Here is a 57,671-nt window from a genome sequence, read left to right as displayed (position 1 = left end):
ACTATTCAATTGAACGGTTACAAAAGCACATACAACTTGAGCGATGTTGATTCGCTTAGATACTCAAAAAACGTTATTGGATCATTTAAATATTATTTTTCAATCGAAAAGTAAGAGCCGTTTTTGACTTTTTAAATGGCCCATTTTCGCAGTACATGCACTTAAAACACAATTTTTTCGGGGTAAATCATGAGTTTAAACACATTGAAAGTAGCAGGATTTCGCGTGGTCGCATCAAGACCATTTATATTCACCACACTGTCTGTTGCAATCGCGGCAGCATCACAATGCCTTTATGCAGAAGAATCACAGACTGACATTGAACATCTAAAAGCCAGTGAGCAAAATGTAGATGCGATTCAGCTTGAAACAGTTACAGTTACTGCCCGTAGACGGGTGGAAAGTGAACAAAAAGTTCCAGCACCGATTACCGTGCTGAAAGGTAAACAGCTTGAAGAAGCCAAGATTTATCAGGTACAAGATTTACAACAACAACTGCCTAACTTCACCTCACAATTTATTCATGCGCGACAATCTAGTGTGGCTGTGCGAGGGATTGGCAATAATACTGCCAATGAAGGCTTGGAAGGCAGTGTAGGGATTTACTTGGATAATGTTTATTTAGGGCGACCGGGACAAGCGGTATTTGACCTATTAGATATTGAACAAATTGATTTACTGCGTGGGCCACAAGGAACTCTATTTGGTAAAAACACCACAGCAGGAGTTTTAAATATTACATCGAAGCAACCCATTTTTGATCGAGAAGGGAGTGCTGAAATTTCGGTAGGTGAGCGTGGCTATAAACAAGCGAAGGCGACGATCAACCAACCTTTGTCTGATACTGTAGCTGTTCGATTATCGGCTTATGGAACCCATGATGATGGTTGGGTTGAAAATACTCATACAGGTGAAGATCTCAATGAAATTAATCGCTTTGGTGCGAGAGGACAACTTTTATATAAACCTGACGATGCGTTTAGTCTAAGAATTATTGCTGAGCATAATCGCGAAGATTCAAGTACAGGTTCTTTGGTGCCTTATAGCTTTGCGCCTTGGAATCCAAATGGAAATCCAGCCAGCTATTTACCGTTAGGCGTAGCAGGTTCAAATGCAACAACCTATGCAGAGCGTGCTAAATTGCTCGGTGCAAAAAATATTGACCGTAATCCCTATGATTATAAAGTCGACTTCGATGCCGAACAGCAATCTAAAGTAGACCAAAGTGCTGCTTCTGCAGAAGCCAACTGGTTGTTTGACAATGGTTTTAAGCTAACCTCAATTACAGCATGGCGAGATTGGAATTTTAAACCCAAGAATGATTTAGACTTTACCCCTTTAGATGGTATTACAGGTGGCTTTGAAGTTGAGCAAGATCAGTTTTCTCAGGAAGTCCGCCTAGCCTCACCAAGCAGTGATACTTTCGACTATGTTGTCGGGGGCTATTATTTCTATCAAGATATTAGCAGTAACAATGCTTATCGTACGGGGGCGGATGCAGCAGCACTCACAACGGCCTATCCGAACAATGCCTATCTCTCAGGGACAGGTCGTTCAACCACTGACAGTTATGCTTTATTTGGGCAGTCGACATGGCATGCGACAGACAAGTTTGATTTAACCACAGGACTCCGTTTAACTTCCGAACGTAAAAGTGGCGAAGTTCAACAAAATAACGTCGAGCCTATTATCTATGCATCACTAAGCCCTTTATTTAAAGCATTTAATTCGGGGCCTTTATCAAGGAAAGACAACAGTGTTTCGGGGTTGGTGACAGCAAGTTACGCGTTTAAACCCAATATTTTAGGTTTCGCAACTTTCTCTACAGGGGAAAAATCAGGTGGCTTTAATATCAATAGTGTTGCCACGCCTGCCGCTATTCTAGGTAATGATGCTTTAAATATCGACCCAGAAAAAGCCGAAAATATTGAAATTGGACTAAAAACTACATGGTTAGATCAGCGCTTATATGCAAATATCAACGCCTTTTATACCAAAATTAAAGACTATCAGGCTGTCACCAATATTGCTTTAGGCAACCAGTTTTTAGGTCTGTTGACCAACGTTGGAGATTTGACCAGTCAAGGTGTCGAAATTGATTTAAAGGCGAAACTGAACCGTCAATTTTCCCTAAACTTCAATGCCGCATATACGGATGCAACTTTTGATTCGGGAACAGCACCGACACCTTTTGAAGAGTTTAATGGTGCCGGGGGGACAAGTGATAGTGGCTATGGCAAGGGTTACCGTGATATTTCGGGCAATCGCGTCAATGGTGCGCCACGTTGGACGGCAAATTTGACTGTTCAGCATCAGCATGACGTGTTTGCCAATGCACAGCACTATAGTTTAGTTAACTATGGTTGGCGCTCAGAGACTTTTTCAGATGTAAACAATTCAATTTATTCTAAAATTCCAAGTTATGGGGTATTGAATTTAACCACAGGTATTCGTATTCCTCATGGTAAAAACGACGTCGATATATCTATTTGGGCAAAAAATGCCTTGGATAAACATTATTATTTAGGTTTGGTTAATTCTGGAAATGGTGTTTATGCAGGCTCTGCTGCACAACCTCGAACAGTAGGGGCAAGTATTAAATACAGCTTTTAGTTAATGGCTTTCTTGCATCAGTCATTTTTTGAGCTGTATTAAAATCACAATGAAAGTTCCTTCTCCTTTTTAAAGGAGAGGGCTAGGGAGAGGATTTTAGGAAGAATCCGCCCTCATTCTAAACTTGTGAATATAATTTACATATTGACGATGCCGAACTTTAATAAAAAGTAAGATCAGATTTGGGAATATAGTCTTTAACTTATTATTTATTAAGTTTAAAGTCAGCCACTGGATCTAAATAAGATCTAGAAAATAGTTACGATGAATACTGTCCTGCGGTAGCAATTCTAGTAGACGTTGTACAGCATCAATCCGGTCATGTGTCTGCCCAATAATTCGTAGCAGTTGATCTATATCTTCCATTTGATAAATCAACTGGCTTAAACGAGCATCAAAACAATGCCTCCATGTGCTGAGTAAAGGACTTTCTGATTTAGATAAAAAGCTCCCTTTATATAGCGAGAACGTACTGGCAATAAGATTTGCATTCAACGAGTGTTCAGCACGTAAAAAGTCACATTGAACCTCGCAGGTGAGTTTATAAATACGTGCCTCAATGCAATGCGGAAGCAGGCTACGAAGTTGTGAAAGCTCAGCTTTGAGGGTTTTTATACTAACATTACGTTCACCATAAAGGGCATAGTGTAATTCGTCTAAACCTATACCATAAGGATGCAAGGCTAAAATACAGAGTATTTCAATTTGACGGTGACTCAAGTTCAATGTATGTCCATTAAATTGGACCCAAGGTGAACCTAGTGCTTTAATATATAAAAAATTTTGCTGTTCAAATTTGATAGTCCTCTGTATTAAGTCTGAACAGCGTTCAACGGCAAGTAGCCCTAAAGGGGTATGTTTTTTATATTTTGTGGAAAGATTAATAATGCCATGAAATTGACCTGATGTTGGATCCCAGATCGGTGCGGCATAACAGACCCAGTCCCGAACACTATCCATTTGGTTTTCATGAGAATAGACACAACTTGACATTTGACTGTTCAAGGTCATGCCAATGGCATTGGTTCCAACCGCCTGTGTAGACCAGTGTCCACCCTCAATAAAATGAACCTGTTCAGCAGAAGAGAGCATTGCGGAACTACTCCATGTCCATAAAAGCGTACCCTGATGGTCTGTCAAACCAATAGCCATGTCAGAATCATTGGCTATTCTTAATAAATCAGCATAATTGTGTTGGATAGAGCGACGAAATAAAGAGGTTTGATCCTCTTCTGGCAAAGCCAAAACAGGGGCGGCATGAACGATGTGCTGATTAATTAAATGGGTTGTTTGCAGCTTCTTTGCAGATGCGGTATTGAACAGGTTCATATCATATTCCTTTATGATGAGACTGTAATATTTTTAAACTTTAGAAATGAGTTTCCAAATTTATAGTCATTTACGTCATTTCGTCTTGCTTCGATTTTAAATGCTTTTATCTTGGCTTGGTTAAAGCATATCTTTTGGCTTTACCAACTTTTAAGTTACTTTAAAAGTGTTCTTATGAGCTGAAAATGACTATTTCCATCTGAAATGTTAATAAACGTAAACATAATGAAAAGTCATTCGCTCATGTAAGGGTTAGGGACGGCCTCACCATGATACTGACGGTCTGCAAAATAACTTGATCGCACCAATGGCGCACTCCAAATATTTTTAAACGCTAAGCGCTCTCCATGCGTTTGATAGTGCTTAAACTCTTGCAATGTAACAAAGCGATGAATTGGCGCATGAGATTTGGATGGCTGTAAATATTGACCGATTGTGACATAGTCCACTTGATAATCTTTCAAATCATTTAATAACACGATAACCTCAGCCTCGACTTCTCCTAAACCGACCATCAAACCACATTTGGTTGGAATGTCAGGACAGTAGTGTTTAAATTTTTTGAGTAAATCCAATGAATGCTGATAGTTAGAGCCTGGTCGCATGGCTTTATACAGACGTGGAACGGTTTCAATATTGTGGTTAAAGACATCCGGTGGGTTTTGGCTCAGAATCTTAAGGGCAATATCTGCACGACCACGAAAATCAGGAACCAAAATTTCGATCAAAGTCTCTGGACTGGTTTGACGAATTTCTCGAATGCAATCTGCAAAATGCTGTGCACCACCATCTTTTAAATCATCTCTGTCAACCGAAGTGATCACGACATACTTTAAGTTTAGATTCTTGACCGTTTCAGCCAAATGCTTTGGCTCATTAATATCTAGGATATTAGGACGACCATGAGCAACATCGCAGAATGGGCAGCGTCGAGTACAAATATCTCCCATAATCATGAATGTTGCTGTCCCACTGCCAAAACATTGTGGCAAGTTAGGGCAGGCCGCTTCTTCACAAACCGTATGCAGTTTTTGTTGCCGTAATAAATCCTTAATGATTTGAACGTCTTCAGGTTGACTAATTTTGGTCCGAATCCATTCTGGTTTTTTCGGTGTCGTTTCCGTTGGAACAACTTTAATCGGAATACGCGCCATTTTTTCAGCGCCACGTAACTTCTTTCCTGTTAATACTGTGTTATTTAAATCCATTTCAAACACTCCTTCGTTTAAAATAATTAATATAGATCCTGATATTAAATAAGCTCTTTGAGTTGCATTAATAATATTAAAACAGTGCAAAAAACTTATCATATAAAATAAAGGTTGGTTAAAGGTTTGTTTTCATATGTGATTGAACTATTGTAAAATTTTACAAAAAAATTTAATCCCATAACTTTTTGTTTTTCATATTTATCTTATCTTTTTATGCATTATATTTTTTTAGTCTAATATTAAATTGAATAAAAATGTTCTTATATAAATATACGGTTTAAAAATCCAATCACTCTTTTTGGGATTTTCTTTTAAGCGTAGTTAATAAGGAACAAAGATATGCAATTAACGGAAGAGCAATTGCTAGCAGCATACAAAAGAATGCGCGACATTCGTGAATTTGAGGATCGACTTCACGATGAAAACAATACTGGTGATATTCCCGGTTTCATCCATTTATATAGCGGTGAGGAAGCTGTTGCAGTCGGAATTTGTGAAAATTTAACAGATAAGGACTTCATTACATCAACGCATCGTGGTCACGGACATTGTATTGCTAAGGGCTGTGACATTCACGCCATGATGCTAGAAATTTTTGGCAAAGATGATGGTTTGTGTCGTGGAAAAGGCGGTTCCATGCACATTGCCGACTTAGATAAAGGCATGCTTGGTGCAAACGGTATTGTGGGTGGTGGCCCACCTTTAGCGATTGGGGCTGCTTTAAGCGCCAAAACACTCAAGAATGGTGGGATTGGTCTGTCATTTACGGGGGATGGTGGGTCAAATCAGGGCTTAACTTTTGAAGCCATTAATATGGCTGTGGTGTTAAAGCTCCCTGTCATTTTTGTTTTTGAAAATAATGGTTTTGGTGAAGGTACTGCACATGATTATGCCGTAGGCAGTAAAGACATTGCAGGTCGAGCAGCAGGTTTTGGCTTACCTGCGGAAAAGGTAGACGGAACAGACTTTTTTGCTGTGTATGAAGTTGCACAAAAGGCCATTGAACGTGCCCGCCGTGGCGAAGGTCCAAGTGTGATTGAAACGGTAACCAACCGTTTTTATGGACATTTTGAAGGTGATCCGGGACTTATCCGTTCTAAAGAAGAACTGGATTATGTCAAAGAACATAAAGACCCATTGAAAATATTCCGTAAAAAAATCAAAGGCAAAATTGACGAAGCCAAACTGGATGCCATTGATATTCAGTCTAAAGCCAATGTAGACGATGCCGTTGCAAAAGCACGCGCAGCTAAGTACCCAGAAGTCTCTCAGTTACTTACTGATGTTTACGTCTCTTACTAAAGGAATAGTAGAAAAATGCCAAATAAAAGTTATCGAAATGCGATTAAAGAAGCAATTGAATTAGAAATGCGCCGTGACCCAAGTGTCATTGTGGTCGGTGAAGATGTTCGTGGTGGGCATGGTGGTAAAAATACTGATGACAATAAACTGGAAGGTTTTGGCGGTGTGCTTGGTGTAACCAAAGGCTTATGGACTGAATTTGGTTCTGAGCGAGTCATTGATACTCCAATTACAGAGTCGGCGATTATTGGTATGGCGGCCGGTGCTGCTGCAACAGGTTTAAGACCTGTGGCTGATTTAATGTTCATGGATTTTTACGGCGTGTGTTATGACATGTTGTATAACCAAGCGGCTAAATTCCGCTACATGTTTGGTGGTAAAGCCAAAGCTCCACTCGTTGTACGTGGCATGATTGGTGCAGGTTTTTCCGCAGCAGCGCAGCACTCCCAGTCGCCATATAACGTGTTTGCCTCAGTGCCAGGCTTAAAAGTGGTGGTGCCTTCGAGTGCCTATGATGTGAAAGGACTGTTAATTCAAGCCATTCGAGATGACGATCCTGTCGTATTTTGCGAACACAAGTTGTTGTACGACATTAAGGGTGAAGTGCCAGATGAGGCTTACACCATTCCTTTTGGTGTCGCAAATTACACTCGTGAAGGCACTGATATTACCATTATTGCTTTAAGCCTGATGGTACATCGTGCCAATGAAGTCGCGGATAAGCTCGCAAAAGAAGGTATTTCGGTTGAAGTGGTTGACCCTCGAACCATTTCTCCATTAGATGAAGACGGTATTTTAGAGTCAGTGGCTTCAACAGGCCGCGTGGTGATTGTGGATGAATCTGCAGCGCGTTGTGGTTTCGGACATGATGTGGCTGCACTCATTGCACAGAAAGGCTTTCATTATCTTAAAGCACCAATCGAGTTAGTCACTCCACCACACTCACCCGTACCATTTTCACCAGTATTAGAAAAAGAATGGCTACCTAGTGTAGAACGCATCGAACAGGCTGTACGTAAGACGTTGGAGGCTTAGGATGAGCGAAATTAAAACCTTAGAAATCCCAAAATGGGGTTTGTCCATGGAAGAGGGCACGATTGCCCAATGGCTAATTCAGGAAGGTACGCAATTTAGTAAAGGACAGGATATTTGTGAAATTGAAACCACAAAAATCGTCAATGTATTGGAGGCACCTTTTGATGGCTTGCTACGAAAAATTATTGCTAAAGATGGTGACACGCTGGTCGTAGGTGGAGTCATTGCAATTTGTGCAGACGCTCAAGTTTCCGATGCAGAAGTTGCAGCATTTGCACAGTCCTTAGGTGGAACACCTGCTGTAACTGAACATAAAGCGGTAGCAGCGGTTCCTGAAAAAGTAGCTGTGGCTCAAGTTGAAACCAAAGTACAAGCTACGCCTAAACAGAACAGTGTTGGTCATGCATCAAAAGCGGTGGCTCAGGGCGGATATTCAATTCCTGCTACGTTACAAGGCTTCCAACAAAGCGATGATATTTTTGCAACGCCTCATGCCTTGAAATTGGCTGAAAAGCATAATGTAAACTTGTCTCAGATTACGGGTTCTGGACGTGAAGGTCGTATTAGTGTTCAAGATATTCAGGCTGCAGTTCAAGCTGCTGGTGGTTCTTGGCCAGATGTGCGTCATCAAGCCAGTACGAAAGCCGCGAAATCTAAAGCAGATGATAGTGATGTTCTAGCGACACCTGTTGCCCGCCGTTTGGCAAAACAATGGGGTATTAATTTACATGATTGTCGTGCATCGGGTTCACGTGGACGAGTCTGTAAGGAGGATGTTGAAGCTGTATATCAACGTGAAAACCCTGTACAAGCTCAACATACTGAGCATGCGCATCCAGCAGAATCCGCAAAATTCACCACTGTGGCTATGAATGGTATGCGTAAAGCAATCGCTTCACGGCTACAAGCAGCAAAACGTAATGCACCACATTTTCGCTTAACGATAGACTTAAATGTTGAGTCGGTTCAGGCTTTGCGTCAGCAAATTAACAGTACTGTACCGCATGTCAAACTGTCCATTAACGATATGCTGATTAAAGCTGCTGCTGCTGCACTGATCAAAGTTCCACAGGTCAATGTTCAGTTTGATGAAGAAAATCAGCAGATTTTACAATTTGAACAGGCTGATATTTCGGTTGCTGTGGCCATCGAAAACGGACTGATCACGCCAATTATTAAAGCAGCAAACCGTAAATCTTTGGCGCAAATTTCCAATGATATGCGTGATTTGGCGACACGTGCCAAAACTGGAAAATTAGCACCTGATGAGTTTCAAGGTGGCAGTTTCAGCATTTCCAATTTGGGAATGCTTGGTATTCAACAGTTTGATGCCATTATTAACCCACCTCAAGGTGCAATTCTGGCCCTAGGTGCAGCAGAGAAACGTGCGGTCGTCGAAAATGATGAGATTGTTGTTCGTCAAATGGTGACAGCAACATTGTCTTGTGATCATCGTATCATTGATGGTGCGTTGGGTGCTCAATTCCTATCGGCATTTAAGCAGTTTGTCGAAAATCCTGCATTAATTTTGGTGTAGGAGGAATAGCCATGTCAGATACACAATTTGATCTTGTGGTTATTGGTGCTGGTCCTGGAGGATATGTCGCTGCGATTCGCGCAGCGCAACTGGGATTAAAAACAGCAATCGTTGAAAAACAACACTTAGGTGGAGTATGTCTTAATTGGGGATGTATTCCAACCAAGGCATTATTGAGCGGGGCTGCGCTTGCGCAGCAGTTCAAACATGCAGAGCAGTTTGGCTTTACGCTTAACGCGGTTGATTTTGACATTCAAAAACTGGTCCGTCATAGCAGACAGGTTTCTGATCAACTGGTGCAAGGTATCGGGCAATTATTGAAAAAGAATCAAATCACTGTTTTTAATGCAACAGCCCAATTTATTGCCAAAGAGCAATTAGAACTTATTGATGCAAATGGTCAAAAACAGCAGATTTCTGCACCGCATATTATTGTCGCAACAGGTGCACGTGCAGCCAATTTGCCTCATATTCCTGTAGATGGTGATCAGGTCTGGAGTTATAAAGAAGCTTTAGTTCCAGAACAATTACCAAAATCTTTACTGGTCATTGGTTCGGGTGCTATAGGCAGTGAGTTTGCAAGCCTATACCAAGACTTAGGCTGCCAAGTCACCTTGGTTGATATTGCAAAGCAGATTCTCCCTAGCGAAGACATTGAAGTTGCGAAGTATGTACAAAAGCAATTTGAACAGCAGGGTATGCAGGTTTTAACCGAAGCGACCGTAAAAAAAATAGAAACTGATCAGGCTCAAGTGCATTGTCATATTGAAACTGCCACAGGTGTGCAAATCATTAGTGTTGAAAAGGTACTTTCAGCTATTGGCGTGAAACCGAATGCTGAAAATCTGGGCCTAGACGCTTTGGGTGTTGAATTTGAGAATGGTTTTATCAAAGTTGACTCATGCTGTAAAACCAATGTTGTGGGCGTTTATGCAATTGGTGATGTCGCAGGCGCACCGTGTTTGGCACACAAAGCCAGTCATGAAGCCATTCTTTGTGTGGAGAAAATTGCAGGCCTAAGTCATGTACATGCTTTAGATCGTACACAAATTCCGGGCTGTATTTTTACTCATCCGCAAGTGGCCAGTATTGGTTTGACAGAACAGAAAGCGAAAGCTGCGGGCTTGAGTATCAATGTGGGTAAGTTCCCTTTACAAGCCAATGGTAAGGCATTGGCTTTGGGCGATAGCGCAGGATTTGTTAAAACCATTTTTAGTCAGGAAACGGGTGAATTGTTAGGTGCTCACATGGTCGGACATGAAGTCACCGAACACATCCAAGGTTTTGCCATCGCAAAATACCTAGAAGCGACCGATGAAAGTTTAGCACAGATCATTTTCCCTCATCCTACTTTATCTGAGGCGATGCATGAGTCGGTCTTGTCGGCAATGCAACGTGCAGTTCATATTTAAGGAGTCGCAACATGCCTAGAGGTTTAAACAATAAAGTTGCATTAATTACGGGTGCAGCACAAGGAATTGGACGTGGTATTGCCTTACGTTTGGCACAAGAAGGTGTTCATATTGCATTGGTCGATCTTCATCAAGAAAAGTTAAATACTGTTCAACAAGAGATCGAAGCCTTTGGCGTAAAAACCACCACATTTATTGCGGATATTTCAGATCCAATACAAGTCAGTCATGCAATTGATCATGCCGAATCGACACTTAATGGCTTTGATATCATGATCAATAATGCAGGGATTGCACAAGTCAAAGCTTTAGCAGAAGTAACACCGAATGAATTTAACCAAATCATGAACATCAATGTCGGTGGTGTACTTTGGGGGATTCAAGCCGCAGCAAATAAATTTAAACAACGCCAACAGGCGGGAAAAATTATTAATGCCTGCTCAATCGCAGGTCATGAAGGTTTTGCTTTACTCGGTGTTTATTCGGCAACTAAATTTGCAGTTCGTGCATTGACACAAGCTGCGGCTAAAGAATATGCCAGTGCTGAAATTACTGTAAATAGTTATTGCCCAGGTGTTGTAGGCACAGACATGTGGGTCGAAATAGATCAGCGGTTCTCTGAAATTACAGGTGCACCAATTGGTCAAACGTATAAAAAATATGTAGATGGTATTGCTTTAGGACGTGCTGAAACACCAGATGACGTGGCTGCATTAGTTGCATTTTTAGCCAGTGAGGATGCAAACTACATTACAGGTCAGTCTATTTTGACAGATGGTGGAATGGTTTACCGTTAATATCAACATAAGGAATACAGAATGAAAGCAGCTCGTTTTTATGATCGAGGGGATATTCGAATTGAAGATATTCCTGAACCGAAAGTACTTCCAGGCACAGTGGGAATTCAAGTTGCATGGTGCGGTATTTGCGGTACAGATTTACATGAATTCATGGAAGGTCCTATTTTTATTCCACCTTGCGGTCATCCACATCCAATTTCGGGAGAGTCTGCACCTGTAACAATGGGACATGAATTTTCAGGCGTGGTTTATGCAGTTGGTGAGGGTGTAGATGATATCCAAATTGGGCAACATGTCGTCATTGAACCCTACATTATTGCTGACGATGTGCCGACTGGGCCGAATGATAAGTATCATTTATCAAAAAATATGAACTTTATTGGTTTAGGCGGACGTGGTGGCGGTCTTTCTGAAAAAATTGCGGTTCAGCGCCGTTGGGTACATCCTATTTCAAATGATATTCCCTTAGACCAAGCAGCATTGATAGAACCTTTGTCTGTTGGTCATCATGCCTATGTACGAAGTGGTGCAAAAGCTGGCGATATCGCACTGGTTGGTGGAGCAGGCCCAATAGGTTTACTCTTATCAGCCATTTTAAAGGCCAAAGGTCTCACGGTCATCATTACTGAACTGAGTGCAAAACGTAAAGAAAAAGCGATAGAGGCTGGGGTTGCAGATTATGTACTAGACCCATCACAAGTTGATGTAGTCGCTGAAGTAATGAAAATTACGGAAGACCGCGGAGTTGATGTCGCTTTTGAATGTAGTAGTGTTAATAAAGTGATGGATACACTGGTGACGGCGATGAAACCAACTGGTGTAGTCGTGATCGTTTCGATTTGGAGCCATCCTGCCACAATTAATGTGCATAGTGTGGTGATGAAAGAGCTAGATATTCGTGGCACGATTGCTTATGTCAATGATCATCAGGAAACAATCCGTTTAGTCGAGCAAGGTAAGATTAATCTAGAACCTTTTATTACCCAACGTATTGCATTAGATGATCTTGTATCTAAAGGCTTTGAAACACTAATTCACAATAATGAGTCTGCTGTAAAAATTATTGTTCATCCGTAGTTAGGCTTCAATACAACTTTATGTAATACATAGTGACAGAGAATGAGTCTGTATATGCAGACTCATTCTAATATTTGTATCAATAATTTCTCCAAATTTTAAATGACACTTGAAGCACATTTACAAAACAGTCAGCTATGACAGATCAAAGGGTGTTTTAACCAAGGTTGACTATGTGTACATGCACGATCTACTGGAGACTGTGCTAGAACAACTGCAAAATTCAGAATTAGGCAACGATAAAGAAATAGATCAGCTCAAACAGTTTTTTATAAAACTCGATCATCACATTGATCGGTTGCGTGCGTAGATTTCGGCATAACGTATATTATGTTCATTAGCGTACTCGGCATCGTGAATATAATTTTACTAGGATTCACGATGTCGAGCTGTAGCACCAACTGAGGTTGTGTAGGCTACAGTCTTGGATATGCTATTTAACATAATATACATTATACGAAATATAACTTATTTATAAAAAGCCACTTATATGTAGCTTCTTATAAATAAGTTATATCACATCAAATTCAATTCGACGATTCTTCTTGCGCCCATCAGCCGTAGCATTATCAGCAACAGGTTTATTTGCTCCCATTCCTTCAACACTTAAACGCTCTTCAGCGATATGCTTGTTGATCAAATAGTTTTTTACAGCAATAGCTCGCTCTTTACTTAAAGCTAGATTCTTTGTCGCATCACCAGAACTATCTGTATGCCCAACAATTCGGACTTTCTTTCCTCCAACCTTATTTAAAGCCAGCGCCATTTCATCTAAAATCTGTGTCCCACTTACAGCTAAAATGGCACTGCCAGATTCAAATTCGATAATTCGATTTTTAAGCGCATCATCAATAATTTGTTGTTCTGCCTGATTTACAGAAAATTGCGTATTTAAGCGATAAGGCGGTATGACTAAACCCTGAAATAAGTTTGTTATGGGCTGGATATCCATTGAGCTCATTACTTTTCCATTGAGTTCCATCTGCGTACCACGTACGGACAATTTCCCTTGATGTACTTTTTTTAGCTCTGGAATCACCAAATTCGCTACAGACTCACTCCAACCCGATGGTGCATTTACAGCTTTAACTTGTATTTTATCAATAATTTGATCTGCACCATAAATGCTGTACATTTTAGCTAATATGGTTTGCTTACTGGCTTGATTGGGAACAATGCCTTCTACAATAACCGGCTCTGCCCAAACGTTGACACCGAAAAGCAGTGTTAAACTGAATAGAATTTCCGTTGTTGTAATTTTATAATTTATTTTCATATCTCATTAATCTATAAATGTTTTTTTAAAAATTTTTACGCCTTGCATTAAGCTTAATTGCCTCTCACTTAATGCTTGTTCAAGGGTTGCCAAACCAGCATTTTGTTCTAAATAAGGGTCGATCCAATTTGCATTGACCAATGAAACCCAACGACCTGTATCCATTTTCTGTGTAAAAATTTCACTTAATGTCAGAATATCAGCACCTTGAAAACCAAATAGTAAGATCGGTTTTTCGTCATGAGAGATGCCTATCAAGAGCTCTGCATTTTGATTTTGAATAAAATAACTGATTAACTTGACCCAAAAAGCTGCAATTTCGTAGCAATAAGCAGCGTTATGAATAGGTAAAATCAAAACTTTGGTAAGGCGACTTGTCCCTTGCTGAATAACTGGTTGTAGCAACAAACCTAATCCAATCATACTTTGGGCAAACTCGTAACTACTAATTTTTAGTAATTGTGCAAATGAGTGGATTGTATGATGTTCATAAAATGCAGAGGCTTCAACATGATTAAAAACCTGAATTTCATTCTGTAATTTCGTCAACTTATCCAATAATATATTTTCATCGCGTAGTGACCGCATTACACGGTTTTTTTGAAACAAATCAATCAAAGTTTGTTTATAGCGGTATGGTGCATAAATAATATGCTGGAAACTATCATCAACCTCCAATAAATGGCTTAAGACCATTGGAAATTGGCGCCCTGAACTATCATGGCTTGCAATTAAATTTGCCACAAGAAAATGATTTTCTTGTGGGTTTGCAATGAAAAAGTCTAATGATGGTAATTTCTCATAAGCTTGAGCAAAGTTTTCCGATTGCATCGCATGTTCTAAAGCTTCCGTAATCCATTGGTCAATCACCTGAATTAAAGCATATTGTCCACGTGTTTTTAAGAAATCGCCATGTGCTGGGTATTTTCCATAATATAAAGGCAATGTACGCAGTTCATCCATATCGGCACGCCTCCTTATCCCATGTCTTCCATAAAATCATGAACGTGGCTCCTGCAAATTTGTAGGAGCTTTTAAACTCACCGCTGTTGCTACAGGTGCTGTTTGTGCAGCCACCACACGAACGGATTTAGTTGAAACCACTTGATCAACTAATTGCATACCGTTATAGCTACGTTGCCCTCCTACTCCACCACTGGCATCCCCGCTGATTAAACGGAAGTTAACTTTTACAGCAAGTTCAGGATTTTGTTGATTTTTCCATATCATTTCATAGCTTCCACCACGTTGCGTACGTTGTGCACTGTCAATTAAACGATTAATCCCGTACTCACCTGGAGCCTCAAAAATCGTATGGGTTTTTCCATCTAAATCAATAGCTGTAATACGTGCACCTGGAATTGCACCTGCATTTGGCCAAACAAAGTTCACCCACTGCTGAACCCCATTTTCATAGAGCATACGTTGTCCATCAATATCAATGGTATATGATAGAAGTTTAGTATTTTCAATTGGATAAAATTGAAAATTAGATTGATTTTGGGCTACTGGTGCAGATGAAGTTTGATTTAACTCTCCTGTGGCCATGCCACGACTTGGCGCAACATAAGTTTGAAAATTTACAACAAATTGTGGATTCAAACTGATACCTAGATCTTTCCAAGTCTTCGATGTCAAAGTATATCCACGACGAATGACCAACGGATCAAGTGTCTCTTTTACATAACGTGCAATACTGCCATTCTCCCCGAGAACTTGACTGATCTCACTGCTGGTGGCTTGTAAAGTTGCAGAAGAGTTAAACGGATATTTCTTACTCAAACCACTATTAAATGGTTGATATACCTGCATTTGCCAAAGTTTATTCATCTCATTTTGTGCTGGAATAATTAAACTCTCAAATGACTGTGTAAGGGGTGACATAAGTAGCTTTTGTAGTATTTTTTGATCTGGCTCAGACAACCCAACAGACATTTTTTCATCTACCAGTTTTTGCGTTGTATTGAATACTGAATTTTGCTCATTAATGGTAGATTTAACCAAGCTTATTGTAGCTGGCCCAACGTCACCAGAGCTTTTTAGATCATTGAATTTGCTACGAACTTGTGCCAAAGACTGCATATATTCATCAAGCAAAGATTTATTTTGTTGATCATCACGTTTACGGACCAACTGATAAAACATTTGAAACTCTTTGGAAATAGGCCCTTGAGCTTGGTTTAAGATAGTTGCATTAAGTTTTGCATCATCACGTCTTAAGACTTTACGTTTAAACCAAGCAACAAATCCAGTCTGTGGTGCTGCAAGTTCAGCCATTACAACAGGATTATCCCAACTAGTCTCTGTCGCAACTCGATCAAACACACTGCGAATTGGTGAGTTTTTTGGTTCACCTAAAACTTGGATAAAATTCGTTTGTTGAGCATAATCACTTGCTTTCGCATAATGTATGCCCGTCAGAAATTTTCTCCACTCCGCAATATATTCCTTTTTATATAAGTCAGTTAGCTGTTTTCTGATTTGATCTGGACTACCGCTAAAGCTTAAATCGTCAGATTGCGTGCTATTTAGCACCCAATCTTTGGTGTCTGTTGGGCGCTTGGCAACTTCATCAATAGCTTGTTCGATATATTCAGACCATGCGGCATGTGTAAACATGCCTGGTAGTGCATAACTACCTAAAATTGTATTTTGATTCGTCTCACCCAACATCTGTTTTATGGTCAATGCAGGATAACGAACTGCTGCCCGCATTTTGAGTTCATTATAAACACGATCTCGTGCAGGCATACCTCGCACTACAGACAACAAGACTTGACGTGTTTGATCCACCACTAGACTATCTGAGCTTAGGACTGGAAACTTAGGATCATTTGTTAAAGTCATACTATATGACAGCACTTGCTCAGCTTTTTGAATCATTTCACCGCGTGGCATTTGTCCACGATTATTGTCTAACCACGACCGCCAAAAACGAGTCACTTGGTCACTTAAATGACTGGCATCCATATATTGAGCATTACCCATCATCAAATAGGCTTTTAATGCATTGTATGCATCTTGTGGATTCGTATCACTCGGCTCTAAATATTGCTGTGTTTTTGAAACAGGTGTTAGCTTTACATTGCTATGATTGGTTCGCAATTGCTCTTCATTGGCTTTAACACGTTGTAAATATTGAGTAATATTTTGCTGCGTTGGAACCAATATAATTTGTTGAACACCTTTTAAGTATTCAGTTTTAAGTTTCTCATGCAGCTCATCTCCTTGATATAAACCAAAAGCAAACTTTAGTGGTCGATCTTGCTCAAATTGATCGAGTTGTTGCATACGTTCTTGTAAAATTAACAGTGCGTTAAGCTGTGTGGACAACTCTTGACCTGACTGTTTTTCAAGTAACACAACCTTTTCTAAGTCAGCCCGTACATCGGTAATCAGTTGTTGATTATTACGATAAGACCAAACCCATAGACTTAAAATAAGAGCCACACCAAATAAAGCGGTAACGAATGCAATATACCGTTGACGTTTACGCGTTGGGTTGATGTGTTGCTTAACTAAGTTTTTGTCTTTTAAAATAACGTCTGAAAATAGACCTTTTAAAAAATAACCATGATTTTGTGAAATTGAACGTGTTGGAATACCGCTGTCATTACCCAAACCTTTCTGTAATAAAAAGTCTTGTGCAATTTGTTCAGTCATTGGGCTTTCGATGATACCTTCTTGTAGCGCACTCGTGAAATAAAAACCACGAAAAACAGGCTTAAATTGATAAGGATTATCTTCGAAAAGTGTACCAATAAACGTTTTCAATGCAGGCTTTAAGCTCTTAAACTCCAAAGGAAAAGTCATTACGCTTGGCGAGATATTCTGAGCGTGTCGACGGCTAAGATGTGTGGTACTCACCCCTTTCAAACCGTCGTATAAAATTGAATAATGTTTCTCAAATAACTCAACCGCATGGTTTGATGCATCTGTATTATAAGGTAACGTTGCACCCCAAACCTGATCAAACTCGTTCACTTCATAGCATTCAAAAAACTCTGTAAAACCAGCGATCAAATCCATTTTCGAAAAGACCAGATAAACTGGAGAGAAAACCTCTAAACGTTCAGTTAGATCTTGAATACGTGCACGTAAATTTTTCGCAAGTTTAATTGATTTTTCAGGACTATTACTGACTAACTCGGCAATACTCACAATCACAATCAAACCGTTAATAGGTGCCTTGGAACGATTCTTTTTTAGAATATTTAATAAACCTAACCACTCAAAATGGTCATCCGCATAAATGGAGTAACGCCCTGCGGTGTCCAATAAGACTCCTTCTGTTGAAAAAAACCAATCACACTGGCGTGTTCCACTTAAACCGGCAGAAACTGATCTTTGATGTGTCTCTTCAAAAGGAAATTTTAGACCCGAGTTATAAATGGCTGAGCTTTTCCCAGCAGCGGGATTACCAATCACCATATACCATGGCAATTCATATAAGGCTGCATTGCCTTTCTTATCGCCTAGTTTAGATTTCCGAATCAATTGGATAGACTCTTTCATCTGTTGTTGAATCAAATGAAGCTCATCGTTGTTTTTCTGCTTTCCATATTCAGCTTTCGTATCATGGGCAATGGCGTCAGCAAGCACCTCACCTTGTGCAGCATGCCGACGACGCATAATCAATAAATACACACCCCAAATCACAAGCCCTAATACATAACAGATCATTAGAGCCCAAAAAACTTTGGCGGGAATCGTGTTATACATTGCAAATAACGCAACAAGACAAGATAAAGCGATAATGGCCTTAGGATTCGTCACATACTGCCAAACATAACCTAATACGTTGTAAAATAAAGAATTCACGTTACTCTCTTATTCTTTTTTAATTTAAATGGATTGTGCTAATTTTTCATTCATGTCTTCATATGCTTGTATAAAGCAATGCGTTGAAGATTGATCTACGCTATAGATCATTGTCATAAGTTCATCTGGAAAATGCATACTCAGCATAAAACCGAATACTTTAGCCAAATGCTGCGTATCACCAAGACTTTGTTTTGTATAAATAAAATGGTGTGGCTCAATATGGCTTTGACTAAAAGCATGATTGACCTTTTTTATGGTTGGAATATTTGTCATATCATCCAATATCAACACAAAAGGCTGAACGGGCTTCAATTGCTCTAAGCTCACTATGTGCTCAGTTGGAAGTTGATCTAAGATATTGTCCACATTTAAACCAATATTCAGTTTTTTTTGTGGTGTAGTCTCTAATAGTTGTAAAAAAGATGCAGCCAAACACCAACTCGATGCATATTCTGAGGGTAAGTAACGATCCGTCAGCCATGTTTTTTCATCTAGCAACTCTTGATCAATTTCAGAGTCAACATTAAGAATCAATGAAATTTCTTCTAGTTGCTTAGACAGTTGTGCCAACAACAACACCCAATCTTTATAGGCAGTTTCTTGACTCAAATAATGATGTTCAATTTGGATTTGCGCAGTGATGATCCCTAAAGACCTTAAATAATGCTCCACAATTTCAAAACTTTGTGCTTCATTCCAAAAATGTAAAACCGACTCAGATAACAAAATATGGATATGAATACGATTCAGTTTCGTTACACTTTTAATGCTTTCCTGATCGTCTTGTACATCAGATGCATATTCACTATTCGGATCAATCCAAGCGGGATGCATTCGATATTCATAAGCTAACTCGCTGTCATAAAATAACGCAGATTGTTTTAAGTGCTGCGCAATTTGCCACAATGTTTCAGCATGCTGTTCAAGTTGATGCTCAATCAATGCTTGAATACGCTGGTGACGAGGATGCTCTATCTCAAATTCATCTTCTTTATCTGCATTTGTAATGACATTGTCTAGCGCTTGTATACGATAGGACAACATTGGAAGCCCATAATTATTCTGTAATTGAGTATCTAACTCAGGGCTTTTAAACTTTTGCAGTTCATCAATAATTGTTTCATTTTCTCCCAAAGCACTATAAGCAGCTGAAGAATAAATATTAAGTTGGATCCATTCGATATCAACAGGTTTTGCTTGTTTTTCTACAGCTTCTATCTGTTGACTTTGTGCCAACTCATCTTGCTTTCGTTGCTCTTTACGTTGTTGTTGTGCTTTCCATACTCTGTAGATAGCCCAAGGCAACCATAAAATCACACTGATCAATAAGGGAAGTAAAAGCAAATGACGAACTAAATCAATTGCACTTGGGTCATAACCAGTATCACGCCAATAAAAAACAACAACACCACACACCAGTAACAATGAGCTCACAAGTGTTGCAATAAAAAGTTTAAGCATGTCACATTCCCATCAGTGCATAACAGGTTTCAGCGTTGTGATCTTTCTGTTTAGGCATTAAAAAAGCACCTTGGGATAAGCCCATAGTGGTTGTTGAATTCAGATGTAACGGTTGAATATCGTTTTTATTTAGAATGAGCCTTAAATCAACCGCGAGTGTTGGGCTCAACCAAGTAGACAAAATCCGTTTAATTTTTTCGCTATTTTCTTTTTTCGGTAAAAACGTTAAATATTCGCTATAAGAAACTGGGCCGACCACTATCTCTATCTTTTCGTCAATTTGACGTATCGTTTCACCACAAAAAGTATTCATTCCCAAAAGGTTTCCATTTCCTCCAAGCACTGTTCTCTGATCAACAGACAGAGTAAATTTTTCTTCGATGAACTCAGAAACCTTGATATTTTGTTTAAGCACAGCACTCAACATGGTCTTCAAAGCATGTACTGTATTATTTTGCCCCTGCATTAAACCTGCAAATTCAGCAAAATAATCATCTAAATCTGGTTGATGGTGCTGTGAGCGAATATATCCATTAAGAGCGTGCAAAATATCTAAATAATGGTTCTCTGCTTCAATTTCATAGCGCACAGGTAAATGATAAGCCAAGCATGCATCGACATATTGGGTCGTCAACTTATGATTGAACAAACCTAAAAAATGAATAGTCTCCTCGCGTTGGATACGGGGACTGTGTCTAATTTTCTGGGTATAGCTATAGGGTAAGCTTCCATGAATACCTGTTAGCCCGACCATTAAATTGGTTAAATGAATTTTCTCCTCATCAAGACTTAAACTTTCAATCTCTGTATCGGGAAAATTAAGATTTAAAGAACTATGAAATCTAAATGGCTTGGCCCAATCTCCCTTGATTTCCTTGTTTGAATCTGCTGTCTGCCGTAATAATCGTGTTGCTTGAATAAACTCAAAGGCACGCGGTTGTTCAATCAAGGCCCCAATTACAGAAGTGTCTTGCCACCAACGTTCTGTACGCATTGGTATAACTCCTGTTGTGTATAAGCATCGGATATAACAACATCAACAAAACTGTTCATGTGTACTTTTAAATTGAAAACATGTGCTAAAAGCTGGCTAAAAATGAATAAGCTATGCCCCCGGAAAACCTTTGAATCAATCGCTAGTTTTACTTTTAAACCACGGACAAATAATGGAAAAGGTTTTGCCTCTACCATTTTTTGAGTAAGAGAAAAATCAACCATTTGAATTGAATTAATAATCAGTTGATTTTCTTTTGATTTGGGTAAATTATAGAGTTCAAGTAATTCCTTAATATGACTTAAGGTCTCTCCTTTCATTAAGGACAAAGTATTTAATGAAAGATGTGAAATAACTCTCCATTGTTCTTTTTTATTTTTCTCAAAAACATAGGGTTTATTGGGTCTTTTTAGAACCACCGCTCGCCGTGCAAGACTACTGTCATTCAAACTCAGAATACTATTAGTCTGACTTAACGCTTCATGGGGTAAGTCACGATTGGAACACAGTAATTGTGTACTAATGAAGTCTGATTTAGTGCTTTCTGGCGAAAGCTGCTTTGAGATAATACTATATACTGTTTCTGTATATTTATTATGCAAATGGGCTGAATTTAAACTATAAAAAAATTGAGTATCTGGATCTTGATAATGACTCATTGCAAAAAAAGGATAAATATCAAATGCTGTTTGTTCTTGATTTGATTTTTCACGGATCATCTGCATTCTAGTGATACTATATATTTGATAATACTCAGGATGATGTGCATCTGTAATTAAAGGGTATTCTAATTGCTTATGATTTATTTTCTGTGGTTCTGCTTGTTTCCTAAATAAATTCACTGCTGGAGTAACATATAATTTAAAGTTTGCAATATTTAATTCTGAGTAATTTTTTATATTCACTTGATCATTTAAATTAAGTTTTAGGTGAATTAAAATTTCAAAATAATGCTGACCTTTATCTAGATGTTTTAAAAAATCTAACTTCATATTTAGAAAGCTAAACTTTTCGGGGAAGCAAAAATACTCCATCAATAGCCGATAAGCATGATGTGTATGCTGATCTAATGGCAGTAAGCTTTCATCTTCTGAGAAACCTTGAGTACAAAAAGGATTTTTAATATCAATCAGATGATGACCGTATTTCAATGAAAACCCAGTATTTGATTGAAACACTGCATCCAAAACCTGGAGTGGAAAATTAGATATAGCATCCAGATAAATAGGTAAGCATTCTTTTTCTAAAATGCGCTGAGATTGATTAAAAAGATTAAAACCTAAAGTAAGGGTAGCGTTTTGATTTAAGTGTATATGTGCACTGGGATGTGTTTTAAAACTGAGTTGACACAACTCAAGTGGTAATAGTTTTAACTCTTGGGTGGTATTAAATTCGCACTGCACTCCTTTAAAACTACGTGACTTAATCGTGGTATTCTTCGGAACAACATGTGCTTCTGTTAATTGTTTACACTTATTTAAATCTTCCAAACTAAGTATAGTACATGCAGGAAAAGGCTTTAAATATTGTGGAAACATCACCTCAAACAGCGATCGCGTAAAGACGTCATAACTGTCTACAAGTTTTTTATCAATTCTAGCTGCAATCAAAGAAAAAGACTGAATTAAGCGCTCAATATGCGGATCATCAATTTGTTCTTGGTTTAAAGACAACCGTTGAGCAATTTTAGGATATTTTTGTGCAAATTCGCGTGATTGCTGTCCAAATTCTTGTAATTGTTTTTCATAGTAAGGTAATAACTCTTCAATCACAAATCACCCAATTAAGATCGTGCAGAAATAACATATTGTTGTGTTGTTGGTTTGAGTAAAGCATCAAAAATAACAGGCTCATACAATGGATGAATATTTAAATAAGCTTGAATACTCAAACATAAGGCTCCCATATTCTGCCCATCAAATAACATTTCGACTTTAACCTGTTTTAGTCTTGGCTCATGTGCGGTAATAGAACATGCGATAGACTGACATATTTTATCTCGGTCTAAGGGGTTAGCCGTCGAAAGCCCAACAAAATCAATGATCCCAAACTGTAAAATGGATTTTTTTACTAAGGGAAAGGCATCAATAACTGAGTCGAAATTTGCCATACGACTATTAAGTAATTCTTCTAAATCATACGCGACAGACTCGCGCAACTCTTGAAGAGACATCCCCTGCCGATCCTGCTCACTTGTAGGCAACAATCGGTCAAATAGTGTTTTTCTAAAACCATATGGATAAAGTTGATCTAGGTTCATATTGACTAGAATTTTCCTACATGAAAAATAAGGGCTAATATAAGTTAGCCCTTATTTTTGAAGCATATTTATGCAGCGTACGATGCGGTATTATTTGACAGTGACCATTTCTTGGTCACTGCACCTTTTTGCGTACCATTAATATCTTGCTGGTTATACGTCCATTCCACTGCGGCATATTTCAAACCGAAGCTCTCAATTGGTACACCTTCTTCACTCACTGTTGGTGTAACACTTGAAACCAACACATGCTTTAACTTGATTTGCAGATATTTAATACGTTTATCACCATTCGCTCGATAAAAATCAATCTGAACTTCGTCAAAGGTATATCCCGCTGAACATGCTTCCCATAGCTTTGGGCTGGTTGCATCTAAATCTTTCACAAAAATCATGTCAGAGTGTTCTACACGTTCAGCTGTATGGCCACCTACACTTGAGGATGTTGCGGACTTCGGTTGGCGAATGTTATGTGACCAAGAATTTACCTCCAACCAGCCTTTATGTTCAGCATCGCGTGATACACCATCGACTTTGTACTTACCACGAAATTGTACGTATATATCTTTCATTTTTAATATTTTCCTATTTTAAAGTTATTATGTGTTGGCATTCAAAATTAATTTGAGGACTGAGGTAATTCAGTAACAAGTCGCAGTGATACTGACAACTCGTCCAACTGGAAATGTGGTCTTAAGAAAACCACAGATTTGTAGTGCCCTGGCTGTGCAGGATTCTCTACAACTTTGACAGAGGCTTCACGAAGTGGATATTGCGCTTTCGCTTCTTGTGAAGCGCCGTCATCAAGTAAGATATATTGGGCTAACCATTCATTTAAAAATGCTTCGACATTTCCAGCAGATGCGAAGCTACCGACTTTATCCCGCATCATGGCTTTTAGATAATGTGCAATACGTGACACTGCCATAATGTATTGAATTTGACTTGATAAAGCTGAGTTTGCATTCGCAGAATCGCTATCATACTTTTTCGGTTTCTGCGTCGACTGTGCGCCAAAAAATGCTGCGTAATCTGTATTTTTGCAATGGACAAGCGGAATGAAACCCAGATCACTGAGTTCTTTTTCGCGACGGTCTGTAATTGCAATCTCAGTTGGACATTTAAAGACAACCTCACCATCATTAGTCTTAAATGTGTGGACAGGTAAGCCCTCTACTAAACCGCCACCTTCTACACCACGAATCGCTGCACACCAACCATGCATATCAAAAGCATTGGTTAAACGGGTTGCAAATGCATAAGCAGCATTCATCCATAAATAGTCATGATGATTTTGTCCAGTCACTTCTTCGACAAAATTAAAGCCTTCGGTCGCAGTACCTTCTTTAGGGTGATATGGCAAACGGCCTAGTACTCGTGGCATGGTCAATGCCACATATCGCGCATCATCACTTTCACGGAATGAGCGCCATTGCACATATTCAGCCGTCTCGAAGATTTTTGAAACCTCTCGAGGGCGGTCTATATCTGTAAAAGATTCTAGGCCTAAAATGCTTGAATCTGCTGCAGAGATAAACGGTGCATGTGCTGCTGCTGCAACATGCGAAATTTGTTCAAGCAAATACATATCTGAAGGCGTGCGGTCAAACTCAAAATCACCAACTAATGTGGCATATGGCGCTCCACCAAATGAACCATACTCTTCTTCATATATTTTTTTGAACAGTGTGCTTTGATCAAAATCTGTTGCACCTTGAAAATCCTTAATTAGCTCTTTTTTTGTAGTATTCAACATCCGAATTTTAATAAGCGGATTAGATGGCGTTTCCTGACAAAAATAATATAAACCACGCCATGTCGATTCAATTTTTTGAAATTGTTCATCGTGCATGATTCTGCTGAGTTGAGTCGAAATGAGCGCATCAATTTCTGCAATACGTTTATCAATAGATAAGGTCATATTTTCTGAAACAGTAATTGTTCCAGCCATCACTTCTTTAGCTAATTCACCAATTAGACTTTTAGCACGATCATGTTCTTCTTCATTACGCGCTATACGACTTCTTTCAACGATTGAGTCTAATAACGTAAATTCTTCTGTAGTGTCTTGAGCTACTGCTGTAGATTGAAAATTATTCATTCTCTGCCTCCACACTCATTTTGCGCACTTGGTCAGTATTTTGTAAAACTTGATCTAACAAATCTTCTAAACGTTCATTGTTTGAAATTTTATTTCGTAAATCCGTCAAACGTTCACGTGCTTCTACCAACTTTCGTAACGGATCGACCTGTTGAACCACGTTTTCAGGACGAAAATCCTCCATAGATTTAAAAGTCAGATCGACTGACATTCGACCACCGTCATCAGTTAAAGTATTTTCAACTTGATAAGTTGCTCGAGGCAATAATGACTCCATAACTTCATCAATGTTTTCTAAATCAACATTAATGAATTTTTTATCTTTAAGCTTGGTTTTTTCTAGTTCAGAGGCTGCTGAAAAATCTCCTAAAACCCCCACAACGAAAGGTAATTCCTTAATTTCTTTACCATCCCCCACTTCAACATCGTATGTTAATTGGACACGCGGTGGTCGAATGCGCTGTAGCTTTTTTTGTACACTTTCACGTTTAGCCATGTAAAAATCCTGTTCGTTATTCTTTCAATTTAAGTTTTAAAGCGCATTAAATGGATTTGCGTTCGATTTATTTAAAGATTCAACTGATTGTATTTTTTCAACTTTTTTTGTTTTTACTTGCTGAGTAGTTACCTTTTTTGTTGTTTTTTTAGAACTAGTAACAGCAGGCTTGCGTGTTGTTTTTTTGGAGGTCTTCAGCACAACTGCTTTTGCGTCACTGGTGTCTGGTGCTGGTAGAGAATTTTGTATGCTCTGTGACAAGTTTTTAGCAGGCGGATAGGTTAAGTCTGCTGATAAATAACGCATTTCTTCTTGGCGCATATAGTCTAATGCCGCATTTGCAATCGCAATACCCGCTAAAAACCGCGTATCTGTAAGTGAAGAGTGCTGTATATTTTGAGCATTTAATGTTTCAACCAATTGTAACGCTTTATAATTTTTCCCAAGCTCTTGATAGCGTTTTGCCGCCTGGACTGAAAGCTGATTTTTTAAGACATCATCTTTTTTATTTTTCTTATCACAAAGCTGCATATATAAATGCAGTAAATTCTGATCAGTTTCTCCACTAACCAGTGGATATGCCTTAATACACTTATTGCTTAGCTGAAACACACCTTCTTTGTCTGCAAAAGTAAGTGACGTCGCAGCCAATAGAATGGATGTAGATAAAATAAAATAGTAACTTTTCAAAATTTGCCTCAAACTTATTATGAATAAAAAATTAAAATTATTATGGGTATAACTTCAAATTAATATTTAGCGACCTAAACTCTCGCTTCTTTATTGGTTATTTAATACGCTGAGATTTAACAAAAACATCCCACCTAAAGTCAAGAAATAAATGTTCCGAACAAAAGAATTTTGATCTTTTTATGTTCTCTTTTTGTAATTTTATATCTTTTTTATCTAAAAATGATTTGTGTATTCTTAGGTCATATATATAAAATAGCAAAAAATAGTATTTTAAATTAAATATAAAACACTAATTTATATAAAAATTTAGCTTTAACCAAAAAAACAAATTGCTATTGGCACATGATTGCTTGTTAAAGCCTTGCTATAAACCATGACTGAGTTATATATGAATAACCTTAAAATTCTAATTAAGAAACTATCTAATCACGCACGTATTGGGTTAGAAAAATCAGCAAATAGTTGTATTAATCAACAAAATTATGAAATTGAAATTGAACATTTCTTTCTGGAATTATTGTCACAATCAGAGACGAATGATCTTCTTTTATTACTGGAAAAATACAATATTTCTCATGCAGATTTAGTTATTGATTTACAGCTCAGCCTTTCGCACTTACCCAAGGGAAATGTTCGGACACCAATTTTTGCCCAATCTATAGTTCGTTTATTAGAACAGGCATGGTTACTTGCGTCTGCTGAACAAAATTCCATCATTAGAACTGGGCATTTATTGATTGCACTACTAACTGCGCCTGATTTGTACCAAATCGCATCACGTGCCTCAAGTCTTTTTGAACTATTTCCAATTGATACAATGAAGCATAAGTTTATAGACCTATGCACTAACAGTAGTGAGCAAGATTTCTATCATCAAACAGTTTTAACACCAACTGACGTTCCAATACTTCCCACTTTAAACAAGACATTAGCGCTGGATCAATACACCATTAATTTGACTGACAAAGCCAAAAATGGGCGAATTGATCCAGTCATTGGGCGTGAATTTGAAATCCGTTTAATGCTTGATATTTTGATGCGCCGACGTCAAAACAACCCCATACTGACAGGTGAACCAGGTGTAGGAAAAACAGCAGTTGTCGAAGGTCTTGCACTCAAAATTGTCAACAACCAAGTCCCTGACGCTTTAAAAAATGTACAACTTCATATTCTCGATATGGGGCTATTACAGGCAGGTGCGAGTGTTAAAGGAGAATTTGAAAATCGTTTAAAGCAGGTGATTGAAGAAGTTCAAAGTTCGAGCCATCCTATTATTTTATTTATAGATGAAGCACATACCTTAATTGGTGCAGGTGGACAAGCAGGACAAAATGATGCTGCTAATTTATTAAAACCTGCATTGGCACGTGGTGAGTTACGTACCATTGCAGCCACGACTTGGGCTGAATATAAACAATATTTTGAAAAAGATGCGGCTCTTAGCCGACGCTTCCAAGTCATTAAAGTTGAAGAGCCAACAGAAGAAGTGGCTATTGATATGTTACGTGCCATGCTTCCCGTGATGACCAAACATTTTAATCTCAATATAGATGATGAAGCAGTCATCGCTGCAGTAAATTCTTCACATCGTTATATCAGTGGTCGTCAACTTCCTGATAAGGCCATTAGTGTACTCGACACGGCTGCTGCTCGTGTTGCGCTCACCCAAAATGCGCAGCCTGTAAAGTTAGATCAACAACTGGCTCAACAACATAATCTAAAACTTGAATACAAAATTTTGGAGAATGAGCACCAGAATCTGCCAATTCATCATGAACGCTTACAAGATTTAAAGCACAAACTAACACTGCTAGATACAGAGATTAATTTGACACAAAAGCAATGGCATAAAGAGCGTTCACTCGTTGAAAAAATTAAACTACGACAAAAAGATTTAAATCATCAAAATGTTCAAAAAGAAATTGCAACATTACGTGAAGAATTAGCTGAAATACAAGGTCAAAGTCCATTGGTCTTTGAACGTGTTAATGCGCAAATGATTACTGAAATTATTTCAGATTGGACAGGTATTCCTGTCGGCAATATGTTGAATGATGAAATCCAACAGATTTTAACATTAGAGGATAAGCTTTCAGCTCGCGTCATGGGACAACACTATGCCCTTCACCAACTGGTTCAGGGTATTAAAACATCTAAAGCAAAACTGGATGATCCGAACAAACCACAAGGTGTATTCATGCTTGTTGGTCCAAGTGGTGTAGGTAAAACAGAGACTGCTCTTGCTTTAGCCAATGAACTTTATGGTGGAGAATCACATCTTATTACGATTAATATGTCTGAATATCAAGAAGCACATACTGTTTCCTCTTTGAAAGGTGCTCCTCCTGGTTATGTTGGTTATGGACAAGGCGGCATATTAACAGAGGCTGTTCGGCGGAATCCCTATAGTGTTGTCCTGCTCGATGAAATAGAAAAAGCGCACAATGATGTTCAAGAATTATTCTATCAAGTCTTTGATAAAGGGACACTGGAAGATGGTGAAGGCCGACTTATTGACTTCAAAAATACCACGATCCTTTTAACATCAAATGTCGGTTCAACTGCAATTATGCAAGCTTGCATTAATCAACCTGTTGATACATGGCCAAGCGCAGAAAACTTAATTGAACATCTAAAGCCAAGTCTATATAAACAATTTAAGCCTGCATTTTTAGGACGCATGCAGATCGTTCCGTATTTACCTTTACATGATGATTTATTGGTTGAAATTATTCATCATAAAATCAGTAAAATAACAGCTCGTCTTGAAAAACAGTATCAAACCAAAGTTCACTATACAGACGACTTAGTCGAGTTGCTATTGAGCCGCTGTACGGAAGTCGATAGCGGTGCGCGTAATATAGATCACATTTTAAATGCTACGGTATTGCCTGCTTTAGCAACTGAAATTTTAATGGCATTAGCGGAAAATAATGTGCCTAAAGTGATTTATATCAATGCTAAAGATGATGAAATCACCTACCGTTTAGATCCAATTGAAAAAACAAAAGTTCCCAAAAAACGTCAGCCGAATAAAAAACAAGTAGATCAAGCCTAACCCAATTTATAGAGTATCGAATTATGAGCTTAGAACTTGAGTCTTTACTGTCTCCTATTTCAAGCGACTATCCTTGTGGACAAGATCTATCTTTTTCCAATGAGTTTCATGCCATTAAAATTGCAAAAACTCAAGATGATCCACTACTCGATCAAGGAGATTGGGTTGCTGAACCCAAACAAGCAGATTGGCATTTTGTACATCAAAAATCTATTGAGCTTTTAACTGAAAAATCAAAAGACATTCGTTTACTGGGCTGGTTACTTGAAGCTTGCTCCCACTTGTATGGATTTGAAGGCATAACCAAAGCACTTGAGCTAATGCATCGGACACTGAGCAACTATTGGACACAGTTACATCCTGAAATGGAAGAAGATGATTTAGATCAACGTTTAGGTTTATTACAAGGTTCAATCAATCAATTGGTTGCCTTGATTAAACGCGTTCCAATCACACATTCTCCTCAGTTTTCACTGGGTGACTACGAAGCGATGCTGAGACAAAAAAATCAGCAATTAAAACAAATCGAAAATTACGAGGAAAATCATACTGTCCAATCTCAGGGGATTGAACAGTTCGAGCACAGTTTATTGAATACATCAAAATCATTTCAATATCAAAACTATCAACACTTTTCAGCACTTCTAGCCGAATGGTCTCAACTCAAAAGTGTGTTAGATCGCCTCATGGGACTCGATGCCCCTAGCTTTGCAGCTATTGATACGCAGCTTGAAAATGTCCATATCAGTTTAAAGAAACTCTATAAAACTGATGTTTTTGTGCAAACACATGCCATCAATACATCGACAGAATCAGCAACACCAGCAATGATAAGTAGCCAAAGACTTTCATTGATGCAACAAGAAGAACAAATCAGCTTAGAGAATACATCACCAATGCCTCAAAATTTTAAGGTGCAACCGCAAAATCACCTCGTAAATCGTGAACAAGCAATGCGTGTATTGCAAGATATCTCAGACTATTTCCAAGCTAATGAACCACATAGTCCCGTAAGTTACATGTTGCAGAAAACTATAAAGTGGAATCAGATGCCACTTCACGAGTGGCTAAATCAAGTCATTAAAAATGAAAATCCACTCCTTAACATCCAAGAACTTTTGGGTGTACAACCACAATCTAATGAATCTAATAACTGGTAATCTTCATGTTTAAAGCAGAAAAAATACTTTGGGGCGAAGGTCTCTTCTTACGTCCTCAACATTTTCAATTGCAAGATGCTTATCATGAGCAACGCTTGAATCATACGATTCGCTCGACCATTCCATTTGCCTATGGCATTCAAAGTGTACAATTTGACGAAGCTCAGTTACAAACGCATATCTTGGCGCTCGAAAGCATTCAGGTGATTTGGCAAGATGGAGAAATTTATCAGGCGCCTATGCGCGATCTATTACCATCGCCCGTTTTATTAGATGAGCTCAACCTGCGTGGCGAAGTTCTAGTCTATTTAGCGCTTCCAATTGTGCAAGCCAACAAGAGGAACTTAACCGGCGAAAATAGTACGCAACTGGGTCGTTATCATTCTTATTTGACTTCGACTCATGACTTATTTACAGATGCCAGCGAAGCCGATATCACATTATTACACCGCCGTGCCGAGTTCAGATTATTAGATGCTAATATTGAGCCTAATCAAGAACTTGATGGATTTTTATATCTAGCCTTAGCAAAGATTAAACGTCAAAGCTCTGGGCAATTTGAGTTTGATCGCCATTTTATTCCCCCAATTTTGCACATTGAGTCATCTGAGAACCTCATTTCAAGTCTAAAACGTACTTTAAATGTCATTAAAGCGAAAATTAAGACCATTCAAAGTAATAATCGTGAAAATGAGCAGAAACTGATTGAGTTCCGCTCTGGTGATATTGTGTCATTTTGGTTGGTCAATGCACTGAATACAGCACATGCAACATTAAATCATTTATTACAATACCCACATATCCACCCAGAACGACTTTATTTTGAGTTATTGCGCTTAACAGGTTCTTTACTCACGTTCTCGACTGCACATGATGTGGAACATTTACCACGTTATCAACATCTTCATTTACAAGAAAGCTTTTCTGAGATTGATATCATTTTACGTGACTTATTGGATACCATTATTTCAAACCGTTACATCAGTATTCTACTGAAAGAAACCCGACCATCTTATTGGTTAGGTCGTTTAGAGTCAGACAAAATTACACGTGATTCAAGGCTGTACTTGGCTGTTTCAAGCAGTATGATGCAAACCCACGAACTGGTTCAATTGGTTCCTTTACGTTTCAAAGTAGGCAATACAATAGACGTTGAACAACGTGTAGTTGCTGCACTTCCAGCCGTACCGTTACAACATTTAGTACAAGTGCCAACAGCGATTCCTGTCCGGTCTGGCGTGAGTTACTTTGAAATCGAACCGAATAATGACTTATACCAACGCATGTTAGATGCCGAGTCGATTTGTATTTATATTCCAGCGGGGTTTCAAGATATTGCTGTTGAATTGATTGTGGTTATGAATGGCCAAGGATAATAATAATGAATAATGCCCCTTCACTTTTTGATGATGGACAAATTGGAACTGGTTTAGTTTCACCACCTATAGCCGCAAAAACTGCCAGTACCTCGAACTTAGTCGATTTATTGCATGATGGTTTTTATATCGTTTTTTTATTAAAAAACCAATATATCCCTAGCAGTGTCACGGAATTTCGTGAAAAAGTTATTGCATTGCTCGATCGCTTTGAAAACCAAGCACGAAAATTACAGTTTTCTGCAGACGATATTCTAGACGCTAAATATGCCTACTGTGCATTATTAGATGAAACCATTGTGACTCAGCAAGATACACAGTTTTTTGAGCTTCAAAATAGCTGGCTCATTAGCCCCCTACAACTGAGTTTATTTGGGTCACAACTTGCAGGTTATCGTTTTTTCGAAATATTAGAGGAACTACGTCGTAAAGGACATGGTCGATTAGGTGCTCTAGAAGTTTATCATTACTGCATGCTGTTGGGTTTTCACGGTAAATATCGTATTGAGTCTATAGAAAATTTAAATCATCTGGTAGCACGTGTGGGGGATGAAATTGACTATTTAAAAGGGAAAAAGGCTGCCTTTTCTCCCTTTGCCTCTCTGCCCGATCAAATTAAACACATGATTCACCGCGAACTACCGTTCTATTGGATTTTACTGTTCTTGGTAATGTTTGCATTGTTAGCCTTTGGTGGCTTGTACTACATGTTGTCTAAGCAAAATACGAGTTCTTTAGCTAAATATGAAAATGTCATTTCAGCACCTACTGAACAAGCATATATCACAATCCATTTGCCCTAAGAACTCAATCCATGACTCGTGAAAAACAAACTTCAGTCAAAATTTTGACATCAGCAAAAAAGAAAAGACCTGCACCCATGCTCTATGCCGTGGGTGGTTTTTGTGTGGGTATCCTCTTAACATCAAGCATTGCTTTTACTTACTTTTTTATACAACAAAAAAATACATCCCTCCAAGTGAACCAAAACCCAGCTGTAGATCAAACAACTGCAATAGACAATGAAATGCCAACGCGCGAACCCGAAGCTATTTTTGAGGCGAGCAAAGTCAATGCTTCAAATCAGCCTCAAGCAACCAGTGATCTAGAGTCATCTAATGAATTTATTCAACCCAAAGATGATGAGCTGAGTAAAGCTTTTCTACGCCGGCCCCAAGCATTAACCACAGCTGTACCAAAGCCGACGACGAATGCAATATCTCAAAACAAGGAGAATAAAAATCAGAATACTTCTCCACGCAGTTCAGACCATTCGCAAAAACAGAGCCCACAAAAAATAACTAGGCCACAGCAATCTTTGGATATACCAGAGGAATCTCCTGTAGGAGATGTACAAACAACGATTACAACACGCGCAGTGGAAACGAAACATGTGGCTCTTACCACCCCATGATCTATGCTCTTTTTTCTACTTTTCTAATTCTAGCATTAGGACTCAGTTTGGCACTGTCCTATGAATTAAGAACAAAGTTTACCGATTTTTTTGTCGGGTTAATTCCTCAAGGAAAAAGAAAGTTTCAGTCTGCTCGTCAGTTTGCGCAACACATCAATAATGCTGCGGCACCTGAGCAATTACAATCCTCTTGGCATATTCAGCAATGGTGGATATTAGTTGCAGGTCTCCTTTTATTTACCAGCATCTTAATGTTTGCATTTACTAGCCCTGTCACGCCTACTAAGATTGAAGCCGATTATTTAAGACAATCAGATCCACAAATTTATGCATTACTCGAGGGACAAATTTTATCGCCACCACCAGAAGTAGAAGAATCATTGGTTGCTGCGGCCATAGTTGAAGCAAGTATGCTTGAGCAAGCGGATCTTAATAATAATTCTATTCAAGCCAGTACTTTGAGTTACGACCCGAGTATTCAGGATGTACATTCTGCCCATTCGTATGACAGTTTAGCAACGGCTGACCGTAAATGGCATAAAATGAACCCGCGCTATAAGCAGCGTCTACTAATGGTATTTAAAATCATGCATGATCAACATGGTTATGAGCTGGTACTGCTTGAGGGCTATCGTAGTCCACAACGCCAAAATTCCCTAGCCACTAATAAAAATACAACGCTCGCTCGTGGTTATCAAAGTTACCACCAATTTGGCTTGGCAGCGGATGTCGCATTTAAGCGAGATGGAAAAGTCGTTATTTCTGAACGAGACCCATGGGCGATGCGTGGCTATCAGCTCTATGGCGAAGTTGCAGAATCTGTCGGTTTAACTTGGGGCGGACGTTGGACGTCAATCCAAGATTATGGACATACCGAGTATCGAATGCCTGGTTTAAAAAAAACCGCTGAGATGGCTGAAAAGTTGACCTCCGAGGGGCAACTTTTAGCAGCAAATTTAAATTAGTCAGTTGCAATCATGATCCAAATATTGGTTCATGATTTCTAAGACTTCTGAAGTCTTTTCTGCGTGCAACCAATGCCCAGCATCTGCAACCGTTTGAATCTGCGCTTGAGAAAATTGGGATTGAATCGCATCCATATATTCGGACTTTTCTACATAAGGTGACTTTCCACCACGAATAAATAATGCAGGTTTTTGCCATGTTTTTATATTTTCCCATGAAAGAATTTGAGCATAATTCTGATACAGGGCATCTACATTAAACAACCATTTTCCTTTGCTAAAAGACTTTAGTAAAAATTGAATTACCATCTCTTCTTTGAGATATTCACGCATAATTTCAATGGCCTGCTGGCGATTTTCAATATCAGCTTTTTGCACTGAAAATAATGCTTTGAAAATCTGCTCATGATGATTTTCTTTATACGCAATAGGCGTAATATCCAGCACCACAAGTTGCTCTAACCGATTCCCTGCCACTGCTGTCACTTTCATGACCAATTTTCCACCCATAGAATGGCCGATTAAAGAAAAGTGTTCAATATTAAGCTCATCCAAAGTGTCAATCAGATCAGCAGCCATCAATTCATAAGTTATAGCATCTGAATGTGCAGATAAACCATGATTACGAACATCGACTTGTAATACATGATGACTCGCATAATAGTGTCGAGCGAGCATTCCTAAATTACTTAAGCTGCCGAATAAACCATGAACGAATACCAGTGTTTTTGCTGTTTGTTGTTCATTTTGATGAAATTGATAATTGAGAATCATATAAAACTTACTGTATTTGATTTCTATAGATATTGAATTTTTAATGTGAATAAATCAAATGACATTTTGATTTTTATTCAAATCTGCTTAGGCTATTTTGAATGTAAATTTGCTTAGGCTAAATTTAAAATATCATATATATGTATTGTGTCTAATATCCGCTTAAATTTTTGAGTCAAATTTCGGTTTTAAAAATAATTCAGCGGAATTTTTAAGTAAGAAACACCATTTTCTTCAGGTTTAGGAAATTTTCCTGCAAACATATTGATTTGAATGGCTGGCAAGATCAATTTTGGCATACTTAAAGTTGCATCACGGCGATTGCGCATTTCGATAAAATTAACTTTCTGTGTTTCGGTATTAATATGAATATTTTCATGTTTTTGTACAGAAACGGACGTTTCATATTGATAATGATCCCGGCCCTCTGGCAAATAGTCATGGCATAAGAACATCCGCATTTGATCTGGCAATGTGTACAAAGTTCTCACTGAGTCAAATAACGTTGCTGCACTTCCCTTAGGAAAGTCGCAACGTGCTGTGCCGTAGTCAGGCATAAACAAGGTATCCCCTACGAAAACAGCATCGCCAATGACATAGCTTAAACACGCTGGTGTATGGCCAGGGGTTGGAAGGTTATATGCTTTTATGTTGCCTATCAAAAATGTCTCATGATCTGCAAAAAGGTAATCAAATGACTGCGTAGCATTTAAACTCTTAATATCTAAGTGATAAATCTCACCAAAAGTTTGTTGTACGATCTCAATCTTATGGCTAATAGCAGTTTTTCCACCTAGTCTTTGCTTTAAGTACTGTGCAGAACTTAAATGGTCCGCATGCACATGTGTTTCTAAAATCCAGTCTACGCTTAGGCTATTTTCTTGAATATAACTAATGATTAAATCAGCCTGCTCTGTATTAGTCTTTGCCGATGCTGCATCATAATCCAGCACACTATCAATCACGGCGCAGCGCTGAGTTTCTGGATCACTCACCACATAACTAAAGGTGTTAGTTGCAGAGTCAAAAAAGGCTTTGACTTGAGCTGTTTGCATCATGATATTTACTCCATCACTTTACGGTGTAGCAACACGCCGATGAACATCGCAATTACAAAATAGATCGCTTGATAATACCCCAACCCAATCAAAGTGAAACTCGGTGCAGGACAAATTCCTGCAATTCCCCAACCTATACCAAATAGCAGACTGCCGAGGATCAATTTTCGGTCGACTTTGGTATTTTTAGGAAGTTGTATGACTTCACCATAAAAGGTTTGTGGATGTGACTGACGTACAGCGTTCTGAAAAGGAATAAATGCAACTGCAATTGCACCCATCATCACAAAAGCTAGGCTGGCATCCCACTGCCCGAAAATATCTAAAAAAACAATCACCTTTGCAGGATTCGACATTCCTGAAAGCATGAGACCGATTGAAAATAATCCGCCCCAAATGAATGCCCAAACATTTCTCATTTTAGATTGCTCCAAGCATATGTCGAACGATATACACAGTGATAAAGCCTGCGAACATAAAACTAATCGTAGCGATGATTGAACGTTTGGATAAGCGACTAATACCGCAAATACCATGCCCACTGGTACAACCCGAGCCTAAACGAGTGCCAAAACCTACCAATACGCCCGCAATAATTAACATGAAAGGTGTCGCTTCCATATGAATATCAGGTTGAACAAAAGCTGCGTATATAAACGGAATCATAAACAGACCCAATAAGAACCACAGTGCAGGCGTATTTATAATCCCCTTTAAGTTTAAAACTTGAGAGACCAGACCACTAATTCCCGCAATTCGTCCATTGGTATATAAATATCCAACGGCGGAGATGCCGAGTAATATTCCACCTAGAAAAGACCACGCAAAATCGTGCATTGACAATCACCTATATAATATATATTTTTATAATATATAAAATATAGAAATAATCAAGCGTACTTTGTCTCTAATCATGCTATGCCTACATATAACAGCTGTTTACAGGAGCATCCATCTACCTTGGGATAACTCAATGAAGTCTGCTAGTCCATTATCCAAATTTTTAACACTTCAGCTGACAACTTAAACCATTTCTTTTACATAGTTATTCTTCACAATAGCGTAAAAATCTTGAATATATCCCCGAGAGATTTTCTATTCGACCTTTTTTTAGATTAGAAATACTTAACTTATCTCGTTTTATTTCATTATAGTTTTCATTTAAAAAAACTGAATAGAGTTATGGGTACATTTCTACATCATGATCATTATTTTAGGTTTATGAAACACATTTACGACGTTTGAATATATTTTTATGTAGGTAGATATATGAAAAGTGATGAAATAACAAGCTATTTTTTAAGCAGTTTATTGGAATTCTGATAACACGCGTTCTGCAAACCATCTTGGCAGCTTAGACACGGCGGCATTCATTTTTAAGGTTTCGGCTGCTTCTATTTCTGCAAGAAAAGACGCTTGTATACCGTCAGAAGAGTTATCAAACAAGTAGGCTCGATCGCAGCATTCTACGGCTTGCATGAGCAGATCCATACTGCGGTAGTAACGTTCAATAATTTTCTGTTCAGGAACTGGGTGTCCGCCTACACTGACGCGATACTTGACCCGAGCAATATTGATTTGTGGATCTACTGTTGAAACATAATACAGATAGGTTTTGTAACCCTGACGTTTCGCTTCCCGGAGAAACTCAACTTTAGAGATATGCGACATTACCGTCTCAAAAGTAAAACTGACTTTTAAGCGCAGAAACTCAAACCGAATATAATCAATAATGCGTGCACAGAGATAAGAGTCGATTTCATTAGTTTTAAACTCGATCTTCCATTCATCTAGCACAATTGGTTCATGCGCAAGTAAAGTCACAAACTGTCCCGCTTGAGGACGTTTCTTACTTTTTAAAAAGGTGACCAACTCTGATGCTTTTAAGGAAGGATGATAATGCAATAAATCAAGGCGTTGGCTTTGTCTTAAATTTTGTTCGAGTTCATCTGCATTTAAATATGCCCCAATATGTTGGGGCAAGAGGTAATCTTTAACAGTGCTTTTACCAGAACCATTCGGCCCTGCAAACATTCTTATTCTAGGTTGTCGAGGTGGCATATCAATCTATACAGTTGCGCGTTTCTTTTTACGTGTCAGTGTCGGTAAAACGCCTACATCGACATAAGCACTACTTAAGTCCTGTAAAACAGTTTCATTACCGTGAATATCACGCTCAACCAATTGCTCAGCTTTTGCATAAACCACAGATGAACGCGTAGTTGCCTTTAAAAAAGCATCATGAAAAGCATGAATAGCAAGTTTAGGAATCATATCATCCTCATATTTGCCTGCTTTAATGTCGGTATAAGCTGCCATACACCAACTCCTACTCAAACGATGGTTGATTTTATTTATCTTAACACAATCGGGCACATTGTCTATTTATACAGCACACTGAAACAATAAATTAGATCTTAATATCTACGCTAATTCCGTGTTGTCTTATTGAGTTACTTTACTTTTGACTCGTTTCGTATCTTCAAGCTTTAAAGCTTTAGCCGTTGGGCAAAAAGCACTTTCATTCATTCCGCTATCAGTTAAGCTTTTCTCTTGCTGTTCAAGATAACGGTTGGCCACCATCAACATTACAGGTGCTGTACTTAACTCAATATTGGCCTTGGACAGCGCAGCAATTTGATGATAAGCATCCATACGCTGACAAAATGCAGTTTTCATCTCTGTTGCAGTTGCTTGGTTATTTTTTGAATCTAGAACAGTTTTAGTCGAATTCACCGTTGCGGTATATTCAGCCATTTTCTGGTCATATTGCGCCTGAGTCAGTTTTATTGTTTCTGCATAACTCTGGGTTGATAGAAGCGATAATAAAAATAACGAAAAACTAAGCAACGTCCATGTCTGTTGTTTCATATCTTAAGACTCATCGCCTTCTTTCCAAACGTCTTCATAGTCATCACCATCAATCATAAAACGGTAACCTTCACTTAGAGCCAAGTACGGAAGTACATCTGGCAAAATATCTTGTAACTCTCGTACAGTCATGGTTGTAAAAAAGTCTTGCCCTTCACCCAATTCACCACCATAAATAAACCAAGCAACATTCTCCTCAGTTTCAGGCTTTTTACGTAAACCAACAATGGGTTCTTGATTTAAAGTATGCACAGCGACAGCTACGACATCATCACCTTTTACTTCAACATAAGCAGAGTCAAATTCTTCACAAAGTAGTTTTTGTTCTGCAATCAATTCGTTCAGTGCAGATTGTTGTGACTTTTGTGCCATGCGATGCAGCCCCTTTTGAGCATCAGTCTATCAATAGCACATTTTAAAACATATTTATGCCAAAGGCTTTGCTTATTTACTGGGTTAAATGAAAAACTCATGATTGAAACAGGCTTAAAATGAAAATATGCAGATAAAACCCATCTCAAAGCTTGGCATCTATTTTGCTTAATAGTATTACGTTTTATTAAAAAAGTAATATTGGGGCTAGGAAAATATGGGTTACATCACACGAGAACTCAGTCCTAAAAGCAAATTTTTGCTCAGCTTAGGATCATTTTTAATACCAATGCTCATTTGGTGTGCAGTAAGTTATTTACCATTTATCTGGCATCCGCAAGTACAAATTACAGATTCTGGTAGTGTGCCGTTTTTACAAGAAGGAAGCCGTGTTGATAAAGCTGTGTTTTATCATGAAGCACAAAATGCAGTTGATCATGACTTAGCCGTTCCTCAAGGTAAACTGGTTAACCCAATCTACTTACCAGCCCCACATGAGGTGGTGAAAGCTTTAGTGACATCTTTTACAACGGCTCCAGCACAGGCTGATGCGCCATGGTTACATCAAAGTCTCTGGCATAGTGTCAAAATCGTATTCACTGCATTTTTTATTTCATCAATTATTGGGGTTCCACTTGGAATTCTTTGTGGCTTCTCAAGCACTATCTCAAAACTTGCTGAACCCTTTGTTGAGTTTTTCCGTTATCTACCAGCCCCTGCATTTGGTGCATTAGCCGTAGCAATTCTCGGCATAAATGATGCACCGAAAATTGCCATTATTGTGATTGGGACACTGTTTCAACAAATTCTAATTATTGCCAATACCACTCGGATGGTTGATCAGGGACTGATCGAAGCGGGTTATACACTCGGAACAAATAAAATGAAAAGCCTGTTTCACGTCATTATCCCTGCAGCATTACCTGATATTTATCAAAATCAACGTGTACTACTCGGCTGGGCTTGGACCTATTTGATCGTTTCTGAGTTAATTGGCGCAACATCTGGCATTACCTGGTTTATCACCCAACAAGCTCGCTATCAACACTTCGACAACGTTTTTGCAGCTATTTTGATTATTGGTGTGATTGGATTGCTCTGCGATGTGATTTTAATGAAGCTAGGACAACATCTTTTTAAATGGAAAGTAGGAGCAAAATAATGGGAACTACAGAATTTAATGCTCGTGAGTATTTTAATCAAATTTATCAACGCCCTGTCATCTTAGAAGCCAAACAACTAAGCCAAATCTTTCAGCATGGTAAAAGCTCGCGCACAATTTTAAATCAATTAGATCTGAAAATTCATAAGCGTGAATTGATCTGTGTGATTGGTCCATCAGGCTGTGGGAAATCAACCTTTAGCCGAGTTGTGGCAGGTTTAGATCCTTATAGCAGTGGTGAACTGCTAGTAGATGGGCAACCTATTTCAGGTCCAAGCCCTGAGCGCGGCATGGTGTTTCAAGGCTACACTTTATTCCCATGGAAAACAGTAAAGGAAAATGTCATGTTTGGGCCACTGATGAAAGGTGCAAGTCAGGCATCGGCTGAAGCGGCTGCACGGGAATGGATTAATATTATTGGCTTAGAAAAATATGAAAACCAATATCCACATCAACTATCTGGTGGTATGAAACAACGTGTCGCTATTGCCCGCGCATTAGTCAATGAACCCAAGATTCTGCTGATGGATGAACCATTTGGCGCGCTTGACCCGCATACTCGTCAAAAAATGCAGAGGCATCTGCTAGATCTATGGCAAAACATTGATATCACTATCATCTTTGTGACACATGACATGGATGAGGCTATTTTGTTGGCCGATCGTATTGTTGCCTTAAAAGCAAATCCTGGGGAAATTAAAGAAATTATTGAGGTCAATTTACCTCGACCGCGACATCAAGATTTAATGCAAACAACTGAGTTTAAAGAACTACGCAAACATGTAGATCGACTTGTCCATGCTGATGAAGATGAGCTTGACCCTGCTTTGGCTGAGTTACCTGTCATCCCACGTATGACGAAAGTTAGTCATGTGAAGTAAGGAGCTGATCAGATATGTCATATCTATATTTATGTATTGCTATTGTGGCTGAGGTCATTGCAACTTCTGCTCTTAAAGCTTCTGACGGATTTACTCAATGGTTACCCGCCTCAATTACAGTGGTGGGTTATTTAGTTGCAATTTATTTCCTTGCACTGACCATGAAAACTGTTCCTGTGGGAATCACTTATGCGCTATGGTCTGGAGCAGGCATTATCCTAATTTCCTTCATTGGTTGGGTTTACTACAAACAAAATCTCGATGCGCCTGCATTGTTAGGTTTAGCCTTTATGGTCATAGGAATCATCATCATTAATGTTTTTTCAAAAAGTACTGAAATCTAACCCGATGCCTAGTTGCATCTTTCTTCTCAAATCATCTGAAATTGAAAGCTTATTTTTATGCGTTTAAGTCAAAACACAAAAGTTTTTTAGGATCTCAAATTGACAAACTTAAACATCAAGCAAAAAGCTTTCTGCTTTGCCACTTGAAGAAAAAATGAAAGAGTATACGGAGAGCTTTGGGATTAAACATTGAGGCTAGATCCCTCTCTTGGTGAAGGACGTACGGAAACCTTAGAATGATCAGAACTTGCAAAAATTCCAAATAAAGCAGACATTAAAGAGGTTTTTGATCTAAGTTAAGATTGACCCCAAAATGCCCCTAATGTTGTTGCCCAAAAGCCCATGCATGAGCTAATTTACCCAACTGAAGCACAATAGTCAGAAAGCCAAATCAAATCAATATTTGAGCCAGACTATAGATAGACTTTACGATTTCCGATGCCAATGAGCCAAGTCCCTCACTACAAGAAATCCGAATAGATGACAAATGTCTTAGAGCTGTCATATTACTTGAATTTTCTTTTGTCTGAGCAGAAATGATCACACTGCATCAGGATTAAACTTGAAGTATGTGTCATTGATAAAGAAAGTGTTTTAAATACATCACCCTCAAATACAAAAGAGGCTTTCTTTTAAAGAAAGCCTCTTAAAAATTATTTGTATTATTTCAGACCTTCGACCAATTCAGGAAAGATCACACCATCAACATCTACCTTCGTGCTATACACACCATTTTTGACGTTAAACTCATTCACAAAATATGTTGAACCATAAATCGAATCTAACCCATTGCCTTTGGCAAAGACTTTCTTGTTCGCATCTATATCCAGTAAATGTGTTCCATCTATAAATTGTAAATATTGAGCTGGTTCAACACCAACACGTTTTGCCATGATTTTGACTGCATCATCACGCGTTGCTGGATCATTGATGTATTTAACGGTTTTATCCCATACTTGTATGATTTTTTTCCAATCTTCTTTATGTGAGGATAGATGTGCCGTATTCACCGTTAAAGTGTCATAAATCAAACCAGGTTTGTCTTTAGAACTATAAATAATTTTAGAACCAGCAACAGCTTTCAAAGCCTGATTTGCAACGGGTTGCCATACAGCAATTGCTGCAACATCGGGACTTGAAAATACTTGAGGGAGCTCATTGGTAACAGCATTTACTAAAGTCACATCAGTCGCTTGAATTTTATAATCACTTAACGCGGTAGATAACAAATGATGATCAACTAGCCCTTTTTCAACAGCAATTGATTTCCCTTTCAAATCTGAAATTGAGTTGATCCCATCTTTCGCAATAATAACGTCATTTCCAGCAGAATAATCAGTGGCCATAATCATTACGCCCTTGGTTCCTCCAGAAGCAATGACCAAATTGTCCCCATTCGATACTGAGATTGCATCTAATTGATTCGCTGAGAATGCGTTAATAGATGCCGAATAATCGAACCACTTAAATTCAACATTCAAGCCTGCATCCTTTAACCACCCCTTTTCAATTGCAACTTGCCAAGCAACCCAGCCAGGCCAATCACTATAGCCAATGGTGATTGGCTGCGTGTTGGTTGAGGCAGATGCCGTTTTCTGCTTTTCTGGAACCTTGGCAGTATTGTCACACCCTGCCAAGAAAGTAGCAGAAACCATAGATACTGATAAAAATACTTGTTTAATCATGAGGTTATTCCCCGATGCAGTTAGGCTTAAAGTTGCTCTCTAATAGATGTACAGCATTATGATTTCAATGCATTCAGATTTTCGTTTTGCGGAATCGGAGGCATTACGGCATCCATAAGCTCCAAATGCCCTTTAATCACCCCTTTCAAGGCAATGAATTTTTGACTTAAAGCTTTTAACTCAGTGCTTAGACCCTGTAAAATCATCACTTCTAGAATCTTTTGCTCGTCCAATTGAATATGCAGTGAGCTCACGACTTGTTCTAAAAATTGGCGCTGTAAATCTAGCAATTGGATCCTAAGTGGGGTCACACTGGCGTTATAAAGTAAAGTGAAAGTCCCTACCATCACGGCGTTACGTTGCTCTTGATCCGCGATCAAATGCTTATTGATCATATCGACGATTGCTTGCGAACGGCTTTCATAGTGTTGATCAACAATTTTTTGATCCAATGCATCAACGGTTCGTTCTGGTACAGTAATACTGATTCGCGCCAACTTTGGTTTAGACACGTCGTTATCCTTTTTTCGTTAAATCTTGTTTGATGTAAATTCCAGCTCTTGCACTTAAAATTTCTATGGCAAATAGCTTAAGTATGGAGATTAAAGCGATTAAACTCTCTTTGAAGTGTTTAGACATCTGCAACCCCTATCAGTATTACCAAAAAAGTTTTTTGTATTACCAATAAATAAGCAGAATGCATGCCAATTTTTTAAAGCAAATTTAAAGCTACAGCGCATAAAAACGTTTATTTTTTGTGCGGAATTATTTTTTATTTTTAGAAGTGACACATCTAAGTGCATTGTGGGAAATCAAAGATGATTTTCAGTAAAACATTTATAAAATAAGAGCTAGCATACCAAGTAATAACCATCGTCAAGAAGATACGGGGGCAATACTACTTATCCAGATATCAATCTGGCAGATAAAAAAAATCGCCAAATGGCGATTTTTTCTTTATTGATACACTTTCTGGAACTCACCCAAAATTGGTGCGGAAACACCATCTTTATAGACATATCGAGAGATAATTCCTTTGTCAGTATAAATATTCATTTTAATTGAGCTCGTGCCTTTTAAGCTGCCCATCAAATTCACAGGCGCTAAAATATAATTCGTAGAACGGTTTGCACCTAACACATGATCATGCTCTGTAGGGCCTGTTACAGCAAAGGATTGGCTTTTTTGCTCATTTGTAAATTCAACCTTTTGGATATCATATTTGTTATAGGTACTACTCAAATGAATTTTTAATTTAAGTAACTCCTTGTTCGATTCATTCCAGCTTACAGTAACTACTGGACAAAGCTCATTTTTCGCACAAATCAGCAAACCTGTCGTACCCACATTTTGACGACTTGGGTCTGTAGCGGTCGTTGCACAACCCGAAAGGAACATCGCTCCTAACCCCATGAGTAGCCATTTTTTTGGTGATACGTTCATTATCATTATATTTTACTCCTAGAAACTTAAAAAACTTTAAAAGTTCAAATAAGGGATGACTTCACATACGTACTATTTTTGACGAATCTGCGCCTAAATCAAGCTTTTTATTACACTACGATATAAATTTTATACGATTAAGCACCATCTGCAAAACCACTCACAGTAGCTGACTGAAAACAGCAGTTATGTTTAATCGCCTTTTTCATGGATTTGCTCTAACACACGCATAAATACAGGAAAGATTATCTTTTCGACAAAAGCCATCAAGCAAATATCGTTCATTATAAATATTATACGCAGTCAGCAATTCAGTTTTAAAAGACAAATGAAACCGATCACTATGCATGACGAACTGAATCAACATCAATTATACTAAGTCCAAAAGATCACGACTGATACAGCCGCCAATGAAATTTTTTACTTGTGCATCCTGCCAAAACCAAGTCTTTTTTGCTAACTCACAATGTGTGAGTTGCCAAACTACACTCGGTTATATTGCATCAGAAAAAGACATGGGGAGTTTTGAACAACATAGTCCCGTACTTTGGTTGGCGCTCAATGAACAATATCAAGAAAAACGCTATAAACCTTGCTATAACTATCAGCATCATCAAGTGTGTAATTGGGTCATTCCAGCTGAAAGTAGCGATATTTACTGTGAATCATGCGTGCTTACCTATACCATCCCAAGTCTAGAGAATCCTGATCATATCGTCTACTGGTCCCGCCTCGAACATGCTAAACGCCGTTTTTTATATTTAATGCAACGTCTTAATATTATGCCGAGACCCAAATATAACGATGATGACCGTTCTGGGCTACGCTTTAATTTTTTAATGCCAGAACAAGGTCTGCCTGTGCTGACTGGACATGCCAATGGTGTCATTACTCTCAATGCCAGTGAAGCAGATGTTATTTATCGTGAAACCACACGTATTAAAATGGGGGAAAATTATCGAACACTTTTGGGTCACTTTCGCCATGAAAGTGGGCATTATTATTTTGATCTCATTAAATCGCTCCACCCTGAACTGGTCGATGAATTTCGTCAGTTTTTTGGTGATGAACGCCAAGACTATAACGAAGCACTACGACGTCACTATGAAGATGGCCCACCACAAAACTGGGATAAATTTTATGTGAGCTCCTATGCCAGTACACACCCATGGGAAGATTGGGCAGAAACATGGGCACATTATTTACATATGATGGATACGCTAGAAACCGCTTACTACGCAGGTTTAATTGTTCGAAACAACAGGAAAGACGAGAATGACTTAGCCTTTTATGAGAACCCCATAGGCGCTCAAGATTTTGATCTACTACTGAAACAATGGATGACACTAACCTTTAATTTGAATGCTTTGAATCGGAGCATGGGGTTAGAGGATGCCTATCCTTTTACCTTGTCCAATCCAGTACTCGATAAATTACGGTTTATTCATAAACATGTGTTGGGTAAAGCGTTTCATCTCGAAATAACTTGAACCTAAACCCTAAAACCAAATATGAAATAGTTAAATGATCACATCACGAACTTTGATGTATCTCAGTAATAATTGTCATAAAATAAAAGACATGTTTAGCCTATATAGATAACTGCCGTGCTAAAAACTATGCTTTCACAAAGACATCATGCTTTACCACGGTCTTTTATTTTAGGATTAATTATTGCTTTATTCCCTGCCTGCCAGTTGGTCAAAGTTAAAGAAAAAACCATTCACCAATCCATTCGTAATAAGTCGGAAAATATATTAACGCATGACCAATTAAGTACCGAAACCCTAAGTTTATTAAAACTACTTAGCCTGACTCCACAACAATGCACTGCTAAATTGGAAATATGTTTAAACCGCTTAAATCAACAAAATACCATTGCTGTTGATGAACGTTATGCAGCATTAAGTGAACTATATTTAGCCCAAGCATTACAGCTATCAAAGCAAAGAGACTGTACCCAATCAGAGACCTCGGGTGAGAATCCTTGCTTGCAGAATAGCCTAGAAGCATTTGACCAAAGCTTACGCTATAGCTATGTATACTTATTTAAAATGCAAGAAAGCCCAAGTACCCGCGTTTTTGATCAAAGACAAATGCATGTCAGAAGCTTTTATAATGTTGCATTATCACGTCTCATTACTACGGCGTACCACACGCAGCCTTTTCAGCAAGTTCCTTCGCAACTCAACATAAAAAAAAGCAGATACCTCATAAGCTTAGAACACTATCCCGAACTCAAAAATAAAGGTATTGAACGAGTTCAATCAAGTTATAATTTAAATTTCTCAGGTTTCTATCAAGTCAACCGTCAAGATGGTCTTGGTGCAGAGTTTGTGGTCGCTACAGCGTCGGAACCACCCACTAAAAATGATTTTATCCTTGACCCTATATTGTTTTATCAAAATCAGCGCAATCCAAATATACATTCTGCACAATATTTGTCTGTCACTGCTACAGCACAGCCCCAAAATGCAGAAAGTGATATTGAAAATATCCTCAACGGAACAGCTACTTTTGAGATTGAGTTATTTAATCCATATACACAAAAGTACGTTGAAATTAACCAACAAAAATACATCCTCACGGCAAATTATTCCGTACCTTTTGCCTATTGGTTAGCTGAAAATAAATTAGGCTCAACAGGTTATTTAACCTTACTTGATCGAACAGAACGCTTACGGATGCCGCATGTCTATATGCTTGAACCATATCAACCAAATAAGGAAATTATTATCCTCATTCATGGCTTAGCCAGCAGTCCTGAAACATGGATCAACCTGACCAATAACATTTTAGGTGACAAAGTCTTACGTGAAAACTTTCAAGTTTGGCAGGTATTCTATTCGACCAATATGCCCATTTTTGAAAGTCGCTATCAAATTCACGCCCTACTCAAAAAAGCCTTTGCACAAGTTAAACCTAACTCTCGTTCAGCCAGTGATGCTGTGTTGATTGGACATAGTATGGGAGGCGTGATTAGTCGTTTATTGATCAGTGAGCAAGATATTTCGGAACAAGTGATTCCACTTTTAAACTATGAACAATACATTCGCTTGCAACAGTATCCGATCATCAAAGACCGTTTTCAGTTCCACTCAGACTTACCTATTGGACGTGCAGTATTTATTGCTGCACCTCACCGTGGCAGTGAACTGTCCGATCGCTGGTATATGGGGGTAGTGAAAAAAATGGTGAAGCTACCAATCACGTTTTTTAACCAAGTTGATATGCAGTTGAATGGCAGCTCTAGCACTAAAGGCATGGTGCAATCAGGACCAGATGACTTAAGTCCAAAGTCTCGTTTTATGACGTTGACCCATAACATCATGCCTGTTTCCACCATTCCCTATCATTCGATTATGGGTAACTACCGTCAGACCAATGATACACGTGAAATGAGTGATGGTATTGTGCCCTATTCGAGTTCACATTTAGACCATGCTGTATCTGAAAAAATTATTAAAGCGAAGCATTCAGTACATGAAGAAGCAGAGACTTTATTGGAGTTACGTCGTATTTTAAGACTGCACCTTGAACAAAACCCAAACAGATAATCAATACTGCTAAGTTTTTGATATAATTATCTTATTTTAGAAAATATAGCCAAGCTTAAATAAGTAAATGCTTTAACACTTTTTTGAATATTTTCGCTTTAGCAAGGAATACAGCACAATGCTTCCATTCCCCATTCAGCACCGACTGGCTGGTTTTTACTTCTTTTATTATTCTATTGTAGGCACATTCATGCCGTTTTGGAGTTTATATCTCGAAGATCAAGGCTTTAACTACAGTGAAATCGGTATTCTTTCATCCATTGCCATTATTACCCGTTTTTTTGCCCCGTTTATTTGGGGTTGGATTGCAGATAAATCAGGGAAACGGATGCTCTTAGTCCGAGTTGCTACATGGATGGAAGCTTGTATTTGGTTCATGATTTTTATCATTCCAAACTCCTTTCAAGCCGTTGCTCTGCTCATGCTAATTTTTAGTTTTTTCCAAAATGCAATTTTAGCTCAATTTGAAGGTGTTACCCTATTTTGGCTCGGAGAACAACGGAGTGCATTATATGGAAAAGTCCGGAAATGGGGTTCTATTGGTTTTATAGTCGGTGTGTTTGGTATTGGTGCATTATTAGAAATAATTCCAATTTCTATGCTGCCCATTCTACTACTATGTATTTCTTTTTTGGCTTTTCTTTGGTCGTTTAACATTCGTGAGCCAACCACAGCTCCCAATTCTCAAAAGCACCTTGAGCCACTCTTACCTATCTTAAAAAAGCCTGTCGTAGCCGCATTTTTTAGCATTGAATTTATTCTACTTTTTTCACATGCCCCATTTTATAGTTTCTATAGCAACTATTTAAAACAAACAGGCTATTCAACCACTGAAATTGGTTTTTTATGGTCAGTGGGCGTCATGGCTGAAATTATTATGTTTGCCGTTGCTCAGGTGTTTTTCAAACGTTTTTCATGGCGGCTCCTTGTTTCTGTTTGCCTCATTCTCACGGCGCTACGCTGGTTTTTGATAGGTTCTTTTCCACAAATCTTCACGATTCAATTTTTAGCACAAACCATTCATGCCTTTAGTTTTGGTTTATTCCATTTGATTGCTATGCGCATCATTTTCCAAAATTTTAGTTTAGGCCAACAAGGCCGTGGACAGGCACTTTATAGCACCATGTGGGGCCTTGGTGTCGCATCAGGCAGTATTCTTGCAGGACATTATTGGAGCATTCTATCAGGCGAATATATTTTTATTTTGGCTGGTATTGCCGTCTTATTCGGGCTGTCTTTGGTAATCTTTCTGCCCAAAGAAGTACAAGCTTAAGCCGCTTTTTGAGCGACACTTATAGCTTGGGTAGTTAAACTAACATAGCCTTTCTATACGTGGATCTCACGATATCTATGAAACCATGGTTGAGCTTGTTCAAGTTGATTGGCCAATTGTAGTAGCAAGTCTTCACGGGCAAAAGGCGCAATAAACTGCGAACCAAGCGGTAGGTTATTAGCATTCCAATACAAAGGTACAGACATTGCGGGTAAGCCTGTAATATTTGCCAGTTGTGTAAAAGGCACCCAAAGCAGATTATCTTTTACAATTTTATCTACCAACTTCCCTTGAGCGAGCAAATGCACCTTACCGACTTTAAGTAGGCTTTTTAGAATCGGCTTTTGCCATAAAGGTGTAGAAACTTGTCCATTTTTGGGCGCGACTGAAGCAGTTGCAGGAGTTAAATAAAGATCATAATGGTCAAAGAATTGGTTCATTCGAGTCACATATATTCCCCAATGATTCAGGTTATGAATATATTCTAAGGCTGTTGTTTTCGCACCAAAGGCAGCCAGAGTTAAAGAATCCAACTCGAAATCGCCTGCTGTTGTTGGGACTTGTTGTTTGATCTGCTCTAACATATACGAAAATTGACTGAACCATGTCGTGATAAAGTCGCGGGCCAATGCCATACCATCAATTTCAGGTTGTGCTTCAACTACTGTATGCCCTAATGACTCCAACAAATGTGCCGTATGCTGTACAGCAGCAATAGCATCTTTAGATACTGTAGTTCCAATAGGAGACTGCGTACAAAATGCAATTTTAAGTTTTTTTACTGGCTGCTGTAGACAGGCCAAATAGCTTTGGCCGGGCTGTTCAATTTTAAACAATGAGCTATGTTCCGCACCGTGCGTTGCATCAAGCATTGCAGCACTATCTCGCACAGTTTTCGCCAATACATGCTGTATGGCTGCACCATGCATTGCTTCACTCATATCTGGACCCCACGGCGTACGTCCACGACTTGGTTTAAGACCGAATAAACCACAATATGATGCAGGGATCCGAATTGATCCTCCCCCATCACCTGCACCAGCAATCGGTACAATCCCTGCTGCAACGGCCGAAGCAGAACCACCAGATGATCCACCACTATTATGTTTTAAATTCCATGGATTACAACAACTACCCCAAGCATCAGGTTCAGTAATACCTTTAATACCAAATTCAGGCGTATTGGTACGTCCAAAGGTCAAGATCCCAGCTTTCTCCCAGCGGTTCACTATTTCTGCATTGTGCTGTGCAATATACCCCGTTCGTTTAAAGGCTTGGCACCCATAAGAGGTGGGATAACCCGCATATTCCTGAAATAAATCTTTAACTAAAAATGGTACACCAGCAAATGGCCCAGATAACACATTCTGAGCGCGCTTTTTAGCATAATCATGCATGGGAATAATAATGGCATTTAAGGCTGGATTAACTTGCTGACTGCGCTCAATCGCAAGTTGTAATAATTCAGCAGGATGGACTTGTTTTTGTGCAACTAACTCAGCCAATCCTAAAGCATCGTATTGCAGATATTCAGAAAAAATCATTGTGATCCAAATATATAATTCTTATTGTTATCTAGTTTTACCTGCTTTTAGATTAAGAGGCAATACGTACTTGGTTCCGCCCTAATGTTTTCGCTTGGTAAAGCGCCCGATCTGCCTGATTTAAAATACTCTGTAGACTATTTTGCGTTGGTAGCACCTGATGCACTACGCCTAAGCTCACGGTCATATTTAAAACTGCATGCGCCACTTGAGTCTTGGACAACGCTACGGCACGACAAATACGCTCTGCAATCATTTCTGCTTCAACTAAGTTCGTATTCTTCAACACCACAACAAACTCTTCTCCCCCCATACGTGCAAATAGATCTTGTTCACGCAAATTACTTTTGACCGTGGCTGCAAAGCTTTGTAGCAAAACATCTCCTATATAATGCCCATATTGATCATTCATTTTTTTAAAATGATCAATATCAAGCATAATAATCGTAAGCGATTTGAATTGATTTTGTTTTAGTAGATTCTCAGTTTCTGTAAAGAAAAAACGACGATTAGCCACATGAGTTAAAGGATCATGATTGGCAAGATATAAGACTTCCTTATATAAAGCATGCCGATTTCGGCTTACGATACATAATAGCAAAGGCGCAATCATCAGCATGCATAGACCAATTCTTACGGACATTGACGTTGCCAAAAAATTATCTGCAGTTCGTGAAATATAATAGGTTGTTAAACTATGATATAGCACCAAGCAGACGGTACTATTAATTACACTGACGTAAAATAAATTATAACTCAAGGCCGCCCAAATCAACCCTGCTAAAGGAAAAAGCAAAGCGCCTGGACCAAAGAAAATATGTGTACAAGCCACAGAAACAATAACAGAAAATAGTGGCAATAAATCTATAAACTTTGTCTCACACTGCCTCCGATTTTTCCAAATATTGGTGAACTTTTTCCCAGTCGGGAACGTAAGCATCAATGGTAAAATAGAGATACAATTTAAGACTTCACCTGTCCACCAAATATAAAACTCAGACCAAGAGTCATCTGCCGTCATAAATGTATGTGGCATATGTGGAACAACGGTCACAGCAAAAATCGCACTAAAGAAACAGCCAATAAATATACAGACTAAAAATAAATAAAGAAAATTTAATCCTTTATTATCAGAACGATAATCTATTTGTAAATATTGAATAAAAAACAGAGAGACACTGACTGTAATAAAATTGGCAACAGTTAATGCTAAAGTTAGTTCAAAATGGTTTCCCGTTACCAAGTCCGCAGACATATAACCAATAAAAGCGCCTATCCATCCCCCCAGATTTCTTAACTGAGGAAATCTTAAAAACAAGCCGATGAGTACAGCATTGGCGGGCCAAAAATAAGCAAAATATGCAATCGGTCGTGTCAGTATTCCAAGCAAACAACAGACAAAAATGACCAAAGCAATCAATGCACATGCGCGGCCATGTTGTTTAAAGTTAAATGGTACTTCTGTTAGCTTTCCTGCGTACAAAATATTCCCTCATGTTTACATGAGTTTAGCAACATCATGTTTTTTATTGCCCTTTAGACTTCAAATACTCATTGAATAGAAGTCATTTTGCATTGACAATATTTACTAAACAAACTGTATAGATTGTTAGGTGGCGTTTCAATATTATTTTTTATTTATGCTCTAAATTTATATCATTTGTAAAAAAAAGTTGCCCATTTAAAAAAGCCTCCAAATCAGGAGGCTTTTCTATAGTGAACTTATTTTGCTTCAGAAGCAGCTACTGGCACTGATGCACCTGCCTCCTCAGACTCTAAAGGTGCAGCATCAATCATGTCAGGGCTCACCTCAATATTGGTTACTGGTGTTTCGGTTGCTGAACTTTCCACTGCTGTTTGTTCAGCTTCTTGTTTTTTATCGCTACATGCCGCAAGCGAAATCATCGTTGCAGAAGCTAAAACCACCAAAGCCATTTTCATGTTAATCATTATTCACCTTCGAATTAGTCATCAATTACCTGAAACCATACTACGTATTTTTGATGCAGTTTAAAGTATTAGTTTGTGAGCAATCTTTTGAAATTAAGGCAGAATTATAACATCATTAAGTCAAAATGATAAAAACAAGCCCAACTTGAGTTTGTTTTTATCATTTCTCATATAACCCAATACAACCTTTGGCTTAAACAGGATAAGCTGTGGCAACCTCTTGGCTAATCATGGCTGCTGTCGCAGCAGATAGCGTCCAGCCTAAATGCCCATGTCCTGTATTAAAGAACACACGCTCTAATTTTCCACGGCGTACCACTGGCATCATATTAGGCATCATCGGACGAAGGCCCGCCCAAGGAACCGCATGCTCTGTCGAGACTTTAAAGTTACGATTAGTCCAGTCCACCAAAGGCTGAATACGATCCGCTCGAATATCACGGTTATAGCCATTAAACTCAGCTGTTCCCGCTACACGGAATCTGTCTTTACCTAAACGTGAAGTGACGATTTTCGCACTTTCATCTAGCAAGCTTACCCATGGTGCATTTTGCTGACTCTCTTCGTCATTCAACATAACGGTAATCGAATAACCCTTCACTGGATAGACATTGACACGTTCTTGGACTAACTCTGCCAGTTGGTAACTGCCTACACCAGCACAAACCACAACAGCATCGGCAGCCAAAATCTCAACATCATTCGGTGCCAATTCTACATTTTCAGAACTCGGTTGTAATTTCACCTCAACACCCGTCGATAGATGTTGAATATCCGTTACATCCATCCCAAAACGGTATTTTACACCTAATCTTTGGGTGACTTCTGCCAAACCTGTGGTGTACTTATGAATATCACCCGTGGCATCACCTTCACAGTAGAATCCTGCATAATAGTCACCAGTCAGGGTCGGCTCAATTTGCTTAATTTCTTCATTGCTTACACCGCAACGTTCAAGTCCACCTTTATTCAACATATCATTGACGCGAATAGCAACGTCATAGTCTTGTTTATTATGATAAAAATGTAAAATTCCACGCTTCTCTAAGTTAAAGTCAATCGACTCTTTTTCAGCAACTTCAAATAAGCGCTGACGAGCCAATAGAGCTAAGCGGACTGTTTCGCGGGTATTGGTCTCATAATGTTTAATATTGCCTAGAAATTCCATCAACCATGCATATTTATGTACACTAAAAGATGGATTCAGCAACAACGGCGCAGATTTTTGAGACATCCATTTCATGCCTTTCAGCACTGTCGATTTTTGGTTCCAAACTTCAGCATTGCATGCAGACAGTTGTCCACCATTTGCAAAAGAAGTTTCCATGGCTGGAAATAGATGACGGTCAACAACGGTCACTTGATAGCCAAGTAAACTTAATTCATACGCAGTTGTGACGCCTGTAATTCCAGCACCAATGACAACGACATGACACATAGACACCTCCTTTTTATTGTTTGATGTCAAACCCCATCTGTCATGTGTACCTGAGAGCTTCGATCTAAAACTTCCCATGAAGCTTTAAACCATCCCCTTCGGTGAGTGATTGAACACTTCTCTCCAGAGTTTTTTCATTATTACAGTCCTTTTGCCTGAGAGTTTCCGGGGTCGTTGCTCCTTCGGCGAATGCAGAACATTTCTCTCCTGCAATAATGCTTATTATTCTATGAGCAATTTATATACCATGTAATCACCCGATTGGAAACTGCTCTTAAAGTATTATCTTTTGTTTATTGTTATAGAGCACAACCTCAGCTTAGGGCAAGCTTTGCACTATATTAATGAAAATAACGCTGCTAATGCTTTAAAATAGCACACATCCAGTCATACATTAGAGCTACCCCAAAGTCATCTAAAAGTCTTTGATCATGGTTATGGCTATACTCTTTGGATGTTTCATTTTATCTTTACTCAGTATTAAAAGAATGAATGAGTTGTTCTGCATCTTGATAAATTTCTTGCCAATGAGGTAATAACTCACTGTGAAAGTCTATAGTGAGATAACTCGTATTAAACCCATAATTGGGTTGATGTGTATTAAATTCACAACTTGTTTCACCACTCTTAAAATAAAGACATACAATAGTGAGACTTACCCCTTTACCTTTACGCTCCTGCCAATACACCTTTTTTCCAACACCGTCATCACTTTTTACCTCTATTTCATAGAGCCCCAAATCTGAGTTAAATGTTTTTGTTTCATCTATCCATATTTCACTCACCTCTTCTCCACTAGAAGAAAACATTCCTTTTCTTAATTTTCTTTTTAAATGACCAAAAAAATTAAAGAAGTCTTTACTTCCCCACTCCTCTTTCCAAACGGAACGTTGGTTTAATGCTATTGTGATCACATCTTTATTTTCAGAATCTAGTCTAAAGCCTTCTCTAGATGCTTTCATTTCAGGCCATTTCACTTTCAAATCAATACTTTGAATTTGATCATCACAACCTTTAGCCTCGTGTTCTTCTTCGATATTTTTTCCCCAATAATTCACACCTTGATAAGTCACTCTGCCATAATATAAATACTGCTTATCAATGAGCATGTGCCGATCACCAAATTTTCCACAAGCATATAATCGAGCTTTGACTTTTTCAGGATCATGCATACTGTCATAGCCGTATATCAACAATGAAATAACCAAAACTGTGAGTAATGATAAAAATAAAATGGTGCCTCGTCTTACGCTGCTTAGCTTTTCATTCATACCCATTCCTTCTTATTAAAAAAATAAACTATCTAAATGACTTAACTCGAATCAAAGATAAGAAATTGGCTTAAAAAAAGAGAAAGACTAGAGCCATTTGTTGGGTTAACACACTAAACTTACAACTCTAGCTCTTATGCTCCTTGCGCCACATACGGCTCATACCCAATTATTCTGTGTTATTGATGATTTTTTCAGAAATTTAAAAGACCTAAACATTAAATTTGTTTACTCAGTAAGACCAAATGAAGGTTAATCAAAGGTTGTCCTACATTGGCATCCAATGGGTAAGATTCCGTCTTATGAGTATCGTGATAACCATGACGTGCATAATATGCTAACAATTCTTTTCTTACATTTAAGACCGACATGTTCAACCTAGCAATATGTTGCTTTTGTTTAGCAAAAACTTCTGCAAAATTGAGTAATTTCTTTCCATAACCTGAATTTTGATGCATAGGTAAAATTGCAAAACTTCCAATTTCAATAGAGTCAACATCTTCGGTTAAGCCAATGCACCCCAAAATTTGACCATCCGCTTCTAAAACAAAGAGCTTAAAATTTTCTTTTTGTAGTTCGATTTTTAACTGCTTTGAAGATATACGATCTCCAGCAACAACATTAAATTCATGTGTCCAACCTTGGTTGGTACGATAGGCAATATTGATGACATCTACAACGTTTTCAATATCATTTAATTTTACCAAGCGAATTATATTGTCTTTCATATTCAAATAAAAAAGTCAGACCGAAGTCTGACTTTAATGTGTATTTTCTTAAATAGGAAGAAAATTCTCTAGCATTCAATCGGCGCAAATGGGGCAACGACATCTGCATTTTGAGCACGATGGCGCATAAAGTGATCCATTAAAACAATCGCAAGCATTGCCTCTGCAATCGGAGCCGCACGTACACCCACACAAGGGTCATGACGACCTTTGGTTAATACATCCGTGTCTTCACGATTAATATTGATCGTTTTACCCGGTGTGGTAATAGACGCTGTTGGTTTAAGCGCAATTGCAACACGAATGGTTTGACCACTCGAAATACCACCCAAAATGCCACCGGCATGGTTCGCGAGGAAGCCATCTGTGGTTAGCTCATCACGGCTCTCATGTCCGAACTGACCAGCAACGGCAAAACCATCACCAATCTCAACCCCTTTGACAGCATTAATGGACATCATGGCATGGGCAATGTCAGCATCTAGACGGTCAAAAACAGGCTCACCCCAACCTACAGGTACTTTTTCAGCCAAAATTTCAAGCTTTGCGCCACAACTGGTACCTTGTTCACGCAATGAAGTCACCAGTGCTTCAAAACGCGGTACGGCATCGACATCACCGCAGAAAAAAGGATTATTGGGTACTTCATTCCAATCCAATTTTTCAGCAACTTCAGTTCCAATTTGGGTCACATGACCACGAATTAAAACACCAAACTTTTCGGCCAAATATTTTTTCGCAATCGCGCCCGCAGCCACACGCATAGCCGTTTCACGCGCACTCGAACGACCACCGCCACGGTAATCACGGAAACCGTACTTTTGTGTATAAGTATAGTCTGCATGTCCCGGACGGAAGCTTTGTGCAATGTTACCGTAATCTTTGGATTTTTGATCGGTGTTACGGATCAATAAACCAATTGGTGT

General features: G+C 38.6%; 51 protein-coding genes and 1 riboswitch. Of the genes, 19 read left to right on the top strand and 32 right to left on the bottom strand.

The features are described 5' to 3' along the window. Positions 1–189 precede the first annotated feature (189 nt). Complete coding sequence (locus B4F08_RS08045) at positions 190–2,613, top strand: TonB-dependent receptor (RefSeq protein ID WP_291374069.1); 2,424 nt, start codon at positions 190–192, stop codon at positions 2,611–2,613. A gap of 237 nt (positions 2,614–2,850) precedes the next feature. On the opposite strand, the gene B4F08_RS08040 is transcribed toward B4F08_RS08045, so the two are convergent. Together B4F08_RS08040 and lipA are read right to left on the bottom strand one after the other, a co-directional pair. Further along, positions 2,851–3,942 (bottom strand): transcriptional regulator, encoded by a 1,092-nt coding sequence (locus B4F08_RS08040; protein WP_291374068.1) that lies wholly within the window; start codon positions 3,940–3,942, stop codon positions 2,851–2,853. Positions 3,943–4,175: 233 nt separating this feature from the next. Further along, positions 4,176–5,150 carry a lipoyl synthase gene (lipA, locus tag B4F08_RS08035; RefSeq protein ID WP_131326498.1) on the bottom strand — a complete coding sequence of 325 codons (975 nt, stop codon included), beginning with the start codon at positions 5,148–5,150 and terminating at the stop codon, positions 4,176–4,178. Positions 5,151–5,492: 342 nt separating this feature from the next. Here lipA and B4F08_RS08030 point away from each other — a divergent pair, with 342 nt between their 5' ends. Genes B4F08_RS08030 through B4F08_RS08005 form a run of 6 tightly spaced genes read left to right on the top strand, consistent with a single transcriptional unit; the run spans position 5,493 to position 12,316 of the window. Further along, the gene (locus tag B4F08_RS08030) at positions 5,493–6,455 is read left to right on the top strand and encodes a thiamine pyrophosphate-dependent dehydrogenase E1 component subunit alpha (RefSeq protein ID WP_291374067.1); all 963 of its coding nucleotides are present in this window, start codon (positions 5,493–5,495) and stop codon (positions 6,453–6,455) included. A gap of 15 nt (positions 6,456–6,470) precedes the next feature. Then, positions 6,471–7,490: an alpha-ketoacid dehydrogenase subunit beta gene (locus B4F08_RS08025; RefSeq protein ID WP_004979604.1), complete on the top strand. Its 1,020-nt coding sequence runs from the start codon at positions 6,471–6,473 to the stop codon at positions 7,488–7,490. 1 nt (position 7,491) lies between these two features. After that, positions 7,492–9,027, top strand: a complete 1,536-nt coding sequence (locus B4F08_RS08020; protein WP_291374066.1) for a 2-oxo acid dehydrogenase subunit E2 — start codon at positions 7,492–7,494, stop codon at positions 9,025–9,027. A gap of 11 nt (positions 9,028–9,038) precedes the next feature. Further along, positions 9,039–10,439 (top strand): dihydrolipoyl dehydrogenase, encoded by a 1,401-nt coding sequence (gene lpdA / locus B4F08_RS08015; protein WP_291374065.1) that lies wholly within the window; start codon positions 9,039–9,041, stop codon positions 10,437–10,439. Positions 10,440–10,450: 11 nt separating this feature from the next. Continuing rightward, positions 10,451–11,236: an acetoin reductase gene (locus B4F08_RS08010; protein ID WP_119063978.1), complete on the top strand. Its 786-nt coding sequence runs from the start codon at positions 10,451–10,453 to the stop codon at positions 11,234–11,236. A gap of 21 nt (positions 11,237–11,257) precedes the next feature. Beyond that, entirely contained in the window at positions 11,258–12,316 is a 1,059-nt protein-coding gene (locus tag B4F08_RS08005; protein WP_291374064.1) for a 2,3-butanediol dehydrogenase, read from the top strand. 511 nt (positions 12,317–12,827) lie between these two features. Here the strand turns inward: B4F08_RS08005 and B4F08_RS08000 are convergent. The 11 genes from B4F08_RS08000 to B4F08_RS07950 form a co-directional block, all read right to left on the bottom strand. Then, complete coding sequence (locus B4F08_RS08000; RefSeq protein WP_291374063.1) at positions 12,828–13,592, bottom strand: OmpA family protein; 765 nt, start codon at positions 13,590–13,592, stop codon at positions 12,828–12,830. 6 nt (positions 13,593–13,598) lie between these two features. Beyond that, on the bottom strand, positions 13,599–14,555 hold the full coding sequence (tagF, locus tag B4F08_RS07995) for a type VI secretion system-associated protein TagF (RefSeq protein ID WP_110975028.1): 957 nt from the start codon (positions 14,553–14,555) through the stop codon (positions 13,599–13,601). Positions 14,556–14,591: 36 nt separating this feature from the next. Next, positions 14,592–18,413, bottom strand: coding sequence for a type VI secretion system membrane subunit TssM (gene tssM, locus B4F08_RS07990; protein WP_291374062.1), 3,822 nt, complete (start codon positions 18,411–18,413; stop codon positions 14,592–14,594). Positions 18,414–18,437: 24 nt separating this feature from the next. After that, complete coding sequence (locus B4F08_RS07985; RefSeq protein WP_291374061.1) at positions 18,438–19,877, bottom strand: hypothetical protein; 1,440 nt, start codon at positions 19,875–19,877, stop codon at positions 18,438–18,440. Between the two features lies 1 nt (position 19,878). Continuing rightward, positions 19,879–20,871 (bottom strand): type VI secretion system baseplate subunit TssG, encoded by a 993-nt coding sequence (tssG, locus tag B4F08_RS07980; protein ID WP_291374060.1) that lies wholly within the window; start codon positions 20,869–20,871, stop codon positions 19,879–19,881. Then, positions 20,835–22,643, bottom strand: a complete 1,809-nt coding sequence (gene tssF / locus B4F08_RS07975) for a type VI secretion system baseplate subunit TssF (protein WP_291374059.1) — start codon at positions 22,641–22,643, stop codon at positions 20,835–20,837. Before tssF ends, tssG begins: the two co-directional genes overlap by 37 nt. Positions 22,644–22,654: 11 nt before the next feature. After that, positions 22,655–23,131 (bottom strand): type VI secretion system baseplate subunit TssE, encoded by a 477-nt coding sequence (gene tssE / locus B4F08_RS07970; protein ID WP_291374058.1) that lies wholly within the window; start codon positions 23,129–23,131, stop codon positions 22,655–22,657. A gap of 68 nt (positions 23,132–23,199) precedes the next feature. Further along, a complete protein-coding gene (locus B4F08_RS07965) occupies positions 23,200–23,703 on the bottom strand; it encodes an Hcp family type VI secretion system effector (RefSeq protein WP_291374057.1) in 504 nt (167 codons plus the stop codon). A 47-nt stretch (positions 23,704–23,750) separates the two neighbouring features. Then, positions 23,751–25,232, bottom strand: coding sequence for a type VI secretion system contractile sheath large subunit (gene tssC / locus B4F08_RS07960; protein WP_086210617.1), 1,482 nt, complete (start codon positions 25,230–25,232; stop codon positions 23,751–23,753). Further along, on the bottom strand, positions 25,225–25,728 hold the full coding sequence (tssB, locus tag B4F08_RS07955; protein WP_086210618.1) for a type VI secretion system contractile sheath small subunit: 504 nt from the start codon (positions 25,726–25,728) through the stop codon (positions 25,225–25,227). The genes tssC and tssB overlap by 8 nt, the downstream gene beginning before the upstream one ends. Before the next feature lie 36 nt (positions 25,729–25,764). After that, the gene (locus B4F08_RS07950; RefSeq protein ID WP_291374056.1) at positions 25,765–26,418 is read right to left on the bottom strand and encodes a hypothetical protein; all 654 of its coding nucleotides are present in this window, start codon (positions 26,416–26,418) and stop codon (positions 25,765–25,767) included. Between the two features lie 391 nt (positions 26,419–26,809). Here B4F08_RS07950 and tssH point away from each other — a divergent pair, with 391 nt between their 5' ends. The 6 genes from tssH to B4F08_RS07920 are packed head-to-tail and all read left to right on the top strand — an operon-like array spanning position 26,810 to position 34,394. After that, complete coding sequence (tssH, locus tag B4F08_RS07945) at positions 26,810–29,479, top strand: type VI secretion system ATPase TssH (RefSeq protein WP_291374055.1); 2,670 nt, start codon at positions 26,810–26,812, stop codon at positions 29,477–29,479. A gap of 23 nt (positions 29,480–29,502) precedes the next feature. Continuing rightward, positions 29,503–30,639 carry a type VI secretion system protein TssA gene (gene tssA, locus B4F08_RS07940; protein ID WP_291374054.1) on the top strand — a complete coding sequence of 379 codons (1,137 nt, stop codon included), beginning with the start codon at positions 29,503–29,505 and terminating at the stop codon, positions 30,637–30,639. Between the two features lie 5 nt (positions 30,640–30,644). Next, complete coding sequence (gene tssK / locus B4F08_RS07935; RefSeq protein ID WP_291374053.1) at positions 30,645–32,015, top strand: type VI secretion system baseplate subunit TssK; 1,371 nt, start codon at positions 30,645–30,647, stop codon at positions 32,013–32,015. Positions 32,016–32,020: 5 nt separating this feature from the next. After that, positions 32,021–32,818: a type IVB secretion system protein IcmH/DotU gene (icmH, locus tag B4F08_RS07930; protein ID WP_119064010.1), complete on the top strand. Its 798-nt coding sequence runs from the start codon at positions 32,021–32,023 to the stop codon at positions 32,816–32,818. Positions 32,819–32,829: 11 nt separating this feature from the next. Beyond that, positions 32,830–33,429: a hypothetical protein gene (locus tag B4F08_RS07925; RefSeq protein WP_291374052.1), complete on the top strand. Its 600-nt coding sequence runs from the start codon at positions 32,830–32,832 to the stop codon at positions 33,427–33,429. Further along, positions 33,426–34,394 carry a M15 family metallopeptidase gene (locus B4F08_RS07920; protein ID WP_086210624.1) on the top strand — a complete coding sequence of 323 codons (969 nt, stop codon included), beginning with the start codon at positions 33,426–33,428 and terminating at the stop codon, positions 34,392–34,394. Before B4F08_RS07925 ends, B4F08_RS07920 begins: the two co-directional genes overlap by 4 nt. Here the strand turns inward: B4F08_RS07920 and B4F08_RS07915 are convergent, their stop codons facing one another. The 8 genes from B4F08_RS07915 to B4F08_RS07880 form a co-directional block, all read right to left on the bottom strand. Next, positions 34,395–35,168 (bottom strand): alpha/beta fold hydrolase, encoded by a 774-nt coding sequence (locus tag B4F08_RS07915; protein ID WP_291374051.1) that lies wholly within the window; start codon positions 35,166–35,168, stop codon positions 34,395–34,397. Between the two features lie 188 nt (positions 35,169–35,356). After that, positions 35,357–36,226, bottom strand: coding sequence for an MBL fold metallo-hydrolase (locus tag B4F08_RS07910; RefSeq protein WP_291374050.1), 870 nt, complete (start codon positions 36,224–36,226; stop codon positions 35,357–35,359). A gap of 5 nt (positions 36,227–36,231) precedes the next feature. Beyond that, entirely contained in the window at positions 36,232–36,645 is a 414-nt protein-coding gene (locus B4F08_RS07905) for a DUF6691 family protein (protein ID WP_291374049.1), read from the bottom strand. Between the two features lies 1 nt (position 36,646). Then, a complete protein-coding gene (locus tag B4F08_RS07900; protein WP_291374048.1) occupies positions 36,647–37,063 on the bottom strand; it encodes a YeeE/YedE family protein in 417 nt (138 codons plus the stop codon). 471 nt (positions 37,064–37,534) lie between these two features. Then, positions 37,535–38,260 (bottom strand): zeta toxin, encoded by a 726-nt coding sequence (locus B4F08_RS07895; protein ID WP_291374124.1) that lies wholly within the window; start codon positions 38,258–38,260, stop codon positions 37,535–37,537. 33 nt (positions 38,261–38,293) lie between these two features. Continuing rightward, positions 38,294–38,545, bottom strand: a complete 252-nt coding sequence (locus B4F08_RS07890) for a hypothetical protein (RefSeq protein WP_119064019.1) — start codon at positions 38,543–38,545, stop codon at positions 38,294–38,296. Positions 38,546–38,671: 126 nt separating this feature from the next. Next, positions 38,672–39,097, bottom strand: coding sequence for a hypothetical protein (locus tag B4F08_RS07885; RefSeq protein ID WP_291374047.1), 426 nt, complete (start codon positions 39,095–39,097; stop codon positions 38,672–38,674). Between the two features lie 3 nt (positions 39,098–39,100). Then, the gene (locus B4F08_RS07880) at positions 39,101–39,469 is read right to left on the bottom strand and encodes an immunity protein Imm33 domain-containing protein (RefSeq protein WP_004693046.1); all 369 of its coding nucleotides are present in this window, start codon (positions 39,467–39,469) and stop codon (positions 39,101–39,103) included. 217 nt (positions 39,470–39,686) lie between these two features. Between B4F08_RS07880 and B4F08_RS07875 the strand changes: the two genes are divergently transcribed. Genes B4F08_RS07875 through B4F08_RS07865 form a run of 3 tightly spaced genes read left to right on the top strand, consistent with a single transcriptional unit; the run spans position 39,687 to position 41,856 of the window. Next, a complete protein-coding gene (locus B4F08_RS07875) occupies positions 39,687–40,631 on the top strand; it encodes an ABC transporter permease (RefSeq protein WP_119064021.1) in 945 nt (314 codons plus the stop codon). Next, entirely contained in the window at positions 40,631–41,512 is an 882-nt protein-coding gene (locus B4F08_RS07870) for an ABC transporter ATP-binding protein (protein ID WP_110975494.1), read from the top strand. The genes B4F08_RS07875 and B4F08_RS07870 overlap by 1 nt, the downstream gene beginning before the upstream one ends. Positions 41,513–41,526: 14 nt before the next feature. Then, positions 41,527–41,856, top strand: a complete 330-nt coding sequence (locus B4F08_RS07865; RefSeq protein WP_086210634.1) for a DMT family transporter — start codon at positions 41,527–41,529, stop codon at positions 41,854–41,856. Between the two features lie 662 nt (positions 41,857–42,518). Here the strand turns inward: B4F08_RS07865 and B4F08_RS07860 are convergent. The 4 genes from B4F08_RS07860 to B4F08_RS07845 form a co-directional block, all read right to left on the bottom strand. Next, on the bottom strand, positions 42,519–43,541 hold the full coding sequence (locus B4F08_RS07860; RefSeq protein ID WP_291374046.1) for an ABC transporter substrate-binding protein: 1,023 nt from the start codon (positions 43,539–43,541) through the stop codon (positions 42,519–42,521). A 56-nt stretch (positions 43,542–43,597) separates the two neighbouring features. Further along, entirely contained in the window at positions 43,598–44,053 is a 456-nt protein-coding gene (locus B4F08_RS07855) for a CopG family ribbon-helix-helix protein (protein ID WP_086210636.1), read from the bottom strand. A 4-nt stretch (positions 44,054–44,057) separates the two neighbouring features. Further along, entirely contained in the window at positions 44,058–44,180 is a 123-nt protein-coding gene (locus B4F08_RS07850) for a hypothetical protein (protein WP_265733403.1), read from the bottom strand. Between the two features lie 318 nt (positions 44,181–44,498). Further along, complete coding sequence (locus tag B4F08_RS07845) at positions 44,499–44,990, bottom strand: hypothetical protein (protein WP_291374045.1); 492 nt, start codon at positions 44,988–44,990, stop codon at positions 44,499–44,501. A 404-nt stretch (positions 44,991–45,394) separates the two neighbouring features. Between B4F08_RS07845 and B4F08_RS07840 the strand changes: the two genes are divergently transcribed. The 3 genes from B4F08_RS07840 to B4F08_RS07830 all read left to right on the top strand — a co-directional run bounded on the left by B4F08_RS07840 (position 45,395) and on the right by B4F08_RS07830 (position 49,814). Then, positions 45,395–46,474, top strand: a complete 1,080-nt coding sequence (locus B4F08_RS07840) for a zinc-binding metallopeptidase family protein (protein WP_086210638.1) — start codon at positions 45,395–45,397, stop codon at positions 46,472–46,474. Positions 46,475–46,603: 129 nt separating this feature from the next. Further along, positions 46,604–48,541 carry an esterase/lipase family protein gene (locus B4F08_RS07835; protein WP_291374044.1) on the top strand — a complete coding sequence of 646 codons (1,938 nt, stop codon included), beginning with the start codon at positions 46,604–46,606 and terminating at the stop codon, positions 48,539–48,541. 118 nt (positions 48,542–48,659) lie between these two features. Next, the gene (locus tag B4F08_RS07830) at positions 48,660–49,814 is read left to right on the top strand and encodes an MFS transporter (RefSeq protein WP_291374043.1); all 1,155 of its coding nucleotides are present in this window, start codon (positions 48,660–48,662) and stop codon (positions 49,812–49,814) included. A 53-nt stretch (positions 49,815–49,867) separates the two neighbouring features. Here B4F08_RS07830 and B4F08_RS07825 read toward each other — a convergent pair whose 3' ends face one another. From B4F08_RS07825 to aroC, 7 genes are all read right to left on the bottom strand, one after another. Beyond that, the gene (locus B4F08_RS07825) at positions 49,868–51,358 is read right to left on the bottom strand and encodes an amidase (protein WP_291374042.1); all 1,491 of its coding nucleotides are present in this window, start codon (positions 51,356–51,358) and stop codon (positions 49,868–49,870) included. A 52-nt stretch (positions 51,359–51,410) separates the two neighbouring features. Then, a complete protein-coding gene (locus tag B4F08_RS07820) occupies positions 51,411–52,841 on the bottom strand; it encodes a GGDEF domain-containing protein (RefSeq protein ID WP_086210642.1) in 1,431 nt (476 codons plus the stop codon). Positions 52,842–53,080: 239 nt separating this feature from the next. Then, positions 53,081–53,308, bottom strand: coding sequence for a hypothetical protein (locus B4F08_RS07815; protein WP_291374041.1), 228 nt, complete (start codon positions 53,306–53,308; stop codon positions 53,081–53,083). Between the two features lie 193 nt (positions 53,309–53,501). Continuing rightward, positions 53,502–54,746 carry a D-amino acid dehydrogenase gene (locus tag B4F08_RS07810; protein ID WP_291374040.1) on the bottom strand — a complete coding sequence of 415 codons (1,245 nt, stop codon included), beginning with the start codon at positions 54,744–54,746 and terminating at the stop codon, positions 53,502–53,504. A 133-nt stretch (positions 54,747–54,879) separates the two neighbouring features. After that, positions 54,880–54,966: riboswitch (glycine riboswitch) on the bottom strand. A 250-nt stretch (positions 54,967–55,216) separates the two neighbouring features. Continuing rightward, positions 55,217–56,017, bottom strand: a complete 801-nt coding sequence (locus B4F08_RS07805; RefSeq protein ID WP_291374039.1) for a hypothetical protein — start codon at positions 56,015–56,017, stop codon at positions 55,217–55,219. 218 nt (positions 56,018–56,235) lie between these two features. Further along, positions 56,236–56,745: a GNAT family N-acetyltransferase gene (locus B4F08_RS07800; protein ID WP_291374038.1), complete on the bottom strand. Its 510-nt coding sequence runs from the start codon at positions 56,743–56,745 to the stop codon at positions 56,236–56,238. A 68-nt stretch (positions 56,746–56,813) separates the two neighbouring features. Then, positions 56,814–57,671, bottom strand: an 858-nt coding sequence (aroC, locus tag B4F08_RS07795; protein ID WP_291374037.1) for a chorismate synthase, incomplete at its 5' end; no start/stop codon positions are given.

The sequence above is a fragment of the Acinetobacter sp. UBA6720 genome, from assembly GCF_002454215.1.
Taxonomy (GTDB): domain Bacteria; phylum Pseudomonadota; class Gammaproteobacteria; order Pseudomonadales; family Moraxellaceae; genus Acinetobacter.
Note: the sequence above shows the minus strand (reverse complement) of the source record. Positions and strands in the feature narration are given on the sequence as shown.

Coding starts and splice junctions, on each gene's coding strand:
- B4F08_RS08045 (WP_291374069.1), top strand. CDS start 190: ATGAGTTTAAACACATTGAAAGTAGCAGGATTTCGCGTGGTCGCATCA.
- B4F08_RS08040 (WP_291374068.1), bottom strand. CDS start 3,942: ATGAACCTGTTCAATACCGCATCTGCAAAGAAGCTGCAAACAACCCAT.
- lipA (WP_131326498.1), bottom strand. CDS start 5,150: ATGGATTTAAATAACACAGTATTAACAGGAAAGAAGTTACGTGGCGCT.
- B4F08_RS08030 (WP_291374067.1), top strand. CDS start 5,493: ATGCAATTAACGGAAGAGCAATTGCTAGCAGCATACAAAAGAATGCGC.
- B4F08_RS08025 (WP_004979604.1), top strand. CDS start 6,471: ATGCCAAATAAAAGTTATCGAAATGCGATTAAAGAAGCAATTGAATTA.
- B4F08_RS08020 (WP_291374066.1), top strand. CDS start 7,492: ATGAGCGAAATTAAAACCTTAGAAATCCCAAAATGGGGTTTGTCCATG.
- lpdA (WP_291374065.1), top strand. CDS start 9,039: ATGTCAGATACACAATTTGATCTTGTGGTTATTGGTGCTGGTCCTGGA.
- B4F08_RS08010 (WP_119063978.1), top strand. CDS start 10,451: ATGCCTAGAGGTTTAAACAATAAAGTTGCATTAATTACGGGTGCAGCA.
- B4F08_RS08005 (WP_291374064.1), top strand. CDS start 11,258: ATGAAAGCAGCTCGTTTTTATGATCGAGGGGATATTCGAATTGAAGAT.
- B4F08_RS08000 (WP_291374063.1), bottom strand. CDS start 13,592: ATGAAAATAAATTATAAAATTACAACAACGGAAATTCTATTCAGTTTA.
- tagF (WP_110975028.1), bottom strand. CDS start 14,555: ATGGATGAACTGCGTACATTGCCTTTATATTATGGAAAATACCCAGCA.
- B4F08_RS07985 (WP_291374061.1), bottom strand. CDS start 19,877: ATGCTTAAACTTTTTATTGCAACACTTGTGAGCTCATTGTTACTGGTG.
- tssG (WP_291374060.1), bottom strand. CDS start 20,871: ATGCGTACAGAACGTTGGTGGCAAGACACTTCTGTAATTGGGGCCTTG.
- tssE (WP_291374058.1), bottom strand. CDS start 23,131: ATGAACCTAGATCAACTTTATCCATATGGTTTTAGAAAAACACTATTT.
- B4F08_RS07965 (WP_291374057.1), bottom strand. CDS start 23,703: ATGAAAGATATATACGTACAATTTCGTGGTAAGTACAAAGTCGATGGT.
- tssC (WP_086210617.1), bottom strand. CDS start 25,232: ATGAATAATTTTCAATCTACAGCAGTAGCTCAAGACACTACAGAAGAA.
- tssB (WP_086210618.1), bottom strand. CDS start 25,728: ATGGCTAAACGTGAAAGTGTACAAAAAAAGCTACAGCGCATTCGACCA.
- tssH (WP_291374055.1), top strand. CDS start 26,810: ATGAATAACCTTAAAATTCTAATTAAGAAACTATCTAATCACGCACGT.
- tssA (WP_291374054.1), top strand. CDS start 29,503: ATGAGCTTAGAACTTGAGTCTTTACTGTCTCCTATTTCAAGCGACTAT.
- tssK (WP_291374053.1), top strand. CDS start 30,645: ATGTTTAAAGCAGAAAAAATACTTTGGGGCGAAGGTCTCTTCTTACGT.
- icmH (WP_119064010.1), top strand. CDS start 32,021: ATGAATAATGCCCCTTCACTTTTTGATGATGGACAAATTGGAACTGGT.
- B4F08_RS07925 (WP_291374052.1), top strand. CDS start 32,830: ATGACTCGTGAAAAACAAACTTCAGTCAAAATTTTGACATCAGCAAAA.
- B4F08_RS07920 (WP_086210624.1), top strand. CDS start 33,426: ATGATCTATGCTCTTTTTTCTACTTTTCTAATTCTAGCATTAGGACTC.
- B4F08_RS07915 (WP_291374051.1), bottom strand. CDS start 35,168: ATGATTCTCAATTATCAATTTCATCAAAATGAACAACAAACAGCAAAA.
- B4F08_RS07910 (WP_291374050.1), bottom strand. CDS start 36,226: ATGATGCAAACAGCTCAAGTCAAAGCCTTTTTTGACTCTGCAACTAAC.
- B4F08_RS07905 (WP_291374049.1), bottom strand. CDS start 36,645: ATGAGAAATGTTTGGGCATTCATTTGGGGCGGATTATTTTCAATCGGT.
- B4F08_RS07900 (WP_291374048.1), bottom strand. CDS start 37,063: ATGCACGATTTTGCGTGGTCTTTTCTAGGTGGAATATTACTCGGCATC.
- B4F08_RS07895 (WP_291374124.1), bottom strand. CDS start 38,260: ATGTTTGCAGGGCCGAATGGTTCTGGTAAAAGCACTGTTAAAGATTAC.
- B4F08_RS07890 (WP_119064019.1), bottom strand. CDS start 38,545: ATGGCAGCTTATACCGACATTAAAGCAGGCAAATATGAGGATGATATG.
- B4F08_RS07885 (WP_291374047.1), bottom strand. CDS start 39,097: ATGAAACAACAGACATGGACGTTGCTTAGTTTTTCGTTATTTTTATTA.
- B4F08_RS07880 (WP_004693046.1), bottom strand. CDS start 39,469: ATGGCACAAAAGTCACAACAATCTGCACTGAACGAATTGATTGCAGAA.
- B4F08_RS07875 (WP_119064021.1), top strand. CDS start 39,687: ATGGGTTACATCACACGAGAACTCAGTCCTAAAAGCAAATTTTTGCTC.
- B4F08_RS07870 (WP_110975494.1), top strand. CDS start 40,631: ATGGGAACTACAGAATTTAATGCTCGTGAGTATTTTAATCAAATTTAT.
- B4F08_RS07865 (WP_086210634.1), top strand. CDS start 41,527: ATGTCATATCTATATTTATGTATTGCTATTGTGGCTGAGGTCATTGCA.
- B4F08_RS07860 (WP_291374046.1), bottom strand. CDS start 43,541: ATGATTAAACAAGTATTTTTATCAGTATCTATGGTTTCTGCTACTTTC.
- B4F08_RS07850 (WP_265733403.1), bottom strand. CDS start 44,180: ATGTCTAAACACTTCAAAGAGAGTTTAATCGCTTTAATCTCCATACTT.
- B4F08_RS07845 (WP_291374045.1), bottom strand. CDS start 44,990: ATGATAATGAACGTATCACCAAAAAAATGGCTACTCATGGGGTTAGGA.
- B4F08_RS07840 (WP_086210638.1), top strand. CDS start 45,395: ATGAAATTTTTTACTTGTGCATCCTGCCAAAACCAAGTCTTTTTTGCT.
- B4F08_RS07835 (WP_291374044.1), top strand. CDS start 46,604: ATGCTTTCACAAAGACATCATGCTTTACCACGGTCTTTTATTTTAGGA.
- B4F08_RS07830 (WP_291374043.1), top strand. CDS start 48,660: ATGCTTCCATTCCCCATTCAGCACCGACTGGCTGGTTTTTACTTCTTT.
- B4F08_RS07825 (WP_291374042.1), bottom strand. CDS start 51,358: ATGATTTTTTCTGAATATCTGCAATACGATGCTTTAGGATTGGCTGAG.
- B4F08_RS07815 (WP_291374041.1), bottom strand. CDS start 53,308: ATGATTAACATGAAAATGGCTTTGGTGGTTTTAGCTTCTGCAACGATG.
- B4F08_RS07810 (WP_291374040.1), bottom strand. CDS start 54,746: ATGTGTCATGTCGTTGTCATTGGTGCTGGAATTACAGGCGTCACAACT.
- B4F08_RS07805 (WP_291374039.1), bottom strand. CDS start 56,017: ATGAATGAAAAGCTAAGCAGCGTAAGACGAGGCACCATTTTATTTTTA.
- B4F08_RS07800 (WP_291374038.1), bottom strand. CDS start 56,745: ATGAAAGACAATATAATTCGCTTGGTAAAATTAAATGATATTGAAAAC.